Here is a 56489-nt window from a genome sequence, read left to right as displayed (position 1 = left end):
CGAATCGCCGGCCTGCGGCTTCGAGGACATCGTCGCGCAGCAGGAACGGACCCGCTGCGATCACGGTGGCTCGAATATCAAGGTCTACGTGTTGGAAGTCGGCTACGGCCATCAGCCTCACGTCACGTTGGATGGCTTCGAGGTCGACGGCACCCGCTCGCCCGTGTGTGCATTCAGCAATGGCAACCTGAACGATTGTTCGGCCAGAACCAAGGTAGTCGGCTACCTCTATGTCTTCGACCTCAAGGGCAAGCAGGAAGGCACTTTCAGCTTCAGCAATGTGTCGATCAACGCACCGGGCAACCGGATGTCGACCCAGCTGTACATCAAATGACAACGTTCTGGACGCGCTTCGCCTGACACGGTCCGGCAAAGCTGGCTAGTCTTCAGGAACCACCCCGCGGAGAGTGCCCATGATTCTTGGAACCAAGATCCCCCGAGTCCTGATTGCCGTGGCCGAAGGCGTCGACGACTTGCAGACGGTGACGCTGATCGACGTGTTGCGTCGGGCGCAGCTTGAAGTGGTGGTGGCGAGTATCGAGGGCCGGCGCATGTTCACCTGCGCACGGGGCACGCGTTTGACCGCCGATGGCATGTTGGTAGACCTGCTGGTCCAGGACTTCGACTTGATTGTGTTGCCGGGCGGCATCATCGGCGCGCAACATCTGGCGGCCCATCAGCCGTTGCAGCAGTTGATCAAGGATCAGGCCGCCGCCGGGCGTTTCTTTGCCGCCATCGCCGAAGCGCCGGCACTGGTGCTTCAGGCTTTTGGTGTCCTGCGCCAGCGCCGCATGACTTGCCTGCCCACCGTGAGCCAGCAACTGTCCGGGTGCAGTTTCGTCGATCAGCCGGTGGTCGTGGATGGCAACTGCATCACCGCCCAAGGTTCGGCAGCTGCCGTGGCGTTTGCCTTGACGCTCGTGGAACAACTCAGCGGCAAGGGCGTGAGGAGCGTGGTGGCCGCTGAGTTGCTTGCCTGATCCATCACAAGCCGCGGGCCCCGGTGGCGAGGGAGCTTGCTCCCGCTCGGCCGCGCAGCGGACGCCGGCGTTTCGTCATTCAATTGCCTTGAACGCTCACCCCACCCTGAAGTCGTACCCCTTATGACGGCGGTTACCTAAAACGCCGCGTGTGTACGACCAACCGTGAGGTGTTCCATGAGCGCGACCCTGTCCGAAGCGACGCAGGCGTCCTACGCCAGTCATCCGATCCGTCTGACACTCAATGGCCAGGTGCGCGAGCTGCAGGTGTTGCCCTGGACTACGTTGCTGGACCTTTTGCGCGAGCAGCTTGATTTGGTGGGCAGCAAGAAAGGTTGCGACCACGGCCAATGCGGCGCCTGCACGGTGTTGCGTGATGGCAAGCGGATCAACGCCTGCCTGACCCTGGCGGTGATGTGTGACGGTACCGAGTTGACCACGGTCGAGGGCTTGGCCAATGGCGATGAGTTGCACCCGATGCAGCGCGCATTCATCAAGCATGACGCGTTCCAGTGCGGCTACTGCACGCCAGGGCAGATCTGTTCGGCGGTGGGCCTGGCCAACGAAGGGCGGGCACAGACCGGCGGTGAAATCAGCGAGCTGATGAGCGGCAATCTCTGCCGATGCGGTGCGTACAACAACATTCGCGACGCCATTGAAGAAGCCTTGCCGCTTTGCCAGCCACCGGGAGATGAGCAATGAATCCCTTCCGCTACAGCAAACCCGAGACCTTGCAGGCTGCCGTCGATTTGTCGAGCGCCACCTCACGTTTCATCGCCGGCGGCACTAACTTGCTGGACTTGATGAAGGAAAACCTCACCCGTCCCCAGCACCTGATCGATATCACCGGACTGCCTTTGGCGGACCTCAGCGAAACCCCCTCCGGCGGGGTCATGATCGGCGCGCTGGTGAGCAATGCCGACCTGGCCTGGCATCCTTGGATCGAACGGCGTTACCCGTTGCTTTCCCAAGCCATCCTGGCAGGCGCCTCGCCACAATTGCGCAACATGGCCAGCACCGGCGGCAACCTGTTGCAACGCACCCGTTGCTATTACTTTTACGACGCCAACGTGCCCTGCAACAAGCGCCGGCCCGGCAGCGGCTGCCCGGCCAGGAATGGCCTGAACCGGATCCACGCGATCCTCGGGGCGAGTGACCAATGTGTCGCGACGCATCCCTCCGACATGTGCGTGGCCCTGGCGGCGCTGGACGCGGTGGTCCATGTATTGGGCCGGGGTGGGGCGCGGACCATCGAGTTCGCCGATTTTCATCGCCTGCCGGGCGACGCCCCTGAGCGGGACAATCAACTGGCCGATGACGAGCTGATCACCTACATCGAGTTGCCTACAGCAGGTTTCGCCGAACACAGCCACTACTTGAAGATCCGTGACCGGGCCTCCTATGCCTTTGCGCTGGTGTCAGTGGCGGCGGCGCTGGAGCTGGACGGGCCGGTGATTCGCCAGGCTCGCCTTGCCCTCGGCGGTGTGGCCCACAAACCTTGGCGAGACCGGGCGGTGGAGAATTGGCTGACGGGCCAGACCGTCAGCCGCGAAACATTCACGGCCGCCGCCGATGCGCTGCTGCAAAACGCCGAGCCGCTGGAACACAACGGCTTCAAGGTCAAGTTGGCGCGCCGGGCTATTGTTCGCGCCTTGAGCGATGCCGCACTGACGGGAGGTGCCGCCCGATGAATACGTTGAGCAAATCCATGGGCCAACCCTTGGACCGAGTCGACGGCCTGCTCAAGGTCACAGGCCAGGCCCGTTACGCCGGTGAGTACCCTGAAGCCGGCTTGCTGCACGCCAGCGTAGTGTCCGGCAGTATCGCCCGGGGCCGCGTGTTGCGTATCGATGCCTCCAAAGCGTTGGCCTTGCCCGGTGTGGTCGCGGTGATCGACCACACCAACCGCCCCCGGATCGCCAGCTACGATGAGCCCTACCAGGATGCCGACGCGGCCGAAGGGTCGCCGTTCCGGCCGTTGTACAACGACCAGATTCTCTACAGCGGTCAGCCGCTGGCGTTGGTGGTCGCGCAAAACCTGGAACTGGCTCGCTACGCCGGTTCACTGGTTGAAATCGAATATGAAGTTGCCGACCACCAGACCGATCTGACGATCGTGCAAAACGAAGCCCATCCCGCCCCGGCCGAACTGCCCAAGCCTCGTGGGAATTTTCAGGGCGAGTACGCCAGCGCGGCCCTCAGCGTGGATGTGTCCTACAGCACGCCGATTGAACATCACAACCCGATGGAACCTCATGCTTGCACCGTGCTGTACCAACCCGACGGTAGCCTGCATATCCACGATAAAACCCAAGGCACCCAGAACTGTCAGGCGTATGTGCAGGAAGTGTTCGGACTGGAGCAGGACCAGGTCCGTGTATTTGCCGCGTTTGTCGGCGGTGCGTTCGGCTCCGGATTGCGCCCGCAGTATCAGTTGCCGCTTGCGGTAATGGCGGCGCTGTCGCTGAAACGTTCGGTGCGAGTCAGCCTGACACGCCAACAGATGTTTACCTTCGGTTACCGACCTCGGACTTTCCAGCGGGTGCAACTGGGCGCGGCCGCCAACGGACGGCTGCTCGCGGTAGCACACGGCGCCATTGGCCAGACCTCGCGCTTCGAGGACTTCACCGAACACGTGGTGGAGTGGAGTGGCATGCTCTATCACTGCGATAACGTGACGCTGACCTACAAGCTGGCACCTCTGGATGTCTATACGCCGTTGGACATGCGCGCGCCCGGTGCCGCCCTTGGTCTGATCGGCCTCGAATGCGCCATGGATGAGCTGGCCTGCGCCCTGGCGATGGATCCGGTTCAGTTGCGCTTGATCAACTATGCCGAGCGCAACGAGAACGAGGGCAAGCCTTATTCCAGCAAGGCGTTGCGCGAATGCTACGCCGAAGGCGCCGCTTGTTTTGGCTGGGACAAGCGCAACCCTGAACCGCGCAGCATGCGCGAAGGCCGGCAATTGGTGGGCTGGGGCATGGCGGGTGGCGTGTGGGAAGCGATGCAGCAGAAGGCCAGCGCCCGAGCGTCGCTGGACGCCAACGGCAAGTTGACGGTCAGCAGCGCCACCACGGACATCGGCACGGGCACCTACACCGTCATGACCCAGATTGCCGCCGAGGCGTCGGGCGTTGCCTTCGATGACGTCACCTTCGTCCTCGGCGACTCGTCGCTGCCAACCGCGCCGTTGCAGGGCGGCTCGTTCACCGTTTCGTCAGTGGGCACGGCGGTCAAGCAAGCCTGTGAGGCGCTGCGAGAAAAGCTCTTGGCCGTAGCGCGACAGAGCTGTCCCGCCTTCAGCGGCGCGACCCTGGAGCAAGTGACATTCGTTGACGGTGAACTGCGCATGGGGGAGGCCCGCGTCGCTTTGGCGCAACTGGCGCAAAAAAGCGGCGAGTCACCATTGCAAGCGCAAGTCACCGCCGAGCCTGATGAAAAACGCCAGGCCTACGCCACCGCCACGCACTCGGCGGTGTTTGTCGAGGTGCTGGTGGATGAAGATCTGGGCACGGTCAAAATCAACCGTGTGGTCAGCGCCATCGCGGCGGGCCGGGTGGTCAATCCGAAGACCGCTCGCAGCCAGATCCTCGGCGGCGTGGTCTGGGGCGTCGGCATGGCATTGCATGAAGAAACCCTGACCGATCACGCCTTGGGCCGGCACATGAACCACAACCTGTCCGAATACCATGTGCCGGTCAACGCCGACATCGGCGATATCGAGGTGATTTTCGTCGAGGAACAGGATGACATCGTCAACGCCCTCGGCTCCAAAGGCGTCGGAGAGATCGGCATCGTCGGCGTGCCGGCGGCGGTGGCGAATGCGATTTATCACGCCACCGGAAAACGGGTCAGGGACTTCCCGATCACCCTCGACAAGCTGCTCTAGGCTTTCGCTTCCTCAACCGGTTCGTGCATCCGGTCACGGTTGGCCAGGGTCGGGAACAGTTTGATCCAGGTCCCGGTCACCAGCAGCGTGCCGACACCGCCCATGACCACCGCCGGCACCGTGCCGAACCAGTGGGCGGTCAGGCCGGACTCGAATTCGCCCAACTGGTTCGAGGCGCCGATGAACAGCCCGTTCACCGCGCTCACGCGACCGCGCATCTCGTCCGGCGTCTCCAATTGTACGAACGAGGCGCGGATCACCATGCTAATCATGTCCGCCGCGCCCAGCACCACCAGCACCGCCAAGGAAAACCAGAATGACGTGGAGAGGCCGAAGGCAATCGTGGCGACGCCGAATATGCCCACCGCGGTGAACATCACCCGGCCGACCTTGCGTTCCACGGCAAACCGCGCCAGCCACAGCGACATCAGCAAGGCGCCCACCGCCGGTGCCGAGCGCAACAGGCCCAGGCCCCAAGGACCGGTGAGCAGGATGTCTTTGGCGAACACCGGCAGCAACGCCGTTGCGCCGCCCAGCAGCACCGCGAACAAGTCCAAGGAAATCGCCCCGAGGATGTCCGGGCGGCTGCGGATGAAACGAATCCCGGCCAGCAACGAATCCAAGGTTGCCTTGCCTTTGTTCAGCGGCGTCTGTCGGGCCGGCAGGTTGAGCATCAGGCAGCAGGCGATGATGTAGAGCAGCACGGTCGGCCCATAGACCCAGACGCTGCCGAAGGCGTAGAGCAAGCCGCCAAGCGCCGGGGCGACGATGGTCGCGGACTGCTGGGCCGATTGCGCGGCGGCGACGGCGCGGGGGAACAGCGCGGCCGGCACGATGCTCGGTAGCAGCGCCTGGGTGGTCGGCATCTCGAAGGAGCGGGCGGCGCCCAGCAGGAAGGCGAGGATGAAGATCATCTCCCGGGTGACGTTGTCGGTGGCACTACCGACCACCAGGGCCAGGGCGATCATTGCCTGCAATGACTGGCAGATCGCCGCGACCCTGCGCCTGTCGTATCGATCCGCCACATGCCCGGTGTGCAGCATGAACAGCACCCGCGGCGCGAACTCCACCAGCCCGACCAGGCCCAGGTCCAAAACGTTGCCGGTCAGTTGATAGAGGTTCCAGCCGATGGCCACGGTGAGCATCTGGAAACCGCTGGCGGTGAATATCCGGGCCAGCCAGAAGGCGATGAAGGGACGATGGTGACGGAGCAGCAGCGGCGCTTGGCTGGGCATCTAAGACAGGTCCGGTGAAGAGACCCCGAGATTATCACTGAGCTGTAACTGAAAGTTGCTATGGCTGGAAAAAATAGTTAGCCAAACATCGAACTGGACATATGGAGCTTTGGTACTCCGACACTGAGACAACCTGTCACGCGACAATAGACCACGCCGTTAATCGGCGGATATGCGGCTACTCTTTGATCATTGCTTGATCCAGATCAATGCCTTCCGGGCGTTGTGCCTGGTGGCCATACGGTCAAAAGTCCTGCGTCGTGACGGTTTAAAAAGAACGATTTGAAAAGCATCGCACTCCATATCCCTGGGGGCTGTGATGCAAGCCCCGCCCGCAGCCGGTTTTACCTGACAGAGGAAGACTTATGTTCGGTTTGGAGGCGCTCGATCTCGCCCGAATCCAATTCGCGTTCACCATCTCGTTCCACATCCTGTTCCCGGCCATCACCATCGGCCTGGCGAGCTACCTGGCGGTACTCGAAGGCTTGTGGCTCAAGACGCGCGACGATACGTACCGCGACCTGTACCACTTCTGGTCGAAGATCTTCGCTGTCAATTTCGGCATGGGCGTGGTGTCCGGGCTGGTCATGGCCTATCAGTTCGGCACCAACTGGAGCCGTTTTTCCGACTTTGCCGGTGCGGTCACCGGGCCCCTGCTGACGTATGAGGTGCTCACGGCGTTCTTCCTCGAAGCCGGTTTCCTTGGCGTCATGCTGTTCGGCTGGAACCGAGTGGGTCGTGGCTTGCACTTTTTCTCCACAGCCATGGTGGCGATCGGAACGCTGATCTCGACCTTCTGGATCCTGTCTTCCAACAGCTGGATGCAAACCCCGCAGGGCTACGAAATCATCGACGGCCGGGTCATTCCGGTGGACTGGCTGGCGGTGGTGTTCAATCCGTCGTTTCCTTATCGTCTGTTGCACATGTCCGTCGCGGCATTCGTCGCCACGGCGTTCTTCGTCGGTTCGTCGGCGGCCTGGCATCTGCTGCGCGGGCGCGACAATCCGGCCATTCGCCGCATGCTCTCGATGGCGATGTGGATGGCCTTGCTGGTGGCGCCGGTGCAGGCGGTCATCGGTGACTTCCATGGCCTCAACACGCTCAAGCATCAACCGGCGAAAATCGCCGCGATCGAAGGTCACTGGGAAAACGTTGGCGATGAGCCCACGCCGCTGATCCTGTTCGGCTGGCCGGACATGGAGGCGGAGGAAACCAAATACGCGGTGGAAATTCCCTACTTGGGCAGCCTGATCCTGACTCACTCGTTGACCGATCAAGTGCCGGCCCTCAAGGAATTTCCGCCTGAGGATCGGCCGAATTCGACCATCGTGTTCTGGTCGTTCCGGGTCATGGTTGGCCTGGGGCTGCTGATGATTTTCACCGGCCTGTGCAGCCTCTGGCTGCGCCGCAAGGACCGGATCTACCAATCGCGGCCGTTCCTTCACCTGGTGCTGTGGATGGGGCCGTCCGGCCTGGTCGCGATCCTGGCCGGCTGGTTCACCACGGAGATCGGTCGGCAGCCGTGGGTGGTCTACGGCTTGATGCGCACGGCTGATGCATCGTCTGGCCACAGCTTTGCGCAGATGAGCTTCACCCTCGTCATGTTCGTGGTGGTGTATTTCGCGCTGTTCGGTGCGGGGCTGAGCTACATGTTGCGCCTGGTACGCAAGGGCCCGGTGGCCCACGAAACCGAGCCGAGTGACGGTGGCCCGGGCCAGAAACGCACCCCGGCCCGTCCATTGTCGGCGGCCAACGAAGGCGACGACGAAGTGGACCACAACGACAGCTCGCACAAGGGGAATTGAGTCATGGGAATAGATCTTCCGCTGATCTGGGCCGTGGTCATCATCTTCGGCATCATGATGTACGTGATCATGGACGGCTTCGACCTGGGTATCGGCATCCTCTTTCCCTTCGTCAAGGGCGAGCGTGATCGCGATGTGATGATGAATACCGTCGCGCCGGTCTGGGACGGTAACGAAACCTGGCTGGTGCTCGGCGGTGCCGGGCTGTTCGGGGCGTTTCCGCTGGCTTATTCGGTGGTGCTTTCGGCGTTGTACCTGCCGCTGATCCTGATGCTCATCGGCCTGATTTTCCGCGGCGTGGCCTTCGAGTTCCGCTTCAAGGCCAAGGCCGAGAAGCGGCACTTGTGGGACAAGGCGTTCATCGGCGGTTCGCTGACGGCAACCTTCTTCCAGGGCGTCGCGCTGGGAGCCTTCATCGATGGCTTCGAGGTGGTCAATCGCCAATTCGCCGGCGGCTCGCTGGATTGGTTCACGCCATTCACGATGTTCTGCGGTCTCGCGCTGATTGCCGCCTATGCCTTGCTCGGCTGTACCTGGCTGATCATGAAGACCGAAGGCAAGCTGCAAGAGCAGATGCACGACCTGGCCAGGCCACTGGCATTCGTGGTGCTGGCCGTGATCGGCATCGTCAGTATCTGGACGCCGCTGGCCCACGCCGACATCGCGGCGCGCTGGTTCACCTTGCCGAACCTGTTCTGGTTCCTGCCGGTGCCGATCCTGGTGTTGGTGACCATGTACGGGCTGTTCCGCGCCGTGGCCCGCAACGCCAACTACACGCCGTTCATCCTGACCCTGGTGTTGATCTTCCTCGGCTATAGCGGCCTGGGCATCAGCCTGTGGCCGAACATCGTGCCGCCGTCCATCTCGATCTGGGACGCCGCGTCACCGCCACAGAGCCAGGGTTTCATGCTGGTCGGTACGCTGTTCATCATTCCGTTGATCCTGGTGTACACCTTCTGGAGCTACTACGTGTTCCGGGGCAAGGTGACTCATGATGACGGCTACCATTGATCGACCTGCGAGGTGCCGAGAATGGCCAAGCCTGACTTGAAAGACATCGAGGCCGCTGAAAAAAAACCGTTATGGCAGCGGCTCGGTTGGCTGGTGGCGATATGGGCCGGTAGCGTGCTGGCACTGTTCATCATCGCCAGCCTGATGCGGATGTTCATGAACGCCGCCGGGCTGACCACCCACTGATTTCCCATCCCGTTGCCTTGCGGCACGGTTTACGCCCTCCTGAAAAGGGAGGGCTTTTTTTGGGATGAATTATTTGCGGGCTTTGAGGATCACGAATTTCGGCGTCGCCGCCACCTGCTCGACGCCGCGAAAGAGCCGCGCCAGCTTGCTGTGGTAGCCCAGGTGACGGTTGCCGACGATGTATAGGGCGCCGCCGACCACCAACGCTTCGCGAGCTTGCTGGAACATCCTCCAGGCGAGGAAATCGCCCACTACCTGCTGCTGGTGGAACGGAGGGTTGCACAGCACTACATCCAGCGATTGCGGCTCTTGTCCGGCGAGCCCATCGCCGGCCCGCAGGGTCACTTCGCGCTCGCCCAGGGCTGCTTGCCAGTTTTCGGCGGCCGATTGGATGGCCATGTACGACTCGTCCACCAGCGTGTAGTGAGCTTCGGGGTTGTGCAATGCGCTGGCGATTGCCAGCACACCGTTGCCGCAGCCCAGGTCCGCGACGCGGGCTGTGCCGAGGTTTGTTGGCAAGTGCGGCAGGAAGGCGCGAGTGCCGATGTCCAGCCCTTCACGACAGAACACGTTGGCATGGTTGAGCAATTCGATCTTCGGCTCGTCCAGCCAGTAGCGAGTCGGATAGGGGGAGACGGCCGGCGTCATGGCTTGAGGCGTGGCAATCAACAGACGGGCCTTTTTTACCGCCAATGAGGCCTGCACCGTCCCGATGTAGCGTTCCAGCAGGTCGCCTGCGGCCCGTGGCAAATGCTTGACCATGGCGGCTGCAATGACTTGCGCGCCTGGAGCCAGTTGCCCTTGTAGGCGGATCAGTTGTTCCTCTAGTAGCGCCAGGGTTTTAGGGACTTTGATCAGGACCCGGTCAAAGGGGCCTGTCAGCGGTTCGCTGGCTGGCACGATCGGTATCGCGTCGAAGGGCAGGCTGTTGCGCACCAGGTTTTTTTCCAGCGCCTGCAGTGCCAGGAACGAGTCGCCGCTGCTGGTGACCTTGACCTTGCCCACCAGGCTGGCCGCGAGGGCGCCGAAGCCATCATTGAGTACCAACACTCGGGACTGCGCGCTCGGTTGTTGTTCGGCCAGAAACGCAAGCAGGTATTCATCGGCCGCATCAAAGGCTTGCAGGGGTTCGTTCGGCTGTTCGGGCTGGCGGATCAGGTCGAGTTGGGCGAAGGGGCTGTCGAGCAAGGGCATGGCTGGGACTCTGGCAAATCAACGGATGTCCCGCTGCCCTGGGGCAGGCTTGTCAGCGGGACCGCCTGAATGAACTGCGTCGCGTGCTTCGCACGTCATCATTCAAGTGGGCCGTAAATGGTACGTTTTTTTATCAGGTATTACTCGTGGGTTTTTCAGATAGGCGATCTTGCTTCGCTACTAAATCATATGGATGTGGGCCGCTTTGGCCACCGCCGAGATCTTGTTGGTCACGTTCAGTTTTCGCATGCAGCTGCATACATGGAAATTCACGGTGCGTTCGGAAAGGCATAGGATCCTGCCGACTTCCGACGCGGTCTTCCCTTCGGCGGACCATCTCAACACTTCTATCTCACGGGGCGAGAGATGACAGACCTGTGGCGGCGCCATTGCGCCAGACAGTTTCTTGCCCGCCAATGCATGCAACCTTTGGCTGGCAAAAATGGCATAGCCAAGATTTCCGTAATGCTCGTCGGCATCGATACGGCAATGAGTCCTGGCAAGACTGAACAAACTATAATGGGCGCCGTGTTCGTCATGAACCGCTTGGGTCCAGCCATGCCTGAGGCCTTGGCGATTGAGTTCTCGCCATAACTGTGGGGCCTCGGAAAAAACCTGTTCGCTCCACAGAACGGGCACTGAAGATTGATTGCAATGCGCCATTATTGGGTCGGTGGAAGCATAACCCTTTCGTTCATAGAGTCTTTCCCACCCATAAGGGTAGTTATTGAGGTTTATCTTGCTGGTAGGTTGCTCAGGCAGAGTCGAATGCGCAACAAAGGCGCAGTATTCAAACCCCTGAAAATTAAAGAAATCCAGTACCAAGCGATAGGCTCGTTGCAAGTCCTTTTCACACGACAGCTTCCGTAGTTGCGCATCCTTCCACACGTCCATTGCGCTCTCCTTGGGGTGAATTAAGGAACGTGGATCCAATTCGGTCACGCGAAAATGAGTGTAGGACTATTCCTAACATGCAGTTAGATTTTTTTCGGTTGTATTAGGAGTTTGGTTATTGAGAAAGGCTTTTGCTAGTTGCTTTCCGATACAACCATTCTTGTTTTGTAGAAGTTTGCCGTGCCAGGTTTTGAAAGTGTGGCGCTACGCCATCATTCGTCGCCGGTGGTTAATGGGCTTACTTTGCGGGACACTAATGTTCTTGTCTTATTGGAGTGCCTCATGACCGACAATACGGAAAAGTTCACCCGCCAGACGCTGATCGACGTGCAACCGCTGACGTCGCACTTGTTTACATTGCAGACCACTCGGGATCGTGGCTTTCGTTTCCGGGCCGGTCAGTTTGCCCGGCTGGGTGTCGTCAAGCCGGATGGTTCTACCGTCTGGCGCGCCTATTCCATGGTGTCTTCGCCGTTCGACGAATTTCTCGAGTTCTTTTCCATCGTGGTGCCGGACGGTGAGTTCACCAGCGAGCTTAGCCGCTTGAAGCCGGGGGACAGTTTGCTGGTCGACCGCCAAGCCTTCGGTTACCTGACATTGGACCGTTTTGTCGACGGTCGCGATTTGTGGCTGTTGTCCACGGGGACGGGCGTCGCGCCGTTTCTCTCGATATTGCAGGACTTTGAGGTTTGGGAAAAATTCGAGCGAATTATCCTGGTCTATAGCGTTCGCGAAGCGCGGGAGCTGGCGTATCAAGAGCTGATCGAAGGATTGGCCCGGCGAGACTACTTGGCTGAGTACGCCCATAAATTGCGCTTTATTACGACGGTCACCCGTGAGCAGTATCCGGGCGCCCTTAATGGACGCATTACCACGCTGATTGAAAATGGCGAGTTGGAACAGGCCGCCGGCGTCGCGCTGACGCCAGAGCATTCGCGGGTCATGTTATGCGGCAACCCGCAAATGATCGACGACACGCGCCAGTTGCTAAAGACCAGGGGGTTGCGCCTGAGTCTCACCCGTCGGCCGGGCCAAGTGGCAGTGGAAAACTACTGGTAGAAATGGCGCCCCGTGGCGCCATTATCTACGCGCCAAGGGTCAGGGCCGTTCGTTCTGGGCCTTGAGCAGATCGCGGATCTCGCTCAGCAGTTGTTCTTCCTTGGAGGGAACAGGGGGCGCGCTCGGAGCGACGGCCTCTTCGCGCTTGAGACGGTTGATGGCCTTGACACCCATGAAAATGGCGAAAGCGACGATGATGAAGTCCACCATCGTTTGGATGAATTTGCCATAGGCCAGCATTACCGCAGGCGTATCGCCCTGGGCGGCCTTGAGTGTGATAGCCAGATCACTGAAATCCACTCCGCCGATCAACAGGCCGAGTGGTGGCATGACCACATCGCCAACAAATGACGAAACAATCTTGCCAAAAGCGGCACCGATAATGATCCCGACGGCCATGTCGACGACATTGCCTTTGACCGCGAAGGCCTTGAACTCGCTTAGCACGCCCATGAGTTGTTCCTTGTGACAGATGAGATTGATTCCGGCAGTGTAAGTCAGCTAAACGGGTCTCGCTCGACATGCCTGCTTACAAAGCTTGCCTGTTATCGACCCGGCTCCCCGTAAAAAGTTTACAAAGTGCCACCAATCGCGCGTGATACGCGGTTTCTGGCCGATTCCCTACATCGTTTTTTCTATCAAGACGGTACGGTATTTCTATTTAGGTTTTGGTTTTTACAGCACTAGCCTCTGAAGGGCGCACATGGATGCGCTTTATAAAATCAGAGGAAAATTCCAATGAACACTTCCCTTGGCCTCGGCGCTTTTTCCAATCGCCATGCCCTCGTTGTGCTGACCGCCAGCCTGCTTTCCCTGTCCGTCAATGCCGCCACCCTGACCCGTGACAACGGTGCTGCGGTGGGCGACAACCAGAACTCGCAAACCGCCGGCCCCAATGGCCCGACGCTGTTGCAGGATGTGCAATTGATCCAGAAACTGCAGCGTTTCGATCGTGAGCGGATCCCCGAGCGCGTCGTGCACGCCCGTGGTACCGGTGCCCATGGCGAGTTTACGGTTTCCAATGACCTGAGCGACCTGACCAAGGCCAAGGTCTTCGCCGCTGGCCAGGTCACGCCGGTGTTCGTGCGTTTCTCCGCCGTCGTGCATGGCAATCATTCTCCGGAGACGTTGCGAGACCCTCGCGGCTTCGCCACCAAGTTCTATACGGCGGACGGTAATTGGGACCTGGTAGGCAATAACTTCCCGACATTTTTCATTCGCGACGCCATCAAGTTTCCCGACATGGTCCATGCGTTCAAGCCCGACCCGCGGACTAACTTGGATGATGACTCCCGACGTTTCGACTTCTTTTCCCATGTCCCGGAAGCGACCCGCACACTGACCGAGTTGTATTCGAACTCCGGTACACCAGCCAGTTATCGCGAGATGGACGGTAACGGCGTACACGCTTACAAACTGATCAACGCCAAAGGCGAAGTCAGTTACGTGAAGTTTCATTGGAAAAGTTTGCAGGGGCTGAAGAACCTCGATCCGAAAGAAGTTGTGAAAGTTCAGGGTCAGGATTACAGCCACATGACCCACGACTTGGTCAGTCACATTAACAAGGGCGACTTTCCAAAGTGGGATTTGTATGTACAAGTCCTCAAGCCGCAGGACTTGTCCACGTTCGACTTCGATCCGTTGGACGCGACCAAGATCTGGCCGGAGGTACCTGAGCGCAAAGTTGGGCAAATGGTCTTGAATCGCAACCCGGCAAATGTTTTCCAGGAAACCGAACAGGTGGCGATGGCACCGGCCAATCTGGTTCCGGGTATCGAGCCTTCGGAGGATCGCCTGTTGCAGGGCCGGGTCTTCTCATATGCCGATACGCAAATGTACCGGGTCGGGCCGAACGCCCTGCAATTGCCGATCAACGCCCCCAAGGTTGCAGTGAACAATGGCAACCAGGACGGCGCGATGAATTTCGGCGGCACCAGTAGCGGCGTGAATTATCAGCCGAGCCGTTTGATGCCACGGGAAGAACAGCCAGCGGCACGTTATAGCCAGGTAGCGCTGAGCGGCAGCACCCAACAGGCGAAAATCCAGCGTGAGCAGAACTTCAAGCAGGCCGGCGATCTGTATCGTTCGTTCAACCAGAAGGAGCGCAATGATTTGATCGAAAGCTTCGGTGGCTCGCTGGCGACCACCGATGACGAGAGCAAGCACATCATCCTGTCGTTCCTCTACAAGGCTGATCCTGAATACGGCACTGGCGTGGCACGTGTTGCCAAAGGCGATCTGGTGCGGGTCAAGGCGCTGGCCGAGAAACTGAGCGACTGATGCCTCCTGCGGGGGTCGGGTTGGCTCGGCTCCCGCAGTTCTGTGTCATTAAGGAGAGGCCATGATGCACAAATTGCTTTTTTCGATGCTCGCGGCGTGGTCATTGAATGCGTTGGCAGAATTGCCTGTAGTTGCCGATCCGGCTGCGGTACAGGAGCAATTGCAAACCTATTATTTTGACGCCGCTCGACGGGGCGACGTGCCGGTGCTCGATACCTTCATCGAGGCCGGCTACTCCCTCGACACCCGGGATGAGAAGGGCTACACCGCATTGATCCTGGCGGCTTATCACGGCCATGCTCGCGCCGTGGAGCGGTTGTTGGCCGCTGGTGCGGATGCCTGTGCCCAGGACAAGCGCGGCAACACCGCCTTGATGGGGGCCATCTTCAAGGGCGAGGTGCAGATCGCGCGTCGTCTGATGTCCACCGATTGCAGCCCGGACCAGCGCAACGGTGCTGGGCAGACCGCCGCGATGTATGCCGGTCTGTTCAAGCGTGGCGAGTTGCTTGACGCCTTGAGGGCCAAGGGTGCCGATCTGGAAGCCAGGGATCGGTTGGGCAATACCGCGACGGATCTGGCCAGGGGTGAAATCAGAATGCCGGCCCCGCAGTAATGCCTGCCTGGGCTATCATCGCGGTTTTTACCCGGAGTTCAGATGGCCAAGGCAAAGCGCATGTACGGCTGCACCGAGTGCGGCTCGACCTTTCCCAAATGGGCCGGCCAATGCAGTGAATGCGGGGCCTGGAACACCCTGACCGAAACCATGGTGGAAAGCGGCGGGGCGGCGGCGCCTACCGGGCGCACGGGCTGGGCTGGCCAACAGGCGCAGATCAAGACCCTAGCCGAAGTCAGCGTCGAAGAAATCCCGCGCTTTTCAACGGCCTCCGGCGAATTGGACCGGGTGCTGGGCGGCGGCCTGGTGGATGGCTCGGTGGTGTTGATTGGCGGAGACCCGGGCATCGGCAAATCGACCATCCTGTTGCAAACCTTGTGCAGCCTGGCCACGCGTATGCCGGCGTTGTACGTCACCGGCGAGGAATCCCAGCAACAGGTCGCGATGCGCGCACGTCGCCTGGGATTGCCCCAGGATCAGTTGCGGGTCATGACCGAAACCTGCATCGAAACCATCATCGCCACGGCCCGCCTGGAAAAGCCCAAGGTCATGGTGATCGATTCGATCCAGACGATTTTCACCGAACAGCTTCAATCGGCCCCCGGCGGCGTGTCCCAAGTACGCGAAAGCGCGGCGCTGCTGGTGCGCTATGCCAAGCAGAGCGGCACGGCGATTTTCCTGGTGGGCCATGTCACCAAGGAAGGTGCGCTGGCAGGCCCTCGGGTGCTGGAGCACATGGTTGATACCGTGTTGTATTTCGAAGGCGAATCCGATGGTCGCCTGCGGTTATTGCGGGCGGTGAAGAATCGCTTCGGTGCGGTCAACGAACTGGGCGTGTTCGGCATGACCGATAAAGGCCTGAAAGAAGTCTCCAACCCTTCGGCGATTTTTCTGACGCGGGCCCAGGAAGAAGTGCCAGGCAGCGTCGTCATGGCCACGTGGGAAGGGACTCGGCCCATGTTGGTGGAAGTCCAGGCGCTGGTGGATGACAGCCACTTGGCGAACCCACGTCGCGTCACCCTGGGCCTGGATCAGAACCGGCTGGCCATGCTGCTGGCCGTCCTGCACCGGCACGGTGGGATTCCTACCCATGACCAAGATGTTTTCCTCAACGTCGTGGGCGGCGTCAAAGTGCTGGAAACCGCCTCTGACCTGGCGTTGATGGCGGCGGTCATGTCCAGTTTGCGCAATCGGCCGCTACCCCATGATTTGCTGGTGTTTGGCGAAGTCGGGTTGTCAGGCGAAGTCCGACCGGTGCCTAGTGGGCAGGAGCGGCTCAAGGAAGCGGCCAAGCATGGCTTCAAGCGCGCCATCGTACCCAAGGGCAATGCGCCGAAGGAGGCTCCGGCGGGGTTACAGATTGTTGCGGTGACCCGTCTGGAACAGGCGTTGGATGCGTTGTTCGAGTAATCCCGGAGGCTGGTGCAGGCCTTTGTGGCGAGGGAGCTTGCTCCCGCTGGGCTGCGCAGCAGACCTGAAATCTGCATCTCGGTGTGTCAGTTGATGTGAGTCGCTGCTTTTGGGGCTGCTACGCAGCCCAGCGGGAGCAAGCTCCCTCGCCACAGGGGATCGTGCACATGACTGGGACCGTGCATGTCAGGGGCTGTGGCAGGGTTTCAGATATGAATCAACGCCGCCAGCTCCCGCTCCAGCTCGTCATGGTCGCCCAGGTTGAGCTCTATCAGTCGGCGTAGGTGTGCGATGGAAGCCAAGTCGATATGTTCGCAGACGAAGCCCAGGTGACCATGGTCATCATGGGCCAATCGAACTTCCATTTTGATCTCAGCGTCAGGGCTCAAATGAATGTCAGCCGTGAAGGGCTTTTCGGGGTCACCAATCCAGGGTTCGGGCTTTTGGATCAGTAGTCCCTTGAGGGACAAATCCAGCAGCTCCACCGGCCAGGTGAAAGGCCCTTGGCTCAGTTCGGTCTTGGCATGGAACTCGATTCGTACGAAGCGGCGGCGTTCGCTCATTACGTATTCCCTCTGGAGATTCACTGACTATAGACCCTATGGGCAGGCCATCGTGCCCGTCCGGCCGGTGACAGACGAATGTCGGGGTATGGCCTTTACGCCTGTTAGCGCTAAACTCCGGCTGTCTGTCTTTCTGTCCAACCTGGCTGGAATATAAAAATGAACAACAATAATAGCCTGCTACGCCATATACCCTGGCTACTGCTGGCCGTCGTAGGGGCGTGCGCCCTGGGCGTCGTCGCCTTGCGCCGCGGAGAGCCGATCAACGCCCTCTGGATCGTCGTCGCGGCCGTGGCCATTTACCTGGTCGCCTACCGCTACTACAGCCTCTTCATCGCCAACAACGTGATGCAACTCGATGCGCGCCGGGCCACGCCCGCCGTGCTCAACAACGATGGCCTGGACTATGTCCCGACCAACAAACACATCCTCTTCGGCCATCACTTCGCGGCCATTGCCGGCGCGGGGCCGTTGGTCGGGCCGGTGCTGGCGGCGCAGATGGGCTACCTGCCCGGCACGCTCTGGCTGATCGCCGGCGTGGTGCTGGCCGGTGCGGTGCAGGACTTCATGGTCCTGTTCCTGTCGACCCGCCGCAACGGTCGCTCCCTGGGCGACATGGTGCGCGAGGAAATGGGCCGCATCCCCGGCACCATCGCGCTGTTCGGCTGCTTCCTGATCATGATCATCATCCTCGCGGTGCTGGCGCTGATCGTGGTCAAGGCCCTGGCCGAGAGCCCATGGGGCATCTTCACGGTGATGGCGACCATCCCGATCGCGATGTTCATGGGCATCTACATGCGCTACATCCGCCCGGGCCGCATTGGTGAAATCTCGCTCATCGGCGTGCTGTTGCTGCTGGGTTCGATCTGGCTGGGCGGGCAGATTGCCGCCGACCCGGTCTGGGCCAAGGCCTTCACCTTCACCGGGATCCAGATCACCTGGATGCTGATCGGCTACGGTTTCGTCGCCGCGGTGCTGCCGGTGTGGCTGATCCTGGCGCCACGGGACTACCTGTCGACCTTCCTCAAGATCGGCACCATCATCGCCCTGGCGATCGGCATCCTGGTCACCATGCCCGAGCTGAAAATGCCGGCGCTGACCCAGTTCACCGACGGCACGGGACCGGTGTGGAAGGGCGGTCTGTTCCCGTTCCTGTTCATCACCATCGCCTGCGGCGCGGTCTCGGGCTTCCATGCGCTGATCTCCTCGGGCACCACGCCCAAGCTGCTGGATAACGAAACCAACGCGCGCTACATCGGCTACGGCGGCATGCTGATGGAGTCCTTCGTGGCGATCATGGCGATGGTCGCCGCCTCGGTGATCGAGCCGGGCGTGTACTTCGCCATGAACAGTCCGGCGGCGATCGTCGGCGGTGACGTGGTGACCGTGGCGCAAACCATCAGCGGCTGGGGTTTTGCAATCACCCCCGAGGCGTTGCAAGCGGTGGCCAAGGACATCGGCGAAACCACCATCCTGGCTCGCGCCGGCGGTGCGCCGACCCTGGCGGTGGGTATCGCGCAGATCCTGCACTCGGTGTTGCCGGGTGAGAACACCATGGCGTTCTGGTACCACTTCGCGATCCTGTTCGAAGCGCTGTTCATTCTGACGGCAGTGGACGCCGGCACCCGTGCCGGACGGTTCATGCTGCAGGATCTGCTCGGCTCGTTCGTGCCGGCCCTCAAGCGCACCGAATCGTGGACCGCCAACCTGATCGCCACCGCCGGCTGCGTCGCGCTGTGGGGTTACTTGCTGTACCAGGGCGTGATCGATCCGCTGGGCGGCATCAACACCTTGTGGCCGCTGTTCGGCATCTCCAACCAGATGCTGGCCGGTATCGCGCTGATGCTCGCCACCGTGGTGCTGATCAAGATGAAGCGCCAGCGCTACATCTGGGTCACGCTGCTGCCGGCCAGCTGGCTGTTGATCTGCACCACCACCGCAGGCCTGATCAAGCTGTTCGACGCCAACCCGGCGATCGGCTTCCTGGCCCTGGCGCGCAAATACAACGATGCCCTGGCCGCCGGCCAGATCCTGGCCCCGGCCAAGAGCATCGAGCAGATGCAGCACGTGGTGTTCAACGCCTACACCAACGCAACGCTGACGGTGTTGTTCCTGTTCGTGGTCTTCAGCATCCTGTTCTACGCGCTCAAGGTCGGCATCGCCGCCTGGGGCACGAAAGAACGCACGGACAAAGAAGCGCCATTCCAGGCCCTGCCGGACGCTTGATCGAGGATTGCAACGATGTTCAATGACTTGAGTCGCCTCGGTAAATACCTCGGTCAGGCCGCGCGCCTGATGGTCGGCATGCCCGACTACGACAACTACGTCGAGCACATGCAAACCAAGCACCCGGATAAACCGCTGATGGACTACGAGGCGTTCTTCCGCGAACGCCAGGAGGCCCGTTACGGTGGCAAGGGTGGGCCCAAGTGTTGTTGAGTTGAGGTGATGACTGTGGGAGCGAACTGTTCGCTCCCACAGTTGTTTTGTGCCTCTTCATTAATTTCTGAACAGGAGATCCAGTTTGTCCTCTTCCATCCCGGTCACGATCCTCAGCGGCTTCCTCGGTGCGGGCAAGACCACGTTGCTGCGACATCTGCTCAAGGCCGAGCACGGCCTGAAAATCGCTGTGATCGAAAACGAATTCAGCGACGCCGGGATCGACACCCAGCTACTGGGTGACGAGCCGGTGCAAGTCATGACCCTGGCCAACGGTTGTGTCTGCTGCACGATTCACACCGACCTGACCAAGGCCCTTTATTTACTGCTGGAACAGCTGGACAGCGGGCAAATCCACTTTGATCGCCTGGTGATCGAATGCACGGGACTGGCCGACCCGGCACCCGTGGCCCAGACCTTTTTCATCGACGAGGATCTGCGCGAACGCTATATCCTCGACGGCATTCTGACTTTGGTGGACGCCGCCCACGCCGAAATCCACCTGACCCAGGCCATCGCCCAGGCCCAGGTCGGATTTGCCGACCGGCTGCTCCTGAGCAAGACCGATCTGGTGGATGCGGCTCAGGTCACGGCACTTGGCGAGCGGTTGACGCGCATTAACCGACGGGCGCCGATCCGGGTCGTAGAACACGGCAACATCGACCTCGCCGAACTGCTCGACATCCGAGGATTCAATCTCAACGCGGACCTGGGCGCCGGGTTCAGTCTTCGTCCGGTGGGCAAGGCAACGACGGGTGACCGCATCAGCAGCCTGGTGCTGCGCACCGACAAGGCGCTGGATATCGACAAGCTCAGCGAGTTCATGAACCAATTGCTCGAAGAACACGGCAAGCAGTTGCTGCGCTACAAGGGCGTGCTGAACATCGCAGGTGAACCCCGTCGGTTGGTATTCCAAGGGGTACTCAAGCTGTACGGTTTCGACTGGGATACCGAATGGGCCCCGGGCGAAACCCGGGAGAGCGTGATCGTATTCATTGCCGATGAGCTGCCCGAAGAGAAAATTCGCGCGGGTTTCGAAGCCGCGCTGCTTTGACTGAAGATGTCCCACGGACTTGCCTTGATACAGCGGCTGGGCGGCCACACGTCGCCGCTGTACCACCTTTGTTAAAGAAGACTCAGGATAAACGTTATCTTGGATTTTTCTTCTGTCTCAGCCAGGTAAAGATAAGGCGAGCCGCGCACCTTTAAGGCGCCTATATAGTGATTGTTCTGTGTCCTTAACGAGACAGGTAAGTGCGCGGCGGTAATGTTTTCCCGAGTGATCGTTCGGTTCTGATGATCCAAGAGGGTAAACACTGTTGGATCCTTGGTGTCTGGGCCCTTGGCGCCAAATACTTCCAGCCAGCTTTGGCTGATGAACTTGTCGTGATGTTTGCCAGTATTTTTTATAACCAGATTATAGCCACCCGAGGTGGGGCGAAACTGTAACGTCAGGGCCGCGGCGGTAATGCCTTGGCCTTTGGGCCTCATGCCTAGCAGGTTGGAGTGGTCATGGGTTTGCGGCCTGCCGCTGTAGAAACCACCGCTGAATGCGCTGACGGTGGCCATGGTCGGTTGACCGTGCAGTATTTCAAGCAAGTTGACGTGAGCATCAAACATCCTGAGTGTTGCTTCAAAAGATTTATTGTCCATTGGCCATCGATTCCTTTCTGGCTAGTTGAAGGGGAATCGAATCTTAATGGGTTTTCTTTAAGTGGCGAGGGTGTGTGTATTGCAAGTCGTAAGTTGGCAATAGGTGTTCGGTTTGGATTAAGTAATAGGGGCGTTAAAACAGAACTAATAAAAAGCCCGCGTCTTTCGGCGCGGGCCCTTTTTATTGCAGGTTTGAATTAAGCGCCGTACACCGGCAGCTTCTTGCAGATGGCCTTGACCTTCTCGCGAACGGCGTCGATCACCGTTTCGTTGTTCAAGTCAGCCAGGATGTCGCAGATCCAGCCGGCCAGTTCCTTGCACTCGGCTTCCTTGAAACCGCGAGTGGTCACGGCCGGGGTACCGAAGCGCAGGCCCGAGGTGACGAACGGGGAGCGTGGGTCGTTTGGCACCGAGTTCTTGTTCACGGTGATGAACGCCTTGCCCAATGCGGCGTCGGCGTCTTTGCCGGAGATGTCCTGCTTGATCAGCGACAGCAGGAACAAGTGGTTCTCGGTACCACCGGACACCACGTCGAAGCCGCGTTCGATGAACACGCCGGCCATGGCCTTGGCGTTTTTCACCACTTGCTGCTGGTAAGTCTTGAACTCAGGTTGCAGGGCTTCCTTGAAGCAGATCGCCTTGGCCGCGATCACGTGCTCCAGCGGGCCACCCTGGGCGCCTGGGAATACGGCCGAGTTCAGCTTCTTCTCGATGTCAGCGTTGGAGCGTGCCAGGATCAGGCCGCCACGTGGGCCACGCAGGGTCTTGTGGGTCGTGGTGGTGACCACGTCGGCGAACGGCACCGGGTTCGGGTAGACGCCAGCGGCGACCAGGCCCGCAACGTGAGCCATGTCGACGAACAGGTAGGCCCCCACCTTGTCGGCGATTTCGCGAAAGCGCGGAAAGTCGAGGATCTGCGAGTAGGCAGAGAAACCGGCCACGATCATTTTCGGCTTGTTCTCGACGGCCAGGCGCTCGACTTCGTCGTAGTCGATCAGGCCGTTGCCGTCGATGCCGTACTGGATCGCGTTGTACAGCTTGCCGGAGGACGAAACGCTAGCGCCATGGGTCAGGTGACCGCCGTGGGCCAGGCTCATGCCCAGGATGGTGTCGCCGGCCGACAGCAGCGCCAAGTACACCGCGGCGTTGGCTTGGGAACCGGCGTGCGGCTGGACGTTGGCGTAATCAGCGCCGAACAGTTGCTTGGCGCGGTCGATGGCCAGTTGCTCGACCACGTCGACGTACTCGCAACCGCCGTAGTAGCGCTTGCCCGGGTAGCCTTCGGCGTACTTGTTGGTCAGGACCGAGCCTTGAGCTTCCATCACCGCGGGGCTGGTGTAGTTTTCCGAAGCGATCAGCTCGATGTGCTCTTCCTGGCGCTGAGCTTCTTGCTCCATGGCGGCAAAGAGATCGGCGTCGTACTTGGCAATAGTCAAATCACGGCTGAACATGGCGGTCCTCAAGGATCGGGGCAGAAAAGGGGGGCATTCTAACCCAACCGGTTTTGGAAGGCATATGAAAGGAATTCAGATTGGAGAGCTTCAAGCTTCAAGCTTCAAGCAACAAGCTGCAAGTCAACGCAGACCGGCTTCTGCCTTTAGCTTGCCGCTTGAAGCTTGCCGCTTGAGGCTGCCTCAATCCAACATAAACAACGCATCATTGCTGAACTGCGCTTCAAACCGATTGGCCGGCATCGGCCGACCGAACAGGTAGCCCTGGACTTCGTCGCAGCCATGCTCACGCAGGAATTCCAATTGCTCGTGGGTCTCGACACCCTCGGCGATCACCGCCAGGTTGAGGCTGTGGGCCATGGCGATGATTGCCCGGGCGATCTGCGCGTCCTGTTCGCCGGACGGCAGGCCATCGACGAAGGTACGGTCGATCTTCAGCACGTCGATGGGGAATTGCTTGAGGTAGTTGAGCGATGAATAGCCGGTGCCGAAGTCATCCACCGCGATGCTCAGCCCCAGGTTTTTCAAACCGGCCAGGATCTGCATCGCCTCGCTGACCTCACGCATCAGGATGCTTTCCGTCAGTTCCAGTTCCAGGCATGCCGGCGGCAGGCCGGTGCTGCGCAGGATGTTGGCGATGCGCGTGCCCAGTTGGCCATCGGAGAACTGCCTGGCCGAGATATTGACCGAGACTTTCGGCACCCTGACCTTGGTCTGGTGCCAGGTCTTGAGCTGGCGACAGGCCTCGCTGATCACCCAGTCGCCGACGTCCACCACCAGCCCAAGCTCTTCGAGCACCGGGATGAAATCCCCCGGCGGCACCAGTCCGCGGCGTGGATGACGCCAGCGCAGCAAGGCTTCGGCACCGGTCAGGCGCTTACCGTCGCCACTGAACTGGGGTTGGTAATACAACACGAATTCGTTTTGCTCCAGCGCATGGCGCAGGTCGCTCTCCAGTTCCAGGCGCTCCAGGGCGCTGGCGTTCATGTCGGCCTGGTAGAACTGGAAATTGTTCTTGCCGCGCTCTTTGGCGTGATACATGGCCGTGTCGGCGTTTTTCATCAATTGGCTCAGCTCATTGCCGTCCTGGGGGCTCAGGGCGATGCCGATACTGGCGGTAACGAAAAACTCCCGGCCTTCTAGCACGAATGGCCGGACCAGGCCGGCAAGAATCTGTTCGGCCACGGTAATCGCTCGGTTCAGCGCCATTTCCCGACTGGCTCGTGGTTGCAGCAGCAAGGTGAACTCGTCGCCGCCCATGCGCGCCACGGTGTCGTCGTCAGCCACGCAGCCGAGCAGGCGCGTGGCCATTTCCTTGAGCATCCGATCGCCGGCGGCGTGGCCCAGGGAGTCGTTGATCGGCTTGAAACGGTCGAGATCGAGGAACATCAGCACGACCCAGGTTTTCTGCCGCTCGGCCGATTGCAGTGCAGTGTGCAGGCGGTCCTGGAACAGCGTGCGGTTGGGCAGGTGGGTCAGGGCATCGTAGTAGGCCAGGCGATGGATACGCTGTTCGCTGGCCTTGCGTTCGCTGATGTCGCTGAAGAAACACACGTAGCTGGCCAGGTCGCCTTCGTCGTCGAGCACCGCCGTGATGCCGACCCAGGCCGGGTAGTGCTCGCCATTGCGGCGCTTGAGCCAGACTTCGCCTTCCCAGGTGCTGTGCTGTTGCAATTGCTTTAGCACGTAACGCAGGTGAGCTTCCTGTTGGTCATCCACGGTCAGCATGTTGGGTAACTGGTCCAGCACTTGCGATACCGCATAACCGCTGACGCGGCTGAACGCTTCGTTGGCCTGGACAATGTAGCCGGCCGGATCGGTGATGAGGATGGCCGAGGTCGAGTGCTCGAATACCGTCGCGGCCATGCGCAGGTCTTTTTCGGCGCGACGCTGCTGGCTGATGTCCCGGCCTACGCCCAGTACGCCTTCGAACGTGCCATTGTCATCCCAGACCAGCACCAGCCGCAGCTCGATGGGAATCTTGCGACCGTCGGCACGCAGGCAGTCGAACAGGAACAACTGGGTCTGCATTTGATTGCGCAGCTCGGCCAGTTGTTCGGGCTTGTCGAGGGCCTTGCTGACCCGGTCCATGAGGGAATGGATGCCGCTCAGTTGTGCCGGATTGGCGATGGTCGATTGCCAGCCGCTCTGGAATATCCAATCGGCGGTATAGCCGAGCACCGCCTGGACCGACGGACTGACGTAGTTGAGCGACAGCTTGCTGTCGGTGGAGAAAATCACGTCGCTGATACTTTCGGCGAGCATCCGGTAACGTTGCTCGCTGTCGCGCAGCGATTCGCTGGCCTCGATCTGCTCGGTGATGTCCTTGGCCACGCCGATGATCCGGGTTACCTGATCGTACCGGTCACGCGCGAGGGCCTGTTCGCGAACTTCGAAGCGTCGCCATTTGCCGTTGCGATGACGAAAGCGCAACTGGCATTGAAGCAGTTGCGTATACCCACCCCGTCGCTGCTCCTGGCGCAGGTCGTGGTAGTGATCGGCATCGTCGCTGTGCAGCAGGATCTCCCAGAAATATTCGCCCATCTGGTGCAGTTCGGTACGGTCGTAACCGAGCGTCTGGCCCAGGTGATGGTTGCTGAAAATCATCCGCTGGCTGATGACGTCCTGCACATAAAGATGATCCGGGACGGTGCGCACCACGTCGGACCAGAAACCCTCGCGCTCAAGCAGCGACAGCTCGATCAGCTTGCGGCTGGTGATATCGCTGATGCTCAGGATGACGGCGTTGTAGTCGTCCTGTGTTTCGGGCAGGCGCAGCACCAGCCACAAGTGCTGATCCCGCCCATGGGCGTCCTGGAGCCTGATTTCCAGCTCCAGTTGCTTGTGCTGGTCAAGCAATGCTTCGAGCAGTTTCGAGCCGACCGGGTTGTTGTCCTTCGCGGCGTTGCCGACCAGCAATTGCCACGCTTGTCCACAGGAGTCGACATTGAGCAGCTTCAAGGCCATCTGGTTGACTTCGGTGACGTGCACTTGCTGTTGCAGCTGTTCGAGCTGTTGCCCAATCTGCAGCCAGGCCCGCAGTTGCTCCCCATCGTGCAGGCCGGCCTTGGCGAAGAACGCCTTGAGTCCGGACAGGTCAAGCACGCAGAGGGCCACGCCGGTGCCCTCGAAGATGTCCTGGTAGCGACGACGTCCTTCATGCAATTGACGCTGGCGCCGACGCATGTTCAGCAACGCAATCACCGGCAGCATCGAAAACGCCAGGCCCAGCAAGCATTTGCCGATAAAGGCGGGCAACAGTTGCTCAAGCACCTGGCTTCGATCGAACAGCCCGCGCAGCTGCCAGTCGCTGCTGCTCAGCGGTACGGTCAACACGGTGTTGCTGAGGTCCTGCGTGGTCAACTGGGCGGGGCTGGACGTTGGCAGGCTTTCGTCGCGGCTGATGATTTGCTGATTGAGACGGTTCTCCACCAGCCACAACGGACGCAGGCCCGTATCGGCCTGCTTGGTCAAGGTCGAAAAGAAGCTTGGGGTCAGGCGCAACGCCCAATAGCCACGAGTGCTGCCGCTGGCCTGGTGCAACAACAGATGCACGACGGAGCCGTCTTGGGCGTTGCCGAAATAATGCGCCTGGGCGCGGCTGCGCCGTACGAGTTCGCTCAGGTACTCGGCGTCGTGGCTGTTGGCGTCGCTGTCACTGAGTACCCTGCCGGAGGGACTTAGCAACGCGAGGCTGCGCAACTCGGGCAGCGATTGCTGGAGCTTGCGCAACAGCGACTGCTGTTCGTCAGCGCTCTGCGGTTGTTCGACGATCGGCAACAGATTGAGGGCGATTTGCGCATTCAGGGCCATGTTCAGGCTGACTTGCGCGGCGAGGTCGGCGGTGTAGTCAATGGTGTATTGGCGCTGTTGCTGCTGGGTTTCGCGCAGTTGATCGAGCAGCTGCCAGAAAAGCAGGCCCAGTAGCAACAGCACCAGCGAGGCCAGCCCGCCCTTCAATGTCCCGCGCAGGGGCAGGCCAGGCACAGCAGTCGGTGCACGTGGGGACGAGGGCGGCGTGACATTGGACAAGCTGTAATCCTGCCGTTTGCTGGGCTGGCGCGACGTGCACTATAAGCCGGACGCTCAAAGGGCGGCTAGCATGCCTTGGCTTGTGGCAAAGTGCCAGCCCTTGGCGGCTGGACCTTGATCGGCGGTTGAGGTAGCTTTGCCGGTCAAACAAGAGCGTTCCAGCTCCAGATACCCAGGCACCAACCGCCCGCAGGCATTGACCAACATCAAGGGCCCGCGCCGCGCATGGCCTGGCTCGTTCTTTTCACCTGTCACTGACGCTAGGTTCACCATGGCTCAATACGTCTTCACCATGCATCGGCTGAGCAAAGTTGTTCCGCCGAAGCGGGAAATCCTGAAAAACATTTCTCTGTCTTTCTTCCCCGGCGCCAAGATCGGCGTATTGGGCCTCAACGGCTCGGGTAAATCCACGCTGTTGAAAATCATGGCCGGCGTCGACCAGGAGTTCGACGGCGAAGCCCGTCCGATGCCGGACCTGAACATCGGCTACCTGCCGCAAGAGCCTCAGCTGGATCCGACCAAGACCGTGCGTGAGGTAGTCGAGGAAGCCGTCAGCGTCATCAAGGACGCCCAGGCTCGCCTGGACGAGGTCTACGCCGCGTATGCCGACCCGGACGCCGACTTCGACAAGCTGGCCGCCGAACAGGCCAAGCTGGAAGCGATCCTGCAGGCCAGCGACGGCCACAACCTCGACCGCCAGCTGGAAGTGGCTGCCGATGCACTGCGCCTGCCAGCCTGGGACGCAAAGGTCGAACACCTCTCCGGTGGTGAAAAACGCCGCGTGGCCCTGTGCCGACTGCTGCTGTCGGCTCCGGACATGCTGCTGCTCGACGAACCGACCAACCACCTGGACGCCGATTCCGTCGCCTGGCTCGAACACTTCCTGCACGACTTCCCGGGCACCGTGGTAGCGATCACGCACGACCGGTACTTCCTGGACAACGTCGCCGGCTGGATCCTGGAACTCGACCGCGGCGCGGGCATTCCGTACGAGGGCAACTATTCGGGTTGGCTGGAAGCCAAATCCGATCGTCTTGCCCAGGAATCCAAGCAGCAGTCGGCCCATGAAAAAGCCATGAAGGAAGAGCTGGAGTGGGTGCGCAAAGGCGCCAAGGCCCGCCAGTCGAAATCCAAGGCTCGCCTGCAACGCTTCGAGGAAATGCAATCCCAGGAATTCCAGAAGCGCAGCGAAACCAACGAAATCTACATCCCGGCCGGTCCACGCCTGGGTGACAAGGTCATCGAGTTCAAGAACGTCAGCAAGGGCTATGGCGACCGCGTGCTGATCGACAACCTGTCGTTCTCCATGCCCAAAGGTGCCATCGTCGGCGTGATTGGTGGTAACGGCGCGGGTAAATCCACGCTGTTCCGCATGCTGATGGGCAAGGAGACAGCGGATTCGGGCAGCATCGAAATCGGCGAGACCGTGCAGTTGGCCTGCGTCGACCAGAGCCGTGAGGACCTGGACGGCAGCAAGACCGTGTTCCAGCAGATTTCCGACGGGTCCGACCAGATCCGCATCGGCAACTACGAAATCCCGTCGCGCACTTATGTGGGCCGCTTCAACTTCAAGGGCGGTGACCAGCAGAAATTCGTCAAGGACCTCTCCGGTGGTGAGCGCGGTCGCTTGCACCTGGCGTTGACCCTGAAAGAGGGCGGCAACGTCCTGCTGCTCGACGAACCGTCCAACGACCTCGACGTTGAAACCCTGCGTTCCCTGGAAGAGGCCTTGCTGGACTTCCCGGGCGCCGCCATCGTGATCTCCCACGATCGGTGGTTCCTCGACCGCGTGGCGACCCACATCCTGGCGTACGAAGACGACTCGCAAGCGGTGTTCTTCGAAGGCAACTACACCGAGTATGAAGCCGATCGCAAGAAGCGCCTCGGCGAAGCGGCTGCCCAGCCGCATCGTGTACGGCACAAGAAACTGGCTTGATCGGGTCAGCTGCATGAAAAAAACGGAGCCCTTCAAGGCTCCGTTTTTTTATGCGCGCAATTTGCCGGGCCGTCTAAATGGGGGACGCGAAATCGAGCGAGAGTATGTTGGGGATCGTTGGATCGATCTCATACAGCAAGGCATAACCTGCACCCGTAATACCCGTCAGCAGGCTGACGTCGGGAACACGATCGCTGTCGAGAAAGGGGCCCGCTAAAAACCGCCGGGCGACTTCGCCGAGGGCCTGTTTGACCCTGCTGATGCCCTCGGGATTGTTAGCGTGTCGATACAAGTCATACAGGCAGATCAGATTGCCGAAATCGCCATGGCACAGGTTATATCCGCCGCCCAGGCCGTGCTGCCAGAGATTGTCCTCGCAGCGCTGGATGTCGTCGAGCACGGTCTGCCGGGTGGCTTCGTCCAAGGCCTCTCCCATCGACTTCATGAGTTGCCGCCTGGCGATGAGAATACCGCCGTCTCCATGGCACCACTTGGAAGCATGGTCCACGGGGCCCAGGTCTCTCAGGTCCAGCCAGAAACCCTCCCGGCTCAAGCGATTTTCACCTTCCAATACCTGGATGGCCAAGGTCACCAACGTCACATCGCCGGTCACGTCATAGGCTTTGCACAACGCATGGATGACGCCGGAGAGACCGTGGGACAGGCCCGTCAGAATGACGGAGCGGTCGTTGCGTCGCAGAAGTAGGCCGTCTTCGATCAGGACTTGATCCTTTATGTAGTCAGCCATGCGCCGTATGGTCGGCAGCACGTCCGCTTGCGTCGAGAGCGCATGGATGTTGGCCAGCAGCGTCACCGCGCCACAACAGCCGCCCAGAAAGTCGAAATCGTAGTTTTCCAGTGGGACTTCAGTCAGTTGGGTCAGTAAACTGGCAATTTTTACATCGTATTTCGCATCGCCCGTTATTTGGCGACGATTGATGAGTAAATAAAGATAAGAGCCGAGGCCGTGATAAGCACTGACGGTCAAGTCGGCTTTGAAGAAGCCAAAATGTTGCTCCATTGAGACCAGTATCTGATCCATGAGCGACAGCACGTGTGGTTGACCGCTTACCTTGAACAAGCTCAGATAAAACAACCCAATCCCGGCGATACCGGAGTACAGCCCGTGATCCATGGGTGAAGGGTATTTTCCATGAGTCGTTGGGTGCGTATAAAAAGCCAACCAACGGATATCCGTGGCCGTTCCCTTGATCGCAAGCGCTTCGAGGCGGGAACTGATGCGCAGCACGGCGTCGAGTTGATCCGCTTGGAGCGCGTTATTGGCGATGGCACGTGATGGCGGCTGTTCATTGGGCTCTGGAAACAAGCACATTTCAAGTAACGTGAGTTGAAATGCCCTGTCGGCGGTAGACAGGTTGGCTAGTTTTTGTAGGCAGCTTTTTATCGGGGGTTGTATTTGCGTCATGTCTATTGTTTCACCTTGTGCGCTCTTTAGAGCGTTGGAGTTGAGCGGCATGGTGAAACAAGGAATGCTGGATCTTTGCAGGTCGTCTATTTCATAACGCGGGATGCCCTTTGCTCGATAGGGCTCCTTCAAGTCTTTCCACAGGGTTGCAAGCAGAAGCTCCCGGTCCAACATGTTTTTCATGAAGCGTGGATGGCGGCTCAGCCCGATAAAGTCAGCATAGCGTTGAGAATTTTTGAGTAATACACGGGTTGATAATTCGCCTGCGGATAGCTCAAGCATCTGCATTATCGTGCGCCGATGTGTGATCAATTCGCCATAGGCATATTCAAAGCCGTGGATAAGTTCGGCTTTATAAATTTCATGCCCCTGGTGTTTGCCCTGAAAAAGCGGCAAATGCTTTTGCACCAGAAGGTGTTCGAACTCGACCTTACGTAAATGGTAAAAGCCCGCTTCGAAAATCAGGGAGTGGCGGGTGGAAGTGAATAATTCCTGACGAGTCAGCCCGCTCTGGTCGTTATTGGAGTTTTGTGAAAAGGGCACAAAACCGCTGGAACACACCGACTGCTGGATCAATTTAAAGGTGTTGGACAATGCACTGTTGGCGGGCAGGTCGATCAGCAGTTCACTGGTGGACGCGGTGAACAAGCACTCCAGGTCAATCATGACCGGGCTGTTGCCACAAGCGATGATGTTCTCGTAGTGGAAGTCGATGCCATTGAGTGCATGGATGACGGCGATTTGTGAGCCCATTTTTTTATAGAACAGCGCCACGTCCGCTGCGCTGGCACAAGGCGTGTTGTCGATCTTTTCTATCCAGCTGTGTCGCTCACGGCTGAGGATTTTAGGCGCGTGGATGGCAAAACAATCCGCGCCTGTCCAGTCGTATAGTTGTTCAAGCAGTTGATTGAAAAAAAGTGCTTCGCGGCTTGCTCTTGGCTTGTAGACCAATGAAATTGCGCAGACCTTAACCTGGCAGACCGTTTCGCCGCGACCGTGGGGGTCACCCAGGCCGAACTCGATAGCCTCGATTCTCCGAGACGGGATCGAGAATTCCGCTTCCAACGCTTCAACATCGTTGGCGAAGTCGAGAATGACCGCATAAAGGTAGTTGAGGGTGTCTTCCAGCAAATCCAGCAGCAATGTCGCCAGCACGGGATAGGATTCAAAAAACTTCAGCAACGGCAATGTGCGCAGGTGTTCGTTGAATCCGCTCAGGTCAATGTCGTCGCCTTCCGCGATCCGCGTATTCAGATAATGGACCAGGCTTTGTTCCGACGTGCGTCCGACTCGGGCCAAGACATAGCGCTCAAGGCTTGCCAGCAGGGCGGGTTCATCAATGTGCAGTGACGCTCTGGCGTAGCGCCCATCCGCCTTGAACGTGTCGATGAAATAAAGAAAAAAACGATGGCCAAACCAATAAAAATTGTCTTTGTCGCTCAAGGTTTCTGTGTCGACCTGGATGCTGTCAAGCCGAGTGAGCTTTTCCTTCAGGGCGATCAGAACGGCTTCGCTGTCGAGAGGCAAGCGGGGGTGGTTGATGGGCTCCTTGGCATAGGATGCCAGTTGGTCCCGGTTCAACCCGAAATGATCCAGCAAGGCCTGATCGTCAGCATGCAGGCGGGTCAGGTTGTTTTCAAAAAGAGCGATGTCACCGTCTGAAAAAAATCTGCACCGGCCTCGCTGATTCAACTTCAAAGCATTAACAAGCATGCCGTTGCTCCTGACATGGATAGAGCAGGCGTTGCCTGCTCTATGGTTATGGGTGTTGCCTGTTTTGATCAGTCGAAGGACTTAGCACCCGAGTGTCGAGCATTCAACATTGGTGCGCGTTGCAAAGGTTTTGCGTAAACGTATCTGAACTGTCGGATATCGATAAGACTGTTTTATAGGTGAGTTAGCGAGTGTCAAAGACCTGTAGGGCAGGTTTACTTTGATAGAGAAGGATTTAGCATAAAAGAGCGGTGCAGTTGATGGTGCCGCATTCGACAATGGTCAGTGCTGCTGATTCGATACCGAGGTCTGTTATTTGTTGATAGCACTCGAAGTCGCTGTCGAAGTCACCCGACATGGCCAGTATTTGTTCGCTCATTAGTGTATCTCCTTAGTTGTTATAATGCGCCGATTGCGGCGCGGGAAAAACAGTAGCATGGTCCTGATTTAAGGCAAGCTTGTTGTTATGACCTCATGTTGCGGTGATCGATGGCCGCACGCAAGTAACAGATTGTTATCGTGTTGTGATGTTAGCGGTTTTAATCATGTACAAAGAGTCCAGCAACATCATTGGCGATCTATCGCCACGATCTCGATAGCGAGGTTTCCCAGTGGTCGCTTCCACGTCACCTCATCGCCAATCCTGGCGCCCAGCAGAGCCCGCCCTAACGGCGATCCCCAGTTGATCAATCCGCTGGCGGCATCGGCCTGGTCTTCACCGACCAATTGCACTCGCTGTTCGTGATCATGCTCATCGACAAAACTCACCCAGTGCCCGACTCGCACCTGATCGGAGTCGCTCGGCGTAACGACCTGCGCGCTTTGCAGCCGCTGGTTGAAATAACGCAGGTCCCGTTCGATGTCGGCAATCCGCTGTTTGTCTGCCTGCTCGCCTTGGGCCGTCTGTTGGCTGTGCTGCGCTTGCAGCTCGGCGACCCGCGCCTGTAGCTGGGCAAGCCCGGCGGGTGTGACGTAGTTGGGTTGCGTGCTTACCTGGCGCTCGACCGGCTGTTCGGCCTGGGCGGCGGCGTTGTCTTCGTTGACGAAAGCGCGGCTCATGGCATTGCTCCTCTGTTGGAGTTTGGGCCATGGTCGCAAGGTTTTGGTTTCGACGAATGTCTCTGAGCGACTCACTGCGAGCGATAAGCCCGGGCGGCGTCGCGATCTTTCTCTTGTCGCCAGGCCCGTTCGCGCTCGTCCCAATGACGTTCACGGTAGGCGTCGCGCTCTTCGCTCTCGCGCATGGCCTGGCACTGGCGGAAGCCATCGCTCCAGCCTTCGGCGTAGCGTGGGTCCTTGAGGTAGCGCGGCACGTCTTTCCTGAACTGCCCGGTCATGACGCCGGCCGCTTGCCGGCCACTGCTGCAACCATCATCGAAACCATCGGCGAAGGCGGCCGGATATCCCCGGGCGATCAAATCCTCGTGGGTGGTTTCACAGCCGCCGAGCAGCAACATCAATACACCCAGTACCATTACCGCGCGCTTCATTTTCTGCCGTCCTGCCGGATCCACTCATATCAGGAGTCTAGAAGCGGATTCGTCAGAAGGACGTGAAAGCGCGGTGATCAATCCGTTCGTTCAGTAGTGGTACCACTTCACTTCGAGCATCACCTCGTTCTCCGGCGAGGCCAGTTGACTGAACTCCCGCTGGGCGCTCAGGCGCAAGCCGAGGTTACGGGACAATTCCCACTGCTGATTCAGACTCACGCTACGACGCACTTCGCCGTTGACGAAGTAATCACCCTTGGCTTCCAGGCTCAGGTTACCCAGCGGGTTTTTCCACAGCACGCCGCTGTTGAAGCCGGCGGCCGGGGCGATGAATTGGGCGAAGTCGTTGTTGTGCTCGACGCGCACCGTGCCCAGGGCAAAGCCCAGCACGTCCTCGCCCAACGCCCAGGTGCCGCCAGCGCCGCCATTGACATGGCTGACCAGGGTTTCATCGTCGTGCTTGCCCGGCACCCGTTCCAGGCCGCCCGTCACCTGCCAGGACAGCGGTTGCAATAGCTCGTTGCGCGGGGTCAGCGAGCGAATCGTTGCCAGATCCAGTTGCTGTACCTGCCAGTCATTGCCTTCGTATTGGCGCAATTTCAGTTGTAGGATTTCAATTTGCGCACCCAGCGGGAAGCTCTCGGCGTTGTCATTGAGGTCGTGATAGGCCATGCGCAGGCCGTATTCACCGAACGCCCGGTCGCCGCGGGTGCCGAGGCCGGCCTGCCAGGTGCGTGATTCGTGGCCATCTTCGGGCAGGCCCGGCTGCGGGATATCCAGTTCCGGCGCGGGGTTCTGGTTGATTGCCCGCAGCAATTCGAAGCTGCGCTGGGAGCGTTTCGGGTCGCGCTCCTGACCGTTGGCGCGGTAGCGTTCCAGTCGATAGGCCGCGTCGATGATCAGCGCCTGGCGTTCGCGCGGCAGCGCCTTGAAAGCGGGGGCTTGAAGCTGTTGTTGATCGGCGCTGACCTTCAGTACCCAGTGTTGTTCGTCGTCGCTGAGGGGGTCGGCGCGGCTTAGCAGCTCCCGCTCACGGGACGGCCGATACTGGATGCTTTCCACCAGTCCGGCTTCCTTCACGGCCTTGACGGTGTCGGTGGGAATTGCCGTCAGGGGGAATTGCTCGGTCAGCCGCAGACTGGGGCGAGCGACTTGCAGCAGTTCGAGTAATCGGTAGGAGCAGTTTTCATCGAAGAAGAAATAATCAAACTGGATCTGTTTGAGCTCCCAGACGTGCTCGACCATGCGCTCGGTTTCCGCCTGGCTGAGGTTGAGGCGGTATTCCCACAGGTCGCGGTTCTCCAGGCTTCGGTACTCGGAGAGTTTTTCCTGGTACGGCACCAGGGCGAACAGGCCGGGATAGCCGCCCATCAAGCCCTTCCAGGCATAGAGAATGCTGTTGTCCGAACCTTCGATGTAGGCGCCAAAGTTAATCGCGTAGCTGAGCAGCGCGGTCTTGTCGCTTTGCACGTCGGCCTGGTCGATGCGCAGCAAGGTATGACCGAACATCGATGACGGGCTGTTCAGGTACGCAGCGGGGAAAATCATTACCGCGCTGTGGGGCGATACGTCTTTGAACCATTGGGTGAATTCGCTGCAATCAACGGCTGGCAGATCGGTGAGATTGAGCTGCGCCTTCAGCCAGCGGGTGCGCGCCGGGTAGACGCATTGGGCGTGTTGCTGGCCGGCGCTGGCCGGGCCATAGAGCGCTTGCAGCGTGGCGGTCAACTCGCGGTCGGGGTGTTCGTTGCCGTCCTGGGCGAGGAAGAATTTCTTGTCGCTGATGTAGCTGCGCCAGCCGCCGAGCTTGGCGGTTTCGTAGTGGCCCAGGGAAATCCAGAAACGGTCGTTGGACAATTGCTGCAAACGTTGAGTGTCGACATGAGGTGCGGCGGACAGCGGGGCGCACACACAGAGCGCCAGCCAGGCAAGGCGTTTGAGCATAGTCGGCTACTTTTGAAGTCGAAAAAAAAGACCAACAGGGGCCCAGGAAAGAAAACCCGCTCCCCGAGAGGAGCGAGTGGTGTCGAGCTTAAGCTTGAGTTGCGTACTTGGCCAGACGTGGATCGTTTTTCAGTACCGATAGGGTATTGGTATGCACGTCTTCTGCGGTCACGTCAGCTTTGCTGAAGATCTGCTGGAAGTGCTCGTGGGTGACAGCGGAGAAATGCGCACGATCTTCCGGCGCAACGCCCAGTACCACGGCATAAGTCGTCAGCGCTTCGCCTTGACCCTTGGCCATGTCTTCGGACAGCTCGTTCATCATGCCATTCATGGCCAGCCACGACTTGCCACCGTAGGTCAGTGCCGCGTTGGTCGAGCAGCCGTTGGTGCCGGAGGTCATGCCAAAGGTGGCGTTGCCGGAAGTGCCGTTGGTGGTGGATGCCAGGAAGTGAGCCGGAGTGCCACGCTGACCTTCGAACAGCATGTTGCCCCAACCGCAATCCGGACCGCCCGGGGCCTGAGCCATGGCGTTGATGGATACAGCGGTGAAGAGAGTACCGAGAAGAATCCGTTTCATAGCTATGTTCTCTTTATGTGCATACCAATGGACAGGGTCTGGCCCCTAATGGCGCCAGTGGGCCGGTTATTGTTCCAGCCGCGCAGTTTGGAGTTTAGGCACGATCCGAGGGTTCCGTGACATTTTGCAAAAACATTAATTGAAATCACCTGTTTACCGGCTTCCTTGCGCGGTTTTTCCATCGACTATGCTTTGGCTCAAGGCGCTCCTTGCCAGTCAGGTGTAGGCAGCGCCAGAATGCCGCTATCTGCCCCGCCTGATGTAAGGAAGCCCGATGCCTGATCCTGTTGCTGCCAGCTTGCGTCTAGCGCCTGAAGCGCTGACCCGTCCGTTTTCCGCTGAACAGTTCAGCTTCTCTACCACCAATGATCTGGAGCCCTTCCGCGGTGTGCTTGGCCAGGAACGTGCGGTCGAAGCCTTGCAGTTTGGTGTGGCAATGCCACGCCCCGGTTACAACGTTTTCGTCATGGGCGAGCCCGGCACAGGCCGGTTCTCGTTCGTCAAACGCTACCTCAAGGCCGAGGGCAAGCGCATGCAGACCCCGGCGGATTGGGTCTACGTCAATAACTTCGATGAACCGCGCGAACCCCGCGCCTTGGAACTGCCGTCAGGCACGGCGGGTGCTTTCATCGGCGACATCAACGGCCTGATCGACAACCTGCTGGCGACATTTCCGGCGGTATTCGAGCACCCGTCCTACCAACAGAAAAAAAGCGCCATCGACCGCGCCTTCAACCAGCGCTACGACCGCGCCCTCGATGTGATCGAGCGCCTGGCGCTGGAAAAGGATGTCGCGCTGTACCGCGACAGCAGCAACATCGCCTTCACGCCGATGAGCGAAGGCAAGGCCTTGGATGAGGCGGAGTTCGCCCAGTTGCCGGAAGCCGACCGCGAGCGCTTCCATGAGGACATCTCCAGTCTGGAAGAGCGTCTGAACGAAGAACTCGCCAGCCTGCCGCAGTGGAAGCGCGAGTCCAACAACCAGCTGCGCCAGCTCAACGAAGAAACCATCACCCTGGCGTTGCAGCCCTTGCTCGCGCCGCTCTCGGAAAAATACGCCGAGAACGCTGCCGTCTGCGGTTATCTGCAGGCCATGCAGGTCTACCTGCTCAAGACCGTGGTCGAGCAATTGGTCGACGACAGCAAGACCGACGCCGTCGCCCGCAAGCTGTTGGAAGAACAATACGCCCCGAGCCTGGTCGTCGGGCATCCTGCGAGCGGTGGCGCGCCGGTGGTGTTCGAACCGCACCCGACCTACGACAACCTGTTCGGGCGCATCGAGTACAGCACTGACCAGGGCGCGCTCTACACCACGTATCGGCAATTGCGGCCGGGTGCGCTGCACCGGGCCAATGGCGGCTTTCTGATTCTCGAAGCGGAAAAAATGCTCAGCGAGCCGTTCGTGTGGGATGCCCTCAAGCGCGCCCTGCAATCGCGCAAGCTGAAAATGGAGTCGCCATTGGGTGAGCTGGGCCGGCTGGCGACGGTGACCCTGACGCCGCAGCACATCCCGTTGCAGGTGAAAGTGGTGATCATCGGCGCGCGCCAGCTCTACTACGCCTTGCAGGACCTGGATTCGGATTTCCAGGAAATGTTTCGCGTGCTGGTGGACTTCGACGAAGACATCCCGATGGGGGACGAGAGCCTGGAGCAGTTCGCCCAGTTGCTCAAGACCCGCACTTCGGAGGAGGGCATGGCGCCGCTGACCGCCGATGCAGTGGCGCGCCTGGCGACCTACAGTGCGCGCCTGGCCGAACATCAGGGGCGCTTGTCGGCCCGTATCGGCGACCTGTTCCAACTGGTCAGCGAGGCGGATTTCATCCGTCAGCTGGCCGGCGATGACATGACCGACTCCGGCCACATCGAGCGTGCCCTCAAGGCCAAGGCCACTCGCACCGGGCGCGTCTCGGCGCGGATTCTCGATGACATGCTGGCGGGGATCATCCTGATCGACACCGATGGCGCGGCCGTGGGCAAGTGCAACGGGTTGACGGTGCTGGAGGTCGGCGATTCGGCGTTTGGCGTGCCGGCGCGAATCTCCGCCACGGTGTATCCGGGCGGCAGCGGCATTGTCGACATCGAGCGCGAGGTTAACCTCGGCCAGCCGATCCACTCCAAGGGCGTGATGATCCTTACCGGTTACCTGGGCAGCCGTTATGCCCAGGAATTTCCGCTGGCGATCTCGGCCAGCATTGCCTTGGAGCAATCCTACGGTTACGTGGATGGGGACAGTGCGTCCCTCGGAGAGGCTTGCACGCTGATCTCGGCCCTGTCGAAGACACCGTTGAAACAATGCTTCGCCATCACCGGCTCGATCAACCAGTTTGGCGAAGTGCAGGCGGTAGGCGGGGTCAACGAGAAGATCGAAGGCTTCTTCCGCCTCTGCGAAGCGCGCGGGCTGACCGGGGAGCAAGGGGCGATCATTCCCCAGGCAAACGTCGCGACCCTGATGCTCGATGAAAAGGTGCTGGCCGCCGTGCGCGCGGGACAGTTCCATGTCTATGCCGTGCGCCAAGCCGATGAGGCGCTGAGCCTGCTGGTAGGCGAGCCTGCTGGCGAGCCGGACGAAAACGGCGAGTTCCCGGAGGGCAGTGTCAACGCTCGCGTAGTGGAGCGGCTGCGGGTCATCGCGGAAATGATCAGCGACGAAGACATCAAGGAAGCGGAAAAGGAAATGGCGCAGCAGGCATTGATGGAGGCCAAGCCAGCTTGAGCTGTCGGGGCGAGGGAGCAAACTCCCTCGCCATCAAGCCGCTAAATAGTCACAGATTTGGCGTCAATATTCACACTATGACCGCTCGGCGTATTCTGGTCTCGAAACCCTTCGGCGCCGGAACTTTTCTCCTATCCTCAGCTCAAGGATAACGAGAGCCATCATTGGATCGAAACAGCCCTTCCCGGGGCTGAATAGCGGATCTACCGAGGGGCGCCGCCATGTCGCGCAACCTTTGTCTTACTCGTCATTGCCTAGGCCTTGTGACCCGTATCGAATGCGCCGTCCGTCCCCTGGCCGGAGATACTGGCATGTGGACCGTGCTCTTCGCCGCGGGAATGGCCGGCGAACAACCTTCGGCCATCAAAGCCCAAGGGCCATTTCCCGGCCCGACCGCTGCTGAAACCATTCTCGACACCATCGTCCAGAACCTGACATCCCACGGCTATGAGCTGGCCGACGATCCGCAGATCTGGTCCTTGCACATGCAGGCGCAACTGCGGGAGATCAACGGCGGCCGCTGTCGCAACGTCGGCGGCTTCGAGTTTCGCCCGCTTCACTGAGTCACCATCGAACGTGCTCCGCGAGTAGAGTTTTGACACATGTCGGTGCCCAGGACAGGGCGGCGTTTGTGGGGCGGGTCGCGACTGATATACTCGCCGCGTTTTTACAGCCCTGGTGTGAGACTCAATGGAACGCTTTATCGAGAATGCAATGTACGCCTCCCGTTGGCTGCTGGCGCCGATCTACTTCGGGCTGTCGCTGGGCTTATTGGCCTTGGCGTTGAAATTCTTCCAGGAAGTCTTTCACGTCATTCCCAACGTGTTTGCCATGGCCGAATCCGAACTGATCCTGGTGCTGCTCTCGCTGATCGACATGGCGCTGGTGGGCGGCCTGCTGGTGATGGTGATGATCTCCGGCTACGAGAACTTCGTTTCGCAATTGGATATCGATTCCGACAAGGAAAAGCTCAACTGGCTGGGCACCATGGATTCCTCGTCGCTGAAGATGAAGGTCGCAGCGTCGATCGTTGCAATCTCGTCGATCCACTTGCTGCGCATCTTCATGGACGCCAAGAACGTCGATCCCGAACACCTGATGTGGTACGTGATCATCCACATGACCTTTGTGGTGTCGGCGTTTGCCATGGGTTACCTGGATAAACTGACCAAGCACTGAGCCCCGTTCATCGTTGCGATGCACCGCCCGTCTGCCGAGAGCCAGTCGGGCGCTGTCGCTTCTGGCAAGGCGCGCGGATACGCGGCTCGTCACCCGCCACGGCATCTGTGCTAGTCTGCTCGCCCTTTTGGTTCCGGGCGCTCCGGGAGGCGCTGTGTCACGCACGGCATTTCTCGAGCCGTCCGCACAGCGGAGCAGCATCATGTCCGAAGTTAACCTGTCCACCGACGAAACCCGCGTCAGCTACGGCATTGGCCGTCAGTTGGGCGACCAACTGCGCGACAATCCGCCACCGGGCGTAAGCCTTGACGCGATCCTGGCCGGCCTGACCGACGCCTTCGCCGGCAAGCCGAGCCGTGTGGGCCAGGACGAGATGTCCGCCAGCTTCAAAGTCATCCGTGAAATCATGCAAGCCGAAGCTGCCGCCAAGGCTGAGGCCGCTGCTGGCGAAGGCCGTGCGTTCCTGGCTGAAAATGCCAAGCGCGAAGGCATCACCACTTTGGCCTCCGGCCTGCAGTTCGAAGTGCTGACTCAAGGCGACGGCGCCAAGCCGACCCGTGAAGACCAGGTGCGCACTCATTACCACGGCACGCTGATCGACGGCACTGTATTTGACAGCTCCTACGATCGTGGCCAGCCAGCCGAATTCCCGGTGGGCGGGGTAATCCCAGGTTGGACCGAAGCGCTGCAACTGATGAGCGCTGGCAGCAAATGGCGCCTGTACGTGCCGAGCGAGCTGGCCTACGGCGCTCAAGGCGTTGGCAGCATCCCGCCGCACAGCGTGCTGGTGTTTGACGTCGAGCTGTTGGACGTCCTGTAACGTATCAACGCTTGAGCAGACTTTTGTGGGAGCGAGGTTGCTCGCTCTCACAAAGTCTGTACGTCGTTATCCATGGAACCTGCCATTGAAATCGCCAGTGGGGCGCAACGCCCGGGCGTAGCAGAACAGGAACAGGTTGCGTACCAGCTCCTTGAGCACCAGCGGTTCGCTGGAGTTGAGGCTGTTAAGGTCCAGATCTCCCTGGTCCTGGAGCTCGTTCAACGCTTCTTCTTCAAGCACCGCGCAGACTTCCCCGGTTTCCCGATGCAGGATCCTCAGGTAGGGATGTGGGCGGTCGAGCCAGGCATCGATCAAATAAGTCATGGTTCTCATCTCCTTGATGGGTTCGATGAGAATAATTCTTATTCGCTAAATAGCAAGTCTCTATTGGCGTGCCGATTGTTTTTCTGACGATGGGGCGCATCAGCTCGATGCGGTTGGCAAAAGGCGGGGCGTGTGGAATGGGGCGCGTGCAGGGATGGTTAAGCGCCATCCCGCAAGGCGCAGGATGGGAATACAGCTATTTCAGACTTTTCTGACGAACTCGGATTTGAGCTTCATCGGTCCGATGCCGTCGATCTTGCAGTCGATGTCATGATCGCCATCGCACAGGCGAATGTTCTTGACCTTGGTTCCGACCTTCACCACCAACGACGTGCCCTTGACCTTGAGGTCCTTGATCACGGTGATGGTATCGCCGTCCTGCAGGACATTGCCAACCGAATCTTTCTTCACGGTGTCATCGGACGCCGCTTCAGCTTCGCCGCTGGCGGACCATTCGTGGGCGCACTCCGGGCAGACCAGTTGAGTACCGTCTTCATAGGTGTATTCGGAATTGCAGGCAGGGCAGGGAGGCAACGTGCTCACTAGGGTTCCTTGAGTATCAGGAGGTCAAAAGGGCGCACATTGTATAGGGTTTTGTTGCGAGGAGGGTGATGCGGGGCTTTTGTGGCGAGGGAGCAAGCTTCCTCGCCACAAAAAACTCCGGGTGTCAGTGGGTACGGGCGACCGCAAACTCGCTCAGCTCGACCAGCGCGTCGCGGTATTCGCTGGCCGGCAGGGCGTCGAGACATTTGATTGCCCGAGCGACATAATCCCGGGCCAGGTTTGCGGTGTATTCCAGCGAGCCGGAAGCTTCGACTGCGGCGCGGATGCTTTCCAGGTCTTCGATTCCGCCTTTCTGGATCGCCTGGCGCACCAGGGCGGCCTGTTCAGGCGTGCCTTCGCGCATGGTGTAGATCAACGGCAGGGTCGGCTTGCCTTCGGCGAGGTCGTCACCGACGTTCTTACCCAGGGTCTCTGCGTCGCCCTTGTAGTCCAACAGGTCGTCCACCAACTGGAAGGCCACGCCCAGGTGGTCGCCGAAGGTGCGCAGGGCTTCGCTCTGCTCGGCGCTGGCGCCGGCCAATGCAGCGGCGCTGTGGGTCGAGGCTTCGAAGAGCATCGCGGTCTTGCCGCGGATGACCTCCATGTAGGTTTCTTCGGTGGTGCTGGCGTCGCGGACCTTGGACAGTTGCAATACTTCGCCTTCGGCGATGATGCGCGTGGCCTGGGACAGGATCTTCATCACCGGCATCGAGCCCAGTTCGACCATCATTTCGAACGAGCGCGAATACAGGAAGTCGCCCACCAGCACGCTCGGGGCGTTGCCCCACATGGCGTTGGCGGTCGAGCGGCCACGGCGCATGCCGGACATGTCGACCACGTCATCATGCAGCAGCGTCGCGGTGTGCAGGAATTCGATGGTGGCGGCCAGCAGGCGCATGTCGTCGCCTTCGCGCCCCAAGGCCTTGCCACATAAAAGCACGAGTAACGGACGCAGGCGCTTGCCACCGGCCGAAGTGATGTAGTCGCCGATTTTCGATACCAGCGGCACTCGGGAAGTCAGCTGCTTCTTGATGATGCCGTCGACGGCGCTAAAATCGTCCGCCACTGCGCGGTAGAAAGCTTGGGGTTGCATCAGCGACAGGCGCTCCAGAAGGGTTGCGCGGCATGCTAGGACCCCCATCCGCAGGTGTCAAGGCGCATGCTCCTGCAGTGCGAGCGGCTACTTGCAAGGCTCGACCGGCTTGCGTACAATCGCGCACCCTGAACTTCCTGGGCAGCACCTGCCTTACGCAATTGCATCCGGGCCTTCCAGCCCATGCAGCCATGCCAGCCAATACCTCTTCTTATAAAGCGCTGGGTGAGCAGGATTATCGGAGAAATACCATGTCGTACGCAGTAATTGTTACTGGTGGCAAGCAATACAAGGTCGCCCCAGGTGAATACCTGAAGATCGAAAAACTGGAAATCGCTACCGGCGAATCCGTGACTTTTGATCGCGTTCTGTTGGTCGCCAATGGCGATGACGTGAATATCGGCGCTCCAGTCGTTGCTGGCGCTACTGTTGTGGCTGAAGTGATCTCCCAAGGTCGTCACGATAAAGTCCGCATCATCAAGTTCCGTCGTCGTAAGCACCACATGAAGCGTATGGGCCACCGCCAGTGGTACACCGAGATCAAAATCACCGGTATTCAGGCTTAATTTTCAGCCTAATTCCTCACTAGGAGAATTGAACTCATGGCACACAAAAAAGCTGGTGGTAGTACCCGTAACGGTCGCGACTCAGAAGCCAAACGCCTTGGCGTGAAGATGTATGGCGGCCAGAAAATCATTCCGGGCAACATCATCGTGCGTCAGCGCGGCACCCAATTCCACGCCGGTTACGGTGTTGGCATGGGTAAAGATCACACCCTCTTCGCGAAAATCGAAGGCGTGATCAAGTTCGAAGTAAAGGGCGCGTTCAACCGCCGTTACGTGAGCGTTGTCGCAGCTTAATTGCGAGATCGCTGGAAAAGCCCTGTCTTGCGACGGGGCTTTTTCGTTTGTGGGGTGAGTCTCTTGCAAAACTGTTTGTATGGGCTGTCGGCGCTGCGGTTGGGGCGCGTATTCAGGTCGCTGCGTTCATTTTTGCAAGAGTCTTATGTCTTGTTTTTTTGGCTCGTCCGTATGGCGAGAGGCGTGTGTCATGAAGTTTGTTGATGAAGTATCGATTCGAGTTAAAGCTGGCGACGGCGGCAATGGCTGCATGAGTTTCCGTCGGGAAAAGTTCATTGAAAACGGCGGTCCGAACGGTGGTGATGGTGGCGACGGTGGCTCGATCTACATGCTCGCCGACGAAAACCTCAACACTTTGGTCGACTACCGTTACACCCGGCACTTCGATGCCGAGCGTGGCTCCAACGGCGGCAGCACTGACTGCACCGGCAAGAAGGGCGAAGACCTGATCCTGCGCGTGCCGGTCGGCACCACGGTGATCGACTCGGCCACCCAGGAAGTCATTGGCGACCTGACCAAGGCTGGCCAGCGTCTGCTGGTCGCCCACGGCGGTTGGCACGGCCTGGGCAACACCCGTTTCAAGTCGAGTACCAACCGTGCACCGCGCCAGACCACGCCAGGCAAGCCAGGTGAGCAGCGTGACCTGAAGCTGGAAATGAAAGTACTGGCCGACGTAGGCCTGCTGGGCCTGCCGAACGCCGGTAAAAGTACCTTCATTCGCTCGGTGTCGGCAGCCAAGCCGAAAGTGGCCGACTACCCGTTCACCACCTTGGTGCCGAACCTGGGTGTGGTTAGTGTCGACCGCTGGAAGAGCTTCGTCATCGCCGACATCCCGGGGTTGATCGAAGGCGCTTCCGAAGGGGCTGGTCTGGGGATTCGCTTCCTCAAGCACTTGTCACGCACCCGTCTGTTGCTGCACCTCGTCGACATGGCGCCGCTGGATGAAACCAGTGCTGCCGATGCCGCCGAAGTCATCGTCAACGAGCTGACCAAGTTCAGTCCGGCCCTGGCCGAGCGTGATCGTTGGCTGGTGCTGAACAAGTGCGACCAGATCCTTGAAGAAGAGCACGAGGAGCGGGTCAAGGAAATCGTCGATCGCCTGGAGTGGGAAGGTCCGGTCTATGTGATCTCGGCCATTGCCAAAGAAGGCACCGAGCGCCTTTGCCACGACATCATGCGTTACCTGGAAGATCGTGCCGATCGCTTGGCCAATGATCCGGCCTACAAGGAAGAGCTGGCCGAGCTCGACCAGCGCATCGAAGACGAGGCGCGTGCCCAGTTGCAGGCGCTGGACGACCAGCGTGCGTTGCGTCGCAGTGGCGTCAAGTCGGTCCATGACATCGGTGACGACGATTGGGACGAAGAAGATGTGGATGACGAAGACGGTCCGGAAATCATCTACGTGCGCGACTGATCCTTGCTGATCCCGCTCCCGCAGGTTTAAGTGGTCGGGCGCGGTGTTATCATCGCAGCCAGCCGGTCTTCAAGGCGCCGCTCATTTGAGCGGCGTTTTGGTATCTGTAAAAGGCAAATACGAATAATCCCATGGGCGGCGCTGGGTCGCGCCGTTCGCTGGCAAAGGTTGAAGATGATGCGGAGCAAGGTGACGGGTGCGCAGCGCTGGGTCGTGAAGATCGGCAGCGCATTGCTGACGGCGGATGGCAAAGGCCTGGATCGCACGGCGATGGCGGTGTGGGTCGAGCAGATGGTGGCCTTGCATGAGGCTGGTGTCGAGCTGGTGTTGGTCTCTTCTGGGGCCGTGGCTGCCGGTATGAGTCGTCTGGGCTGGACGTCGCGACCCAGCGCGATGCATGAGCTGCAAGCTGCCGCCGCCATCGGCCAGATGGGCCTCGTGCAAGCCTGGGAGTCGAGCTTTGCCGAGCACGGTCGCCATACGGCGCAGATCCTGCTGACCCATGACGACCTTTCCGATCGCAAGCGCTACCTGAATGCCCGCAGCACGCTGCGAGCATTGGTGGAGCTCAAAGTCATCCCAGTGATCAACGAGAACGACACGGTGGTTACTGACGAGATCCGTTTCGGCGACAACGACACCCTCGCGGCGTTGGTGGCGAACCTCGTGGAAGCGGACCTGCTGGTCATTCTCACGGACCGCGACGGTATGTTCGATGCCGATCCGCGCAACAATCCTGACGCCAAGCTTATCTACGAAGCGCGCGCCGATGACCCGGCACTGGATGCGGTTGCCGGTGGTACTGGCGGAGCGCTGGGCCGTGGCGGCATGCAGACCAAGCTGCGCGCAGCGCGTCTGGCGGCCCGCTCCGGGGCCCATACCATCATCGTCGGTGGTCGGTTGGAGCGCGTGCTGGATCGCCTGAAGGCCGGCGAGCGCATCGGCACTTTGCTGTCGCCTGAGCGCGGCATGCTCGCGGCGCGCAAGCAATGGTTGGCCGGGCACTTGCAAACCCGCGGCACGCTGGTGCTGGATGCGGGCGCCGTGTCGGCCTTGTCCCAGGGCAACAAGAGCCTGCTGCCAGTGGGCGTGAAGCTGGTCCAGGGCAGTTTTCGCCGGGGCGAAATGGTCGTGTGCGTGGCGCCGGATGGTCGTGAGATCGCCCGTGGCCTGGCCAACTACAGCGCACTGGAAGCGCAAAAAATCATCGGTCAATCGTCTGATGCGATTGTCGGTCTGTTGGGTTACATGGCTGAGCCTGAATTGGTGCACCGTGACAACCTGATCCTCGTCTAAGGAAAAATCATGGGTTTGGCAAAAGGGTTGATCGGCTTGCTGGTGGCGTTGCCGCTGCTGGCTTCGGCTGAGGAAATCGGTCAGGTGTCCACTGTATTCAAGTTCGTCGGGCCGAATGATCGCATTGTGGTCGAGGCGTTCGACGATCCCAAGGTGGACGGGGTGACCTGCTACCTGTCGCGCGCCAAGACGGGCGGCGTCAAGGGTGGTCTGGGGCTGGCCGAGGATCGTGCCGAGGCATCCATTGCCTGTCGTCAGGTCGGGCCGATCAGCTTCAAGGGCGAGCTCAAGGATGGGGACGAGGTCTTCAGGGAGCGCACCTCGCTGGTATTCAAGACCATGCAGGTGGTGCGTTTCCTCGACAAGAAGCGCAATACCCTGGTTTACCTGGTCTACAGTGACCGGGTGATCGAGGGCAGCCCGCAGAATGCGGTGACGGCCATTCCGATTCTGCCGTGGCCGAGCGCTCAGTAAAAAGTGTAGGCGGGCCTGCTCGCCTTCATGGTTGCGGTGCTTGAATCGCAGGCAATAAAAAACCGACCCTGAGGTCGGTTTTTTAATGAGCGCGTCGCTTAGGCAGCAGCGGCAACGTTCAGGGCCTTTACGTGGCCATTCAGGCGGCTCTTATGGCGAGCAGCCTTGTTCTTGTGGATGATGCCTTTATCGGCCATGCGGTCGATAACTGGCACAGCCAGAACGTAAGCAGCTTGTGCTTTTTCAGCGTCTTTTGCGTCGATGGCCTTGACTACGTTTTTGATGTAGGTACGGACCATGGAACGCAGGCTGGCGTTGTGGCTGCGACGCTTCTCAGCCTGTTTTGCACGTTTTTTGGCGGAAGGTGTGTTGGCCACCGTCGAGCTCCTCGAAAGACTTTTTAGGAAATAGCAAACAAAATAGGCCGCGAATCATGCCGATGAGTTGAGGTCTTGTCAAGGGCGGGTGACACGTTCCGCTGAATGGCAGGTGCGGCGCACCGGGTGATTTCTTTCCGGCGTGCGACCTGTAAACTCGCGGGCTTTGGCGCTGTGCTGTTTAGCGGCGCGAAGTATCGCACAAGTGGGCGCGTTGTTCGCCTGCTGTTTATCGACAGGCAAAAACTCTTTCCATGAATCTGCTCAAATCGTTGGCCGCCGTCAGCTCTATCACGATGCTTTCCCGCGTCCTGGGATTCGTTCGCGACACACTGATCGCCCGGATATTCGGGGCCGGAATGGCCACCGACGCCTTCTTCATTGCCTTCAAGCTGCCCAATCTGCTGCGGCGAATCTTCGCCGAAGGGGCATTTTCCCAAGCCTTCGTACCGATCCTGGCGGAATATAAAAGCCAGAAGGGCGACGAGGCGACCCGCACCTTCATTGCTTATGTGACGGGTTTACTGACGCTGGTGCTGGCGCTGGTCACGGCGGCCGGCATGCTCGCCGCGCCCTGGGTGATCTGGGCCACCGCGCCGGGTTTCACCGACACACCGGAAAAATTCCAGCTCACCTCCGACCTCTTGCGGGTGACCTTTCCTTATATATTGCTGATTTCCCTCTCATCCCTGGCCGGGGCGATCCTCAACACATGGAACCGTTTCTCGGTACCGGCCTTCGTGCCAACGCTGCTCAACGTCAGCATGATCGTCTTTGCGCTGTTCCTGACGCCTTACTTCGATCCTCCGGTAATGGCCCTTGGCTGGGCTGTGTTGGTGGGCGGCTTGGCGCAGTTGTTGTACCAGCTGCCGCACCTGAAACAGATCGGCATGCTGGTGCTGCCGCGACTGAACCTGCGCGACAGCGGCGTGTGGCGAGTCATGAAGCAAATGCTGCCGGCCATTCTTGGGGTGTCGGTGAGCCAGATTTCGCTGATCATCAACACGATTTTCGCCTCGTTCCTGGTGGCCGGTTCGGTGTCGTGGATGTACTACGCCGACCGCTTGATGGAGTTGCCGTCCGGGGTGCTGGGCGTGGCGTTGGGCACGATTCTGCTGCCGACACTGGCCAAGACCTACGCCAGCCAGGACCGCCATGAATATTCGCGGATCCTCGATTGGGGCCTGCGCCTGTGCTTCGTGCTGGTGTTGCCTTGCGCCCTGGCGCTGGGAATCCTCGCCGAGCCGCTGACCGTCTCGCTGTTCCAGTATGGCCAGTTCAGTGCCTTCGATGCCTTGATGACTCAGCGGGCATTGGTCGCCTATTCGGTCGGCCTGCTCGGGATCATCGTGATCAAGGTGCTGGCGCCGGGCTTCTACGCGCAGCAAAACATTCGCACCCCGGTGAAAATCGCCATTTTTACCTTGGTGATGACTCAGCTGTTCAACCTGCTGCTCATCGGGCCTTTGGCCCATGCGGGCCTGGCCTTGGCAATCAGCGCGGGTGCCTGCCTTAACGCCGGGCTGCTGTTTTATCAGTTGCGCAAGCAAAAGATGTATCAACCGCAGCCGGGCTGGGCAAAGTTTGGCTTCAAGCTGCTGGTCGCGGTGGGCGTGATGTCGGCGGTCCTGCTGGGGGCCATGCATTTCATGCCGGCCTGGGGCGAGGGGCAGATGCTCGAGCGTTTCCTGCGCCTGGGCGCGCTGGTTGTTGCGGGCGTGGTGGCGTATTTCGGCATGTTGCTGCTCATGGGGTTCCGCTTGCGTGACTTCAATCGCAAGGCCCTGAGCTGATGGACCGCACTCGATAATTGCGGGGCGGACTGCGGTTTTGTCGGTTCGATCACTTTGGGTTACGGTGTTGCCTGTCACCGACCGCCGGGTGTGGTTATAATCGGCCACTTTATGAGCAAGAAGCGCGTTATGCAGCTGGTTCGAGGCCTCCACAACCTGCGTCCCCGGCATCGGGGCTGTGTCGCCACTATTGGCAACTTTGACGGTGTTCACCGTGGCCACCAGGCTATCCTGGCGCGGCTGCGCGAGCGTGCGTTGGAGTTGGGCCTGCCCAGCTGCGTGGTGATCTTCGAGCCGCAGCCCCGGGAGTTTTTCGCCCCGGACACCGCTCCGGCCCGTCTGGCCCGGTTGCGCGACAAGCTGCAACTGCTGGCCGCCGAAGGCGTCGATCGGGTCTTGTGCCTGGCCTTCAACCAGCGCCTGAGCAAGCTCAGTGCCGCCGAATTCGTCGATACCATCCTGGTGGACGGTCTCGACGTGAAGCATCTGGAAGTCGGCGATGATTTCCGTTTCGGTTGTGACCGGGCAGGTGATTTCGATTACCTGCAACAGGCCGGTATCGCCCAAGGCTTCACCGTCGAAGCTGCTCAGACCGTCGAGATGGACGGCCTGCGGGTCAGTAGCACGCAGGTTCGCAATGCCTTGGCCGCTGGCGACTTCGAACTGGCCGAGCGCCTGCTTGGCCGGCCATACCGGATTGCCGGCCGGATCCTGCACGGGCAGAAACTGGCGCGCCAATTGGGCACGCCGACGGCCAACGTGCAACTCAAGCGCCGTCGTGTGCCGCTGACCGGGGTGTTCCTGGTGAGTGTCGAGATCGACGGCAAGACCTGGCCCGGCGTCGCCAATATCGGCGTACGGCCCACGGTGCAAGGAGATGGCAAGGCCCATCTCGAAGTACACATTCTGGATTTTGCCGGCGATCTGTATGACCGGCGTTTGACGGTGGTTTTCCACCAGAAGCTGCGTGAAGAGCAGCGTTTTGCCTCTCTGGAGGCGCTCAAGACGGCGATCCATGCAGATATCGCCGCCGCCCGTGCCCTTGTCGCAACCAGCGCCAATCGCTAATGAAGAGCCTTAAATGACCGACTATAAAGCCACGCTAAACCTTCCGGACACCGCCTTCCCAATGAAGGCCGGCCTGCCTCAGCGCGAACCACAGATTCTGCAGCGTTGGGACAGCATTGGCCTGTACGGAAAGTTGCGCGAAATTGGCAAGGATCGTCCGAAGTTCGTCCTGCACGACGGCCCTCCGTACGCCAACGGCACCATCCACATCGGTCACGCGCTGAACAAGATTCTCAAGGACATGATCATCCGCTCCAAGACCCTGTCGGGTTTTGACGCGCCGTATGTGCCGGGCTGGGACTGCCACGGCCTGCCGATCGAACACAAGGTCGAAGTCACCCACGGCAAGAACCTGGGCGCCGACAAGACCCGCGAGCTGTGCCGTGCCTACGCCACCGAGCAGATCGAAGGGCAGAAGTCCGAATTCATCCGTCTCGGCGTGCTGGGCGACTTCGCCAACCCGTACAAGACCATGGACTTTGCGAACGAAGCCGGCGAAATTCGCGCCTTGGCGAAAATCGTCCAGGGCGGTTTCGTATTCAAGGGCCTCAAGCCGGTGAACTGGTGCTTCGATTGCGGTTCGGCCCTGGCCGAGGCGGAAGTCGAATACGAGAACAAGAAGTCCTCGACCATCGACGTCGCGTTCCCGATCGCCGATGAAGACAAGCTCGCCGCTGCTTTCGGCCTGGGCAAGCTTGCCAAGCCCGCCTTGATCGTGATCTGGACCACCACGCCGTGGACCATCCCGGCCAACCAGGCGCTGAACGTTCATCCCGAATTCAACTACGCCCTGGTCGATGTCGGCGACAAGCTGCTGGTATTGGCCGAGGAATTGGTCGAGTCCTGCCTGGCCCGCTACAACCTCGAGGGTTCGGTGATCGCCACCGCCCCGGGGTCGGCGCTGGAGCTGATCAATTTCCGTCATCCGTTCTATGACCGCCTGTCGCCGGTGTACCTGGCCGACTACGTGGAGCTGGGCGCAGGCACTGGCGTGGTTCACTCCGCGCCGGCCTATGGCGTCGACGACTTCGTGACCTGCAAGAAGTACGGCATGGTCAACGACGACATCCTCAACCCGGTGCAGAGCAATGGCGTGTATGTGCCATCGCTGGAGTTTTTTGGCGGCCAGTTCATCTGGAAAGCCAATCCGGCCATCGTCGACAAGTTGACCGAAGTCGGCGCGCTGCTGCACACCACCGTCATCGAACACAGCTACATGCACTGCTGGCGTCACAAGACCCCGCTGATCTACCGCGCCACCGCGCAGTGGTTCATCGGCATGGACAAGCAGCCCACCAGCGGCGACACCCTGCGCCAGCGTTCGCTCAAGGCCATTGAACAAACCCAGTTCGTGCCGGCCTGGGGCCAGGCGCGCCTGCATTCGATGATCGCCAACCGTCCGGACTGGTGCATCTCCCGCCAGCGCAACTGGGGCGTGCCGATCCCGTTCTTCCTGAACAAGGAAAGCGGCGAACTGCACCCGCGCACCGTCGAACTGATGGAAGACGTTGCCAAGCGCGTCGAAGTCGAAGGCATCGAAGCCTGGTTCAAGATGGACCCCACCGAGCTGTTGGGCGACGAAGCACCGCTGTACGACAAGATCAGCGACACCTTGGACGTCTGGTTCGACTCCGGCACCACTCACTGGCACGTGCTGCGCGGCTCGCACCCGATGGGCCACGAGACCGGCCCGCGCGCCGACCTGTACCTGGAAGGTTCGGACCAACATCGCGGCTGGTTCCACTCGTCCTTGCTCACCGGTTGCGCCATCGACAACCACGCGCCGTACCGCGAGCTGCTGACCCACGGCTTCACCGTCGACGAGTCCGGCCGCAAAATGTCCAAGTCCCTGGGCAACGTGATTGCGCCGCAGAAAGTCAACGACACCTTGGGCGCCGACATCATGCGCCTGTGGGTCGCTTCCACTGACTATTCCGGCGAGATGGCCGTTTCCGATCAGATCCTCCAGCGCAGTGCGGACGCCTATCGCCGGATCCGCAATACCGCGCGCTTCCTGCTCTCGAACCTGACCGGTTTCAACCCGGCCACCGACCTGCTGCCGGCTGAAGACATGCTGGCGCTGGACCGCTGGGCCGTTGACCGGACCCTGCTGCTGCAACGCGAATTGCAGGAGCACTACGGTGAATACCGTTTCTGGAACGTCTACTCCAAGATCCACAACTTCTGCGTGCAGGAGCTCGGTGGGTTCTATCTCGACATCATCAAGGACCGCCAGTACACCACCGGCGCCAACAGCAAGGCGCGTCGTTCGTGCCAGACTGCGCTGTTCCACATCAGCGAAGCGCTGGTGCGCTGGATCGCGCCGATCCTGGCGTTCACCGCCGACGAACTGTGGGAGTACCTGCCGGGCGAGCGCAACGAATCGGTGATGCTCAACACCTGGTACGAAGGCCTGACCGAACTGCCGCAAGGCTTTGAGCTGGACCGTGCCTACTGGGACCGCATCATGTCGGTCAAGGCGGCGGTCAACAAGGAAATGGAAATCCAGCGCGCGGCCAAGGCCGTCGGTGGCAACCTGCAAGCCGAAGTGACCTTGTATGCCGAAGAGGCGTTGAGTGCCGACCTGGCCAAGCTTGGCAACGAATTGCGCTTCGTGCTGATCACCTCAACCGCCAGCGTCGCCCCGTTGGTGCAAGCACCGGCCGACGCAGTGGTTACCGAAGTGAGTGGCCTGAAGCTCAAGGTGGTCAAGTCGAGCTTCGTCAAGTGCGCCCGTTGCTGGCACTGCCGCGAAGACGTCGGCGTGAACCCGGAGCATCCGGAAATCTGCGGCCGTTGCGTCGACAACATCAGCGGCACCGGCGAGGTTCGTCACTATGCCTAATGTGGCGGGCCGCTTCGGGCGGCTGGGCTGGCTCTGGTTGAGCGCGCTGGTACTGGTCATTGACCAGGCCAGCAAGCACTACTTCGAAGGCTCGCTCACGATGTACCAGCAGATCGTGGTCATTCCCAACTACTTCAGCTGGACGCTGGCCTACAACACCGGTGCGGCGTTCAGCTTCCTGGCCGACAGTTCGGGCTGGCAGCGTTGGCTGTTCGCGCTGATCGCCATCGTCGTCAGCGCCGTGCTGGTGGTCTGGCTCAAGCGCCTGGGGCGTGACGAGACCTGGCTGGCCGTGGCGTTGGCGTTGGTCCTGGGTGGCGCGCTGGGCAATCTCTATGACCGGATTGCCCTGGGCCACGTGATCGATTTCATCCTGGTGCATTGGCAGAACCGCTGGTATTTCCCGGCGTTCAACTTTGCCGACAGCGCCATCAGCGTGGGCGCTGTGATGCTCGCCCTGGACATGTTCAAGAGCAAGAAAACCGGAGAAGCCGTCCATGACTGAGCAGCGTATCGCTCAAAACACCGAAGTGAAGCTTCACTTCGCCCTGCACCTGGAAAACGGCGACACTGTCGATAGCACCTTCGGCAAGGCGCCGGCGGTGTTCAAAGTCGGCGATGGCAACCTGCTGCCGGGCTTCGAAGCGGCGATCTTCGGTTTCAAGGCCGGCGACAAGCGCACCGTGGTCGTTCCACCGGAAAACGCCTTTGGTCAGCCCAATCCGCAAAACGTGCAGACCATGCCACGCTCGCAGTTCCAGGACATGGAATTGTCCGAGGGCCTGCTGGTGATTTTTAATGACGCGGCCAACGCCGAGCTGCCGGGTGTGGTGAAAGCTTTTGACGATGCCCAGGTGACCGTCGATTTCAATCACCCGTTGGCGGGCAAGACCTTGAGCTTTGAAGTGGAGATTCTTGAGGTCAACGCGGTTTAACGTCTGTTCGGCAGTTCTGCTGCCACCCGGTTCACTGATTCAATTCTTGCGCGTAAGACACGAGGCACAGCATGCAAATCAAACTCGCCAACCCCCGTGGCTTCTGCGCCGGCGTGGACCGGGCGATCGAAATCGTCAACCGCGCCCTGGAAGTCTTCGGGCCGCCGATCTACGTGCGCCACGAAGTGGTGCACAACAAGTTCGTCGTCGAGGACCTGCGCAGCCGCGGGGCCATTTTCGTCGAGGAACTGGACCAGGTGCCGGACGACGTCATCGTGATCTTCAGCGCCCACGGGGTTTCCCAGGCGGTACGGACCGAAGCCGCCGGCCGTGGCCTGAAAGTGTTCGATGCCACCTGTCCGCTGGTGACCAAAGTGCACATCGAAGTGGCGCGCTACAGCCGCGACGGTCGAGAGTGCATCCTGATCGGCCACGCGGGCCATCCGGAAGTCGAAGGCACCATGGGCCAGTACGACGCCAGTAACGGCGGCGCAATCTACCTGGTCGAGGACGAGGAGGATGTGGCGGCCTTGCAGGTGCGTAATCCGGAAAAGCTCGCTTTTGTCACCCAGACCACATTATCGATGGACGACACCAGCCGGGTCATCGACGCCCTGCGTACGCGTTTTCCGGCCATCGGCGGGCCGCGCAAGGACGATATCTGCTACGCGACCCAGAACCGCCAGGACGCGGTCAAGCAACTGGCCGACGAGTGCGATGTGGTCCTGGTGGTCGGCAGCCCGAACAGCTCCAACTCCAATCGCTTGCGCGAACTGGCCGAACGCATGGCCACCCCGGCGTACCTGATCGACGGTGCCGAGGACATGCAGCGCAGCTGGTTCGACGGTGTCGAGCGGATTGGCATTACCGCCGGTGCCTCCGCGCCGGAAGTACTGGTACGCGGCGTGATCCAGCAGTTGCAGGCGTGGGGGGCGACGGGGGCGGATGAGTTGTCCGGCCGCGAGGAAAACATCACGTTCTCGATGCCGAAGGAGTTGCGCGTCCGCTCGCTGCTTTGAGTCCTTTTTCGCACAGGGCCTCTTCGGCTTTGATACTTTCCAGGCGGACGCGGCCGGAGGGCGCCAGTATCACTTGATGGTGGCTGACCGGCCCGCGTTTGGCGCAGACATGCAGCGTGCCGGCCTGGAAAGAGTTATTGGCGTGTAATGCCGCCCCATGGCTACCGAACCTTACCCGGCGTTTCACCGTCTGGTTGCCGATCACGCGCGCGCTTGCGCTGCGTTCCTTCAGCAAGGTCTTCTCCTTGTTGTCCAGGGTGATCCGCCAGCCCTTGCCCCAATCATTGTCTATCCCATGTATCAATACTCGGCGGTTACGCATGATGGCTTCGCTGCGGGCACTGCGTAACCCGCTGAGCAGCAACTGCGCGGTGTCCTCGCGTTCGATGGATTCGATCAGCTCTTTGTAGCCTGTACCGGCCCACGGCAGAACAATTGCGGCGATTGCCAGTCCCATGAGCAGTTCGATCAGGCTGAAACCCTGTTGGCGCATGACGTCTCCTCCCTGGAGTACGAAAAACGACGCGATCCGTGCGCCGTCAAACCGAAACAACTGCACACACGGCGGTTGTTTGTTCTAGCGTGTAGAAGCAGGTATAGCCGACGGCAACGGAGGGCATCGATGGATCTTCGTACAAAAGGTTTCACGCTGATCGAGGTGTTGGTGGCCCTCGGCGTGCTGCTGATCCTGATCACCATGGCGGTGCCGGCATTCACCGGGGCAATGCAGGGCACCAAGGCCGATACCGAGGTCGGCGACTTGCGCCGGGCACTGAACTTTGCCCGGATGACGGCGATTGACCGTGGCATCACGGTACGGCTTTGCCCGACGGCGGGGGGCAGCGTCTGGAGCAGCGAACTGGCGGTATATGCCGGTGCTTGCATTGCGCCCAATGTATTGCGGGTTGTTCCAGCCATGGGCAGCGGAGCGACTCTGACGCTACCCTCAGAAGTGACCAGCATCGACTTCAACAACCTGGGCGGATTATCGGCACCGGCGACGCCGGTGAGCTTCACTTACGTAAGAGGGGCGCAGAGCAGGACGCTCAGTGTTTGCCTCAATGGACGAATCGTACTGGGTGGAAATTGCGGATGAAGGGTTGCAGTAAAAACGCACAGGAGGGCATGACACTTATCGAGGTGCTGGTGGCGGTGCTGATTCTCGGCGTGGGGCTGCTGGGTGCGGCGATGATCCAGCTCAATGCGCTCAAATACACCGACAGCTCGCGCATGACCAGCCAGGCCAGCTTCATCGCCTACGACATGCTCGACCGCATCCGCGCCAATTCCGCGGCCGACTACACCGTTACCCCGCCCAGTTCGCCCAACCTCAGCGTGACTCGGGACCAGGACCTGTACGACTTCAAGACCAACATCGTCGCCTTCGGCGGCGCCACGGCCACCGGCACCATTGCGTTGAACCAGCGGGTCTACACCATCACCATTGCCTGGGACGATGCCCGGGCCGCCAACACGACCAACGCGGAAGAAGCGCGACGCACCTTTGTGCTGACCAGCCGTGTCGCCGTCGATCCACTGACGACGACGCCATGAATAGATATAGCCGGGGCTTTGGCCTGATCGAACTGATGATCGCGCTGGTGATCAGCCTGATCGTCGTGCTGGGCGTGGTGCAGATATTCATCGCCGCCAAAAATACCTACGCCAGCCAGAGCGCCGCCGCAGTGATGCAGGAGGACGCGCGGTTTGCCATGAGCAAGATGGTCCAGGAAATTCGCATGGTCGGCATGTTCGGTTGCCTGGCGACCATTACGGATGCCTCGACGGATAACAGTTTCGCGGCCAGCCAGATCACCCCGATCCGCTGGGACAATGCGAACCGGAGACTGACCCTGGTAACGGCGGACATCGGGAGCGGCGGTAACGCACCGACCTGGACCGTCGTCTCCGATTGCCGCACCTCGGCGACCGCCTACTCGAACGCGCGGGTGCCGG

Annotated in this window: 53 protein-coding genes (2 of these 53 only partly in view); 34 read left to right on the top strand and 19 right to left on the bottom strand. The window is 60.0% G+C overall.

Features of this window, described 5'->3' with window-relative positions:
* The 5 genes from J3P95_RS21905 to J3P95_RS21885 form a co-directional block, all read left to right on the top strand.
* Positions 1-334: the 3' portion of a DUF4879 domain-containing protein gene (locus J3P95_RS21905; protein ID WP_434558728.1), read on the top strand. Its footprint begins 125 nt before the window's first position; the window shows 334 of its 459 coding nt (coding positions 126-459); its start codon lies beyond the left edge, outside the window; its stop codon occupies positions 332-334.
* Positions 335-413: 79 nt separating this feature from the next.
* A complete protein-coding gene (locus J3P95_RS21900) occupies positions 414-980 on the top strand; it encodes a DJ-1 family glyoxalase III (protein ID WP_434579691.1) in 567 nt (188 codons plus the stop codon).
* 177 nt (positions 981-1157) lie between these two features.
* Entirely contained in the window at positions 1158-1682 is a 525-nt protein-coding gene (locus J3P95_RS21895) for a (2Fe-2S)-binding protein (protein WP_434558727.1), read from the top strand.
* Positions 1679-2671: an FAD binding domain-containing protein gene (locus J3P95_RS21890; RefSeq protein ID WP_434558726.1), complete on the top strand. Its 993-nt coding sequence runs from the start codon at positions 1679-1681 to the stop codon at positions 2669-2671. Before J3P95_RS21895 ends, J3P95_RS21890 begins: the two co-directional genes overlap by 4 nt.
* Positions 2668-4869 (top strand): xanthine dehydrogenase family protein molybdopterin-binding subunit, encoded by a 2202-nt coding sequence (locus J3P95_RS21885; protein ID WP_434579693.1) that lies wholly within the window; start codon positions 2668-2670, stop codon positions 4867-4869. The genes J3P95_RS21890 and J3P95_RS21885 overlap by 4 nt, the downstream gene beginning before the upstream one ends.
* Here the strand turns inward: J3P95_RS21885 and J3P95_RS21880 are convergent.
* On the bottom strand, positions 4866-6104 hold the full coding sequence (locus tag J3P95_RS21880) for an MFS transporter (protein WP_434558724.1): 1239 nt from the start codon (positions 6102-6104) through the stop codon (positions 4866-4868). The genes J3P95_RS21885 and J3P95_RS21880 overlap by 4 nt on opposite strands.
* Before the next feature lie 365 nt (positions 6105-6469).
* Here J3P95_RS21880 and J3P95_RS21875 point away from each other — a divergent pair, with 365 nt between their 5' ends.
* The 3 genes from J3P95_RS21875 to J3P95_RS21865 are packed head-to-tail and all read left to right on the top strand — an operon-like array spanning position 6470 to position 9106.
* On the top strand, positions 6470-7909 hold the full coding sequence (locus J3P95_RS21875) for a cytochrome ubiquinol oxidase subunit I (protein WP_434558723.1): 1440 nt from the start codon (positions 6470-6472) through the stop codon (positions 7907-7909).
* A 3-nt stretch (positions 7910-7912) separates the two neighbouring features.
* The gene (gene cydB, locus J3P95_RS21870; protein ID WP_186610887.1) at positions 7913-8920 is read left to right on the top strand and encodes a cytochrome d ubiquinol oxidase subunit II; all 1008 of its coding nucleotides are present in this window, start codon (positions 7913-7915) and stop codon (positions 8918-8920) included.
* A gap of 21 nt (positions 8921-8941) precedes the next feature.
* A complete protein-coding gene (locus J3P95_RS21865; protein WP_434558722.1) occupies positions 8942-9106 on the top strand; it encodes a DUF2474 domain-containing protein in 165 nt (54 codons plus the stop codon).
* Positions 9107-9175: 69 nt separating this feature from the next.
* Here J3P95_RS21865 and J3P95_RS21860 read toward each other — a convergent pair whose 3' ends face one another.
* Together J3P95_RS21860 and J3P95_RS21855 are read right to left on the bottom strand one after the other, a co-directional pair.
* Positions 9176-10300, bottom strand: coding sequence for a methyltransferase (locus J3P95_RS21860; protein ID WP_434558721.1), 1125 nt, complete (start codon positions 10298-10300; stop codon positions 9176-9178).
* 180 nt (positions 10301-10480) lie between these two features.
* The gene (locus J3P95_RS21855) at positions 10481-11194 is read right to left on the bottom strand and encodes an autoinducer binding domain-containing protein (protein ID WP_434579696.1); all 714 of its coding nucleotides are present in this window, start codon (positions 11192-11194) and stop codon (positions 10481-10483) included.
* Between the two features lie 282 nt (positions 11195-11476).
* On the opposite strand from J3P95_RS21855, the gene J3P95_RS21850 reads away from it, so the two are divergent.
* A complete protein-coding gene (locus J3P95_RS21850) occupies positions 11477-12253 on the top strand; it encodes a ferredoxin--NADP reductase (protein ID WP_434579698.1) in 777 nt (258 codons plus the stop codon).
* 39 nt (positions 12254-12292) lie between these two features.
* Here the strand turns inward: J3P95_RS21850 and mscL are convergent, their stop codons facing one another.
* Entirely contained in the window at positions 12293-12706 is a 414-nt protein-coding gene (mscL, locus tag J3P95_RS21845; protein WP_186638739.1) for a large-conductance mechanosensitive channel protein MscL, read from the bottom strand.
* Between the two features lie 285 nt (positions 12707-12991).
* Between mscL and J3P95_RS21840 the strand changes: the two genes are divergently transcribed.
* The 3 genes from J3P95_RS21840 (at position 12992) to radA (ending at position 16556) form a co-directional block, all read left to right on the top strand.
* A complete protein-coding gene (locus tag J3P95_RS21840; RefSeq protein WP_434579699.1) occupies positions 12992-14533 on the top strand; it encodes a catalase in 1542 nt (513 codons plus the stop codon).
* Positions 14534-14597: 64 nt separating this feature from the next.
* Positions 14598-15146 carry an ankyrin repeat domain-containing protein gene (locus tag J3P95_RS21835; protein ID WP_434581155.1) on the top strand — a complete coding sequence of 183 codons (549 nt, stop codon included), beginning with the start codon at positions 14598-14600 and terminating at the stop codon, positions 15144-15146.
* A gap of 42 nt (positions 15147-15188) precedes the next feature.
* Positions 15189-16556 (top strand): DNA repair protein RadA, encoded by a 1368-nt coding sequence (gene radA, locus J3P95_RS21830; protein WP_434579701.1) that lies wholly within the window; start codon positions 15189-15191, stop codon positions 16554-16556.
* 206 nt (positions 16557-16762) lie between these two features.
* Here radA and J3P95_RS21825 read toward each other — a convergent pair whose 3' ends face one another.
* The gene (locus tag J3P95_RS21825; RefSeq protein ID WP_434579702.1) at positions 16763-17119 is read right to left on the bottom strand and encodes a PilZ domain-containing protein; all 357 of its coding nucleotides are present in this window, start codon (positions 17117-17119) and stop codon (positions 16763-16765) included.
* Positions 17120-17278: 159 nt separating this feature from the next.
* Between J3P95_RS21825 and J3P95_RS21820 the strand changes: the two genes are divergently transcribed.
* From J3P95_RS21820 to yjiA, 3 genes are all read left to right on the top strand, one after another.
* Positions 17279-19345 (top strand): carbon starvation CstA family protein, encoded by a 2067-nt coding sequence (locus tag J3P95_RS21820; RefSeq protein WP_434579704.1) that lies wholly within the window; start codon positions 17279-17281, stop codon positions 19343-19345.
* Between the two features lie 15 nt (positions 19346-19360).
* Positions 19361-19558, top strand: coding sequence for a YbdD/YjiX family protein (locus J3P95_RS21815; RefSeq protein WP_003201656.1), 198 nt, complete (start codon positions 19361-19363; stop codon positions 19556-19558).
* 85 nt (positions 19559-19643) lie between these two features.
* Positions 19644-20612, top strand: a complete 969-nt coding sequence (gene yjiA / locus J3P95_RS21810; protein WP_434579706.1) for a GTPase — start codon at positions 19644-19646, stop codon at positions 20610-20612.
* Positions 20613-20683: 71 nt separating this feature from the next.
* On the opposite strand, the gene J3P95_RS21805 is transcribed toward yjiA, so the two are convergent.
* The 3 genes from J3P95_RS21805 to J3P95_RS21795 form a co-directional block, all read right to left on the bottom strand.
* Positions 20684-21211, bottom strand: coding sequence for a hypothetical protein (locus J3P95_RS21805; protein WP_434626128.1), 528 nt, complete (start codon positions 21209-21211; stop codon positions 20684-20686).
* Positions 21212-21408: 197 nt separating this feature from the next.
* On the bottom strand, positions 21409-22662 hold the full coding sequence (gene glyA, locus J3P95_RS21800) for a serine hydroxymethyltransferase (protein WP_434579710.1): 1254 nt from the start codon (positions 22660-22662) through the stop codon (positions 21409-21411).
* A 183-nt stretch (positions 22663-22845) separates the two neighbouring features.
* Positions 22846-26694, bottom strand: a complete 3849-nt coding sequence (locus tag J3P95_RS21795; RefSeq protein ID WP_434558712.1) for a sensor domain-containing protein — start codon at positions 26692-26694, stop codon at positions 22846-22848.
* Between the two features lie 271 nt (positions 26695-26965).
* Between J3P95_RS21795 and ettA the strand changes: the two genes are divergently transcribed.
* A complete protein-coding gene (gene ettA / locus J3P95_RS21790) occupies positions 26966-28630 on the top strand; it encodes an energy-dependent translational throttle protein EttA (protein WP_434558711.1) in 1665 nt (554 codons plus the stop codon).
* 73 nt (positions 28631-28703) lie between these two features.
* Here the strand turns inward: ettA and lanM are convergent, their stop codons facing one another.
* The 6 genes from lanM to J3P95_RS21760 all read right to left on the bottom strand — a co-directional run bounded on the left by lanM (position 28704) and on the right by J3P95_RS21760 (position 35780).
* Positions 28704-31769 (bottom strand): type 2 lanthipeptide synthetase LanM, encoded by a 3066-nt coding sequence (gene lanM / locus J3P95_RS21785; protein WP_434579712.1) that lies wholly within the window; start codon positions 31767-31769, stop codon positions 28704-28706.
* Between the two features lie 235 nt (positions 31770-32004).
* The gene (locus tag J3P95_RS21780; RefSeq protein WP_434558709.1) at positions 32005-32148 is read right to left on the bottom strand and encodes a hypothetical protein; all 144 of its coding nucleotides are present in this window, start codon (positions 32146-32148) and stop codon (positions 32005-32007) included.
* Positions 32149-32336: 188 nt separating this feature from the next.
* Complete coding sequence (locus J3P95_RS21775) at positions 32337-32828, bottom strand: GreA/GreB family elongation factor (RefSeq protein ID WP_434558708.1); 492 nt, start codon at positions 32826-32828, stop codon at positions 32337-32339.
* A gap of 71 nt (positions 32829-32899) precedes the next feature.
* Positions 32900-33259 (bottom strand): hypothetical protein, encoded by a 360-nt coding sequence (locus J3P95_RS21770; RefSeq protein WP_434558707.1) that lies wholly within the window; start codon positions 33257-33259, stop codon positions 32900-32902.
* 90 nt (positions 33260-33349) lie between these two features.
* Complete coding sequence (locus tag J3P95_RS21765; RefSeq protein WP_434558706.1) at positions 33350-35203, bottom strand: Lnb N-terminal periplasmic domain-containing protein; 1854 nt, start codon at positions 35201-35203, stop codon at positions 33350-33352.
* Between the two features lie 88 nt (positions 35204-35291).
* Positions 35292-35780, bottom strand: a complete 489-nt coding sequence (locus J3P95_RS21760; protein WP_186613019.1) for a DUF3015 domain-containing protein — start codon at positions 35778-35780, stop codon at positions 35292-35294.
* Between the two features lie 274 nt (positions 35781-36054).
* On the opposite strand from J3P95_RS21760, the gene J3P95_RS21755 reads away from it, so the two are divergent.
* From J3P95_RS21755 to J3P95_RS21740, 4 genes are all read left to right on the top strand, one after another.
* Entirely contained in the window at positions 36055-38493 is a 2439-nt protein-coding gene (locus tag J3P95_RS21755) for a Lon protease family protein (RefSeq protein WP_434558705.1), read from the top strand.
* A gap of 221 nt (positions 38494-38714) precedes the next feature.
* Entirely contained in the window at positions 38715-39056 is a 342-nt protein-coding gene (locus J3P95_RS21750) for a hypothetical protein (protein WP_186613023.1), read from the top strand.
* Between the two features lie 127 nt (positions 39057-39183).
* A complete protein-coding gene (locus tag J3P95_RS21745; protein ID WP_025215565.1) occupies positions 39184-39672 on the top strand; it encodes a TIGR00645 family protein in 489 nt (162 codons plus the stop codon).
* Between the two features lie 202 nt (positions 39673-39874).
* On the top strand, positions 39875-40492 hold the full coding sequence (locus tag J3P95_RS21740; protein ID WP_434558704.1) for an FKBP-type peptidyl-prolyl cis-trans isomerase: 618 nt from the start codon (positions 39875-39877) through the stop codon (positions 40490-40492).
* Positions 40493-40558: 66 nt separating this feature from the next.
* On the opposite strand, the gene J3P95_RS21735 is transcribed toward J3P95_RS21740, so the two are convergent.
* From J3P95_RS21735 to J3P95_RS21725, 3 genes are all read right to left on the bottom strand, one after another.
* A complete protein-coding gene (locus J3P95_RS21735) occupies positions 40559-40816 on the bottom strand; it encodes a PA4570 family protein (protein WP_186613028.1) in 258 nt (85 codons plus the stop codon).
* Positions 40817-41017: 201 nt separating this feature from the next.
* Entirely contained in the window at positions 41018-41359 is a 342-nt protein-coding gene (locus J3P95_RS21730) for a zinc ribbon domain-containing protein YjdM (protein WP_186613029.1), read from the bottom strand.
* Positions 41360-41483: 124 nt separating this feature from the next.
* Positions 41484-42452: a polyprenyl synthetase family protein gene (locus J3P95_RS21725; RefSeq protein WP_186613031.1), complete on the bottom strand. Its 969-nt coding sequence runs from the start codon at positions 42450-42452 to the stop codon at positions 41484-41486.
* Between the two features lie 251 nt (positions 42453-42703).
* On the opposite strand from J3P95_RS21725, the gene rplU reads away from it, so the two are divergent.
* The 5 genes from rplU to J3P95_RS21700 all read left to right on the top strand — a co-directional run bounded on the left by rplU (position 42704) and on the right by J3P95_RS21700 (position 46496).
* Positions 42704-43018: a 50S ribosomal protein L21 gene (gene rplU / locus J3P95_RS21720; protein WP_003176051.1), complete on the top strand. Its 315-nt coding sequence runs from the start codon at positions 42704-42706 to the stop codon at positions 43016-43018.
* Positions 43019-43054: 36 nt separating this feature from the next.
* Entirely contained in the window at positions 43055-43312 is a 258-nt protein-coding gene (gene rpmA / locus J3P95_RS21715) for a 50S ribosomal protein L27 (protein ID WP_003176049.1), read from the top strand.
* A gap of 190 nt (positions 43313-43502) precedes the next feature.
* A complete protein-coding gene (gene cgtA / locus J3P95_RS21710; RefSeq protein ID WP_003205736.1) occupies positions 43503-44726 on the top strand; it encodes an Obg family GTPase CgtA in 1224 nt (407 codons plus the stop codon).
* Positions 44727-44903: 177 nt separating this feature from the next.
* Complete coding sequence (gene proB / locus J3P95_RS21705) at positions 44904-46022, top strand: glutamate 5-kinase (protein ID WP_420767648.1); 1119 nt, start codon at positions 44904-44906, stop codon at positions 46020-46022.
* Positions 46023-46031: 9 nt separating this feature from the next.
* A complete protein-coding gene (locus J3P95_RS21700) occupies positions 46032-46496 on the top strand; it encodes a CreA family protein (RefSeq protein ID WP_434558702.1) in 465 nt (154 codons plus the stop codon).
* Between the two features lie 98 nt (positions 46497-46594).
* On the opposite strand, the gene rpsT is transcribed toward J3P95_RS21700, so the two are convergent.
* On the bottom strand, positions 46595-46873 hold the full coding sequence (gene rpsT, locus J3P95_RS21695; protein WP_003185593.1) for a 30S ribosomal protein S20: 279 nt from the start codon (positions 46871-46873) through the stop codon (positions 46595-46597).
* A gap of 254 nt (positions 46874-47127) precedes the next feature.
* Here rpsT and murJ point away from each other — a divergent pair, with 254 nt between their 5' ends.
* The 6 genes from murJ (at position 47128) to ispH (ending at position 54533) form a co-directional block, all read left to right on the top strand.
* Positions 47128-48666: a murein biosynthesis integral membrane protein MurJ gene (murJ, locus tag J3P95_RS21690; protein WP_434558701.1), complete on the top strand. Its 1539-nt coding sequence runs from the start codon at positions 47128-47130 to the stop codon at positions 48664-48666.
* Positions 48667-48795: 129 nt separating this feature from the next.
* Positions 48796-49734 carry a bifunctional riboflavin kinase/FAD synthetase gene (ribF, locus tag J3P95_RS21685; RefSeq protein WP_434558700.1) on the top strand — a complete coding sequence of 313 codons (939 nt, stop codon included), beginning with the start codon at positions 48796-48798 and terminating at the stop codon, positions 49732-49734.
* Between the two features lie 13 nt (positions 49735-49747).
* Positions 49748-52579, top strand: a complete 2832-nt coding sequence (gene ileS, locus J3P95_RS21680) for an isoleucine--tRNA ligase (RefSeq protein WP_434558699.1) — start codon at positions 49748-49750, stop codon at positions 52577-52579.
* The gene (gene lspA / locus J3P95_RS21675; protein WP_434558698.1) at positions 52572-53084 is read left to right on the top strand and encodes a signal peptidase II; all 513 of its coding nucleotides are present in this window, start codon (positions 52572-52574) and stop codon (positions 53082-53084) included. The genes ileS and lspA overlap by 8 nt, the downstream gene beginning before the upstream one ends.
* Positions 53077-53514, top strand: a complete 438-nt coding sequence (gene fkpB / locus J3P95_RS21670; RefSeq protein ID WP_434558697.1) for an FKBP-type peptidyl-prolyl cis-trans isomerase — start codon at positions 53077-53079, stop codon at positions 53512-53514. Before lspA ends, fkpB begins: the two co-directional genes overlap by 8 nt.
* Positions 53515-53585: 71 nt before the next feature.
* Positions 53586-54533 (top strand): 4-hydroxy-3-methylbut-2-enyl diphosphate reductase, encoded by a 948-nt coding sequence (gene ispH, locus J3P95_RS21665; RefSeq protein WP_186613047.1) that lies wholly within the window; start codon positions 53586-53588, stop codon positions 54531-54533.
* On the opposite strand, the gene J3P95_RS21660 is transcribed toward ispH, so the two are convergent.
* Entirely contained in the window at positions 54487-55026 is a 540-nt protein-coding gene (locus J3P95_RS21660; protein ID WP_434558695.1) for a GspH/FimT family pseudopilin, read from the bottom strand. The two genes, ispH and J3P95_RS21660, sit on opposite strands and share 47 nt — an antisense overlap.
* Positions 55027-55155: 129 nt before the next feature.
* On the opposite strand from J3P95_RS21660, the gene J3P95_RS21655 reads away from it, so the two are divergent.
* The 3 genes in view from J3P95_RS21655 to J3P95_RS21645 are tightly spaced (each overlapping or abutting the next) and all read left to right on the top strand, a layout consistent with a single transcriptional unit that may run on beyond the window.
* Entirely contained in the window at positions 55156-55629 is a 474-nt protein-coding gene (locus J3P95_RS21655; RefSeq protein WP_434558694.1) for a GspH/FimT family pseudopilin, read from the top strand.
* Positions 55626-56087 (top strand): type IV pilus modification protein PilV, encoded by a 462-nt coding sequence (gene pilV / locus J3P95_RS21650; protein WP_434558693.1) that lies wholly within the window; start codon positions 55626-55628, stop codon positions 56085-56087. Before J3P95_RS21655 ends, pilV begins: the two co-directional genes overlap by 4 nt.
* Positions 56084-56489, top strand: the 5' portion of a protein-coding gene (locus J3P95_RS21645; RefSeq protein ID WP_434579719.1) for a PilW family protein. Its footprint extends 311 nt past the window's final position; only the first 406 of its 717 coding nucleotides appear in the window; it begins with the start codon at positions 56084-56086; the stop codon falls past the right edge of the window. Before pilV ends, J3P95_RS21645 begins: the two co-directional genes overlap by 4 nt.

Origin of the sequence: Pseudomonas sp. Z5-35, assembly GCF_051131945.1 — a bacterium.
GTDB classification, from domain to species: Bacteria; Pseudomonadota; Gammaproteobacteria; order Pseudomonadales; family Pseudomonadaceae; genus Aquipseudomonas; species Aquipseudomonas marvdashtae.
Note: the sequence above shows the minus strand (reverse complement) of the source record. Positions and strands in the feature narration are given on the sequence as shown.

What these genes read in the sequence shown, in the direction of transcription:
- proB (WP_420767648.1), top strand. Translation starts at nt 44,904, where the DNA reads ATGCGGAGCAAGGTGACGGGTGCGCAGCGCTGGGTCGTGAAGATCGGC.
- mscL (WP_186638739.1), bottom strand. Translation starts at nt 12,706, where the DNA reads ATGGGCGTGCTAAGCGAGTTCAAGGCCTTCGCGGTCAAAGGCAATGTC.
- J3P95_RS21880 (WP_434558724.1), bottom strand. Translation starts at nt 6,104, where the DNA reads ATGCCCAGCCAAGCGCCGCTGCTGCTCCGTCACCATCGTCCCTTCATC.
- J3P95_RS21890 (WP_434558726.1), top strand. Translation starts at nt 1,679, where the DNA reads ATGAATCCCTTCCGCTACAGCAAACCCGAGACCTTGCAGGCTGCCGTC.
- J3P95_RS21660 (WP_434558695.1), bottom strand. Translation starts at nt 55,026, where the DNA reads ATGCGCCAACAGGGTTTCAGCCTGATCGAACTGCTCATGGGACTGGCA.
- lspA (WP_434558698.1), top strand. Translation starts at nt 52,572, where the DNA reads ATGCCTAATGTGGCGGGCCGCTTCGGGCGGCTGGGCTGGCTCTGGTTG.
- J3P95_RS21780 (WP_434558709.1), bottom strand. Translation starts at nt 32,148, where the DNA reads ATGAGCGAACAAATACTGGCCATGTCGGGTGACTTCGACAGCGACTTC.
- J3P95_RS21735 (WP_186613028.1), bottom strand. Translation starts at nt 40,816, where the DNA reads ATGACTTATTTGATCGATGCCTGGCTCGACCGCCCACATCCCTACCTG.
- J3P95_RS21700 (WP_434558702.1), top strand. Translation starts at nt 46,032, where the DNA reads ATGGGTTTGGCAAAAGGGTTGATCGGCTTGCTGGTGGCGTTGCCGCTG.
- cgtA (WP_003205736.1), top strand. Translation starts at nt 43,503, where the DNA reads ATGAAGTTTGTTGATGAAGTATCGATTCGAGTTAAAGCTGGCGACGGC.
- J3P95_RS21750 (WP_186613023.1), top strand. Translation starts at nt 38,715, where the DNA reads ATGTCGCGCAACCTTTGTCTTACTCGTCATTGCCTAGGCCTTGTGACC.
- murJ (WP_434558701.1), top strand. Translation starts at nt 47,128, where the DNA reads ATGAATCTGCTCAAATCGTTGGCCGCCGTCAGCTCTATCACGATGCTT.
- J3P95_RS21895 (WP_434558727.1), top strand. Translation starts at nt 1,158, where the DNA reads ATGAGCGCGACCCTGTCCGAAGCGACGCAGGCGTCCTACGCCAGTCAT.
- J3P95_RS21775 (WP_434558708.1), bottom strand. Translation starts at nt 32,828, where the DNA reads ATGAGCCGCGCTTTCGTCAACGAAGACAACGCCGCCGCCCAGGCCGAA.
- radA (WP_434579701.1), top strand. Translation starts at nt 15,189, where the DNA reads ATGGCCAAGGCAAAGCGCATGTACGGCTGCACCGAGTGCGGCTCGACC.
- pilV (WP_434558693.1), top strand. Translation starts at nt 55,626, where the DNA reads ATGAAGGGTTGCAGTAAAAACGCACAGGAGGGCATGACACTTATCGAG.
- J3P95_RS21820 (WP_434579704.1), top strand. Translation starts at nt 17,279, where the DNA reads ATGAACAACAATAATAGCCTGCTACGCCATATACCCTGGCTACTGCTG.
- J3P95_RS21850 (WP_434579698.1), top strand. Translation starts at nt 11,477, where the DNA reads ATGACCGACAATACGGAAAAGTTCACCCGCCAGACGCTGATCGACGTG.
- J3P95_RS21655 (WP_434558694.1), top strand. Translation starts at nt 55,156, where the DNA reads ATGGATCTTCGTACAAAAGGTTTCACGCTGATCGAGGTGTTGGTGGCC.
- J3P95_RS21835 (WP_434581155.1), top strand. Translation starts at nt 14,598, where the DNA reads ATGCACAAATTGCTTTTTTCGATGCTCGCGGCGTGGTCATTGAATGCG.
- J3P95_RS21755 (WP_434558705.1), top strand. Translation starts at nt 36,055, where the DNA reads ATGCCTGATCCTGTTGCTGCCAGCTTGCGTCTAGCGCCTGAAGCGCTG.
- lanM (WP_434579712.1), bottom strand. Translation starts at nt 31,769, where the DNA reads ATGCTTGTTAATGCTTTGAAGTTGAATCAGCGAGGCCGGTGCAGATTT.
- J3P95_RS21885 (WP_434579693.1), top strand. Translation starts at nt 2,668, where the DNA reads ATGAATACGTTGAGCAAATCCATGGGCCAACCCTTGGACCGAGTCGAC.
- fkpB (WP_434558697.1), top strand. Translation starts at nt 53,077, where the DNA reads ATGACTGAGCAGCGTATCGCTCAAAACACCGAAGTGAAGCTTCACTTC.
- J3P95_RS21855 (WP_434579696.1), bottom strand. Translation starts at nt 11,194, where the DNA reads ATGGACGTGTGGAAGGATGCGCAACTACGGAAGCTGTCGTGTGAAAAG.
- rplU (WP_003176051.1), top strand. Translation starts at nt 42,704, where the DNA reads ATGTCGTACGCAGTAATTGTTACTGGTGGCAAGCAATACAAGGTCGCC.
- rpmA (WP_003176049.1), top strand. Translation starts at nt 43,055, where the DNA reads ATGGCACACAAAAAAGCTGGTGGTAGTACCCGTAACGGTCGCGACTCA.
- J3P95_RS21825 (WP_434579702.1), bottom strand. Translation starts at nt 17,119, where the DNA reads ATGAGCGAACGCCGCCGCTTCGTACGAATCGAGTTCCATGCCAAGACC.
- ribF (WP_434558700.1), top strand. Translation starts at nt 48,796, where the DNA reads ATGCAGCTGGTTCGAGGCCTCCACAACCTGCGTCCCCGGCATCGGGGC.
- J3P95_RS21815 (WP_003201656.1), top strand. Translation starts at nt 19,361, where the DNA reads ATGTTCAATGACTTGAGTCGCCTCGGTAAATACCTCGGTCAGGCCGCG.
- J3P95_RS21875 (WP_434558723.1), top strand. Translation starts at nt 6,470, where the DNA reads ATGTTCGGTTTGGAGGCGCTCGATCTCGCCCGAATCCAATTCGCGTTC.
- glyA (WP_434579710.1), bottom strand. Translation starts at nt 22,662, where the DNA reads ATGTTCAGCCGTGATTTGACTATTGCCAAGTACGACGCCGATCTCTTT.
- J3P95_RS21745 (WP_025215565.1), top strand. Translation starts at nt 39,184, where the DNA reads ATGGAACGCTTTATCGAGAATGCAATGTACGCCTCCCGTTGGCTGCTG.
- J3P95_RS21770 (WP_434558707.1), bottom strand. Translation starts at nt 33,259, where the DNA reads ATGAAGCGCGCGGTAATGGTACTGGGTGTATTGATGTTGCTGCTCGGC.
- ileS (WP_434558699.1), top strand. Translation starts at nt 49,748, where the DNA reads ATGACCGACTATAAAGCCACGCTAAACCTTCCGGACACCGCCTTCCCA.
- J3P95_RS21765 (WP_434558706.1), bottom strand. Translation starts at nt 35,203, where the DNA reads ATGCTCAAACGCCTTGCCTGGCTGGCGCTCTGTGTGTGCGCCCCGCTG.
- J3P95_RS21805 (WP_434626128.1), bottom strand. Translation starts at nt 21,211, where the DNA reads ATGGACAATAAATCTTTTGAAGCAACACTCAGGATGTTTGATGCTCAC.
- J3P95_RS21900 (WP_434579691.1), top strand. Translation starts at nt 414, where the DNA reads ATGATTCTTGGAACCAAGATCCCCCGAGTCCTGATTGCCGTGGCCGAA.
- J3P95_RS21865 (WP_434558722.1), top strand. Translation starts at nt 8,942, where the DNA reads ATGGCCAAGCCTGACTTGAAAGACATCGAGGCCGCTGAAAAAAAACCG.
- J3P95_RS21840 (WP_434579699.1), top strand. Translation starts at nt 12,992, where the DNA reads ATGAACACTTCCCTTGGCCTCGGCGCTTTTTCCAATCGCCATGCCCTC.
- ettA (WP_434558711.1), top strand. Translation starts at nt 26,966, where the DNA reads ATGGCTCAATACGTCTTCACCATGCATCGGCTGAGCAAAGTTGTTCCG.
- J3P95_RS21760 (WP_186613019.1), bottom strand. Translation starts at nt 35,780, where the DNA reads ATGAAACGGATTCTTCTCGGTACTCTCTTCACCGCTGTATCCATCAAC.
- J3P95_RS21725 (WP_186613031.1), bottom strand. Translation starts at nt 42,452, where the DNA reads ATGCAACCCCAAGCTTTCTACCGCGCAGTGGCGGACGATTTTAGCGCC.
- ispH (WP_186613047.1), top strand. Translation starts at nt 53,586, where the DNA reads ATGCAAATCAAACTCGCCAACCCCCGTGGCTTCTGCGCCGGCGTGGAC.
- J3P95_RS21860 (WP_434558721.1), bottom strand. Translation starts at nt 10,300, where the DNA reads ATGCCCTTGCTCGACAGCCCCTTCGCCCAACTCGACCTGATCCGCCAG.
- cydB (WP_186610887.1), top strand. Translation starts at nt 7,913, where the DNA reads ATGGGAATAGATCTTCCGCTGATCTGGGCCGTGGTCATCATCTTCGGC.
- J3P95_RS21740 (WP_434558704.1), top strand. Translation starts at nt 39,875, where the DNA reads ATGTCCGAAGTTAACCTGTCCACCGACGAAACCCGCGTCAGCTACGGC.